This is a genomic window from Stenotrophomonas sp. YJH_SMC_64 (assembly GCF_059371375.1).
In genome coordinates, this window is record NZ_JCAFUN010000005.1 from 108,361 (window position 1) to 163,640 (window position 55,280).

The following is a 55,280-nucleotide window of genomic DNA, read 5'->3' on the forward strand; positions in this document are numbered from 1 at the left end:
GTAGGAGGTCAGCGGATACAGCTTAGGCTTGCCCTCGTCGGGGTCGTAGAGCAGGAAATTGCCGAGGACGATGGCGTGCTTGGCCGCCTCGCTGAGGACCGGGCGGACGCCGCTGGTCTCCAGGTCGTTGACGATGACCCGCTCCACGTCCACCAGCGCGGCCTCCAGTTCGGAGGTCTCCACGCCAGCCTGCTCGGCGATGTTCTCGGCGACTGCCTGGTCAGGCGCGAGCTTGAACACCGAGGCGTTCGGCGGGAGCCAGGCCAGCACGATCTTCGAGGCCAGGGCGTTGACGCACTTCGGGCCGGTGTCGATGTAGGCGGAACCGGGGGTACGCGATTTCGCGCCCTCGTCCACCCACAGGCGGGGCAGGGTAACCTTGGCGCAGCGCTTGGCGCGCGTCTCGGCTTCTTTGCGGTTGGACTTGAGATCGCCGTAGCGCTTCGCGGCCGTCTGCTTCTCGGCCGAGGTCTGCTTGGCGTCAGCCATTCGGAATGGTCAGTCCTTGGTACTGCGTTGCGTTGTTCAGGTCCAGTCGGACCTTGGACTTACGCCGCTGATCGGCCGCGTGGCCGGTCGGCTGGGTGTCCTGGCGGGTCAGCAGGATCGGGTCTTTCTCCTGCTGGTCCGGCATGTTGGGCTTGCTGCACATGATTAGCGGGCGCGGTGCTCCATCTGCTCGACCTTCCGCAGCGCCTTTAGCCGGAGGATCAGGCGGCGCTCGCCCTGCCGGAGCAGGAACTCCTCCTTCGGCTTGGCGGGGTCGTAGATCACTTCGGGGTGCAGTTCGTCCAGGAGGTCGATCAGGTCGTAGGAGTGCAGAGGGATTTGCATAGAACTCCTGGGTTATGAATAGGTGGGGAAACTGTCGTTTCCCCCGATGATGACCACTAAACCCTTAGAGTCGGGCCAGCGATTCCGCGACCATCCGCAGGCGGTGGATCGGGCCGTTGTTGTCGATCACGGTGTCGATCAGGTCGCCGTGGACGCCTGCCTCGGAGGCATGCGCCGAGACCGGGGCCGCGCTGTCGCGGAGCACCTGGACCACCTGGCCGCCCCACTCACGGATGAACTGCGCCTCGTTGTCGAAGCGAACGTCCGACACCACGACGCCAGCAGCGCCGTCGCGGCGGGCCTGACGGATCTTCTGCGCGACCACCTTGACCCACAGGTCGCGGTCGATCATTTCACGGCCCCACTCGGTGCCCACGGTCTGCATCAGGCGGCGCGGGGTCTGCCCGTTGAGCCAGTCGAGCGGCTCCTCCTTGAGCGGGCCGTCCTCCATCGCGGACACCGGCAGGCCGGTGATGTCCGCCACGAAGGCGCGGATCGGGGCCGCGAAGGACAGCTTCACGAAGCCGTGGTCGCTGACCAGGAACTCGGCCAGGGTGTCTTTGCCGCTGCGGGCGCGGCCGGTGATTCCGATGATCTTCATGGGGACTCCAAAAGAGAAACCCGGCCTTAGCCGGGTACAATTCGTGTTCGTTATGGAAGGAGACAGGTATGGCGAGTTCTACGCCGAGTAACACAAACGGAGCGGAAATCTCTGAGCTTGCACAGAAGCTCTATGGCCTACAGGAGGCGATGGATGCGCTCGTGGCATCAGGGCAAGCACAAGGAATTCAGCGAGAGCGCTACGATGCGGCCAAGCAGCTCATCACAGATAAGCTCACTGAGTTCAGCTGCACGTATGAAACGTTGACTACGCCGAAGGCGATCCAGCTTTGGGTTTTCAATAGCCGAGAACCCGTAAGTCGGAATCCGTCAGAGATTGCACACTGGAAGCAGTTCTACGTGGACGAGTTGCGGTAAGCAGGATCAGGTGGCTTGGTTGTCGTCAGGCGAAACACCGGGCGATCAGCCAAGCCGCGCCAGCAACGCCGACAGCGGCCGGCCACAGCTTGACGCTGCCAGCCGAGCGGTACAGGGTGCGTTCGAGGGTGTTGAGGCTGCGCCACCACAGCCAGGCAGCGCCGTAGGCGACGAAGGCGAACAGCACGGCCAGCACGGCGACGATGGTGATGAACAGGATCAGGGTTTCCACAGCTTCACTTCCTTGGTCTTGGGGTTGTAGTCGCCGTAGCGCAGGATTCGCGCGAGGCGTGCTTGGCGGATCGCATCGTGCTTCGACAGCGGCTCGGTGCCGCCGCGGGGGATGCGGGTGGTGTAGGTGGTGACGACGGTGTTCCACAGCGCGCCGAGGTGCTCCTCGACGGACGCATCGCGGTACGCCTCGTGGATGGGCATGAGCAGCTCGTCCGCGCCCTTGTGGCCGATGCCGGGGAAGCCGGGGTAGTTATCCACCTGGTCGCCCGTGAGCACCTGCTTCATCCAGAACAGGTCAGCGTCGTGAGCCGAGATCGGCCGGACGCCCACGTCGGGACGGTTGGGGTTGTAGAGACGGATGCCGGGGATCGTCTGCATGTCCTTGTCGATGGACACGACGATGCGGCTGCCTGGCGCGCGCTTCGGATTCGGGTGCGAGGCCAGCAGCCCCAGCACGTCGTCACCTTCCAGGTTCTCGATCTCCACGATCTTGTCGCCGAACTCGTCGTAGACGAACTCGTCGAGCACGTACCACAGGGCAGGCTTGTCCTTGCTGGCACGGTTGAGCTTGTAGGTTGGGTCGATGTCCTTGCGGAAGTTGTGCTTCTTGCAGGACAGGGCCAGCAGGTAATCACGCGCGCCGAACTTCTCGACGATCTCGTCGATGTAGTCCTCCAGCTTCGCCTTCGCGCGCTCGGGCTGGATCGCTTCGACCTTGTTGCCGTCGCCGTTCCAGTCGATGTTCGCGGTGTTCGAGAACGCGAGCTGGTAGCGCAGCACATCGGCGTCGATCAGTAGCAGGGGGCCGCGCTTGTTCATGCGTCCACCCACTGCCATCCCAGGAACGCCAGCGCGAACCAGCGGTGCAGCCAGTTCGGACGCTCCCGGACCTGCACGAAGAAGTTGCCGCCAATGACCCAGGAACCGGCCGCCTGCGGTGGCCGATAGGTGACGTAGGAAGTCATGGCCGCTTCTCCGGGTGGCGCTCATACCACGCCTGTAGCTCGGCGGCGTAGCGCTTCATTCCGGCCTGGTACTCCGGGCCGTCGCCGAGCGGGTACTCGTGCTCGTCGCACACGAAGTCGGTGGTCGGGATGGTGTACGGAATCTGCGTGCAGGAGTTCCCCGTACACATCGACTGCCACATGATGATGTAGGAGTTCTCGCTGTGCCCTTTCAGGCACGAGCCATAGTCCGCACTCGGCGGCCAGGGCTTCATATCGCACGCAGCGAGGCCAGCACACAGCGCCAGGATCAGGAGAGCGCGCTTCATACCATGCTCTCGTGTACGGCGACCCAGCACTTCTCGCTAACGCGGCGGATGAAGTAGGTCGCGGTGCTCCACTCCACGGGGCGCAGCATGCGCTCGGTGCAGCACGGGCACTTGGCGTTGTAGGCATGAACCTCGGGCTGGTGTTCGAGCACAGCCACGCGGTAGGTGGTACACGGATCGATCACGCGGACATCGCCGTCAGCGGGGCCGCCAATGAAATGCACGCGAAGCCGGTTCTCGTTCATCGGTTCGATTCCTTGAGGACTTCCAGGGCGCTCGCCTTGTCGGCGTTGCAACGCTGGAGGCCGTCCTCGGCGTTGCCGCCGAAGCGGTAGAGGTCGTAGGTGGTGGTGGTCGGGTCAGCCATCACGGCGTCGAGTGAGGAGTGCGTGCCCTCAATGACGGTCGGCTGGAGGAACTGCTCCGGCACGACTTTCGAGGTGTGCGCGGCGCAGCTCGTCAGGAATGCGGCGAGACAGGTAATCGCCAGTTTCCGGGTCAGCATTTGCTGCAATCTCCACAGAGCGGTTGGTGGTGGCGCGGGCGTTCCGCAGCGCTGCATCGAAGGCAGAGCGGCGCACGGCTTCGCGGTTGAGGGTCTCGACGGTCTGCTTGAGGTCGGCCAGTTCCTTTGCCGACTCCTCCAGCTCCGTCACGCGCTGGGCCATTGCGGTGTACTTCCAGGCTGCGAAGCCGCCTGCCGCGAGCGCGGCAACGACCAGCAGCGCCGCGAGGGCGCGCAGGATGTTGGTTGGGTTCATCGGTTCTCTTGGACGTAACAGGCGACTCGCAGAAGCTCCGAGGGAGTCGCGTCGGACTTGATCTGATTCGCGCGTGCGGAGATCACGCGCACGTTGCCCCGGACGTAGCCGAGGTCAGGTTCGATGCGGTCGAGCGTGGGTGAGTTGGGGCCTTGGGCCTTGCGCCCGACAGCGCGGTACAGCGGGATGCCCAGTGCCGGGCAGAAGTCGGGGACCACGATGTCGTCCGACGTGAGGTCGAACGGCAGTCCCTTCCTAGCTGCCCGGCGTTTCGCTTGGCGCACCAGGGCGAGTGCAATGTCCCGCTTGCCGCGGGTCAGTGCGTCTCGGCCCAATTCCTTCCGATCTTGAACTCGCCATCGAGCGGACAGCGGAAGCCGAAGTAATCGCCAGCCTTGCGGATGGCAGCCTGGGCGGTCTTGCCCACGAACTCGGCCTTGTCCTCGTCCACTTCGATTTGCCACTCGTCATGGACGTTGGCGAGGAACTCGTAGTGGACGCCCGGCACCAACCCTGCGGCTTGCAGGTCGGCGTCGAGGATCACCAGGGCTTTCTTCATCACCAGCGCACCGGCCGACTGGAGCAGGGTATTGAGCGCGGCGTGGTCGCTGCGGATGTGCAGCTTCCGGCCGTCGAGACCGATCAGGTATCCCTTCTCGGCCGCGCGCTTCTTGACCCCGCGTACCAGCTTCTCCAGCGCAGGCAGCCCGGCCAGGAACTTCGAGCGGAGCTTCGCCCCGGCCTGGCGACCCTTGCCAACGATGGAGCCGAGCTTCGCGTCGCCTGCCCCATAGAGGAAGGCGTAGATGAAGGTCTTGGCGTTGTCGCGGGTTGGCAGTCCTGCCGCCGATTGGTTGACGGAGTGGATGTCGCCTTCGAGGATGACCTTGGCGTACTCGCCGCCGTCGTGCTTTGCCATGAAGTGCGCCAGGCAGCGCAGCTCCAATCCCGAGGCGTCCGCGCCGACCTGGAGCTTCCCTGTTGGGACGCAGAACAACGAGCGGCACTCGAATCCGTAGCCGCCTTCCTGGCCCTTGAGGATTCCCTTCTCCTTCGAGTGCTGGACCTTCGGCACCTGAGCGATGTTCGGCTTCGAGTGCGTCATGCGGCCGGTCACCGCTGCGTTCTGATTCACGCTGCCGTGGATGCGGCCGTCCTTCTTGATGGCCTTGAGCCACGCCTCGTCGCCTTCGGCGAGCTGGCCGAGGCGCTTGTTGACGATGAAGTGCTCCAGCAGGAGCGGGATGATCGGGAACTTGAGCGCGCCCAGGACTTCTTCGTCGATCTTCGGCTGGCCCTTCTCGGTGAACTCCTGGGGCTGCCAGCCGTACATTGCAGTCAAGCGGTCAGCAATGTGCTGGCGGCTTGCCGGGTTGAACACCACGTCCTTGTAGGTCGTGACCTCCACGCCCTTGACGTAACCGCGGCGCTTGTCGTCGCGCTTCGGTACGAACTTGCGCTTCACCACCTTCCACGGCGGAATGACCTTGCGCAGCTCGGCCTCCAGCGCAGTGCGCCGGGACACGAGGATGCACTCCAGCTCACGCGCCTTCTCCTGATCGAACAGGTAGCCGTAGCGCTGCTGACGCGAGAGGATCGGCGCGACGGCCTGCTCCAGCTCGATGGCCTCGGTAGGGAGGCCCTTGCTCATCAGCAACGCGAACAGCGCTTGCGTGACCGCAACGTCCTGGTCGCAGTAGTCGTCCATTTCCTGAGACCACTGTGCCCAGGGATCGAGGCCGCGTGCGGCCATCTGCGCCGCGTAGTCGCCTTTCCAGCGACCGAGGCGGTAGCCCCACGCTTCGAGGGCGTGGCGGCCGATCAGCTTGCCCGGCAACACCGGGTTCGCTCCCTGCTTCTTGCGGGCCTTGAAGTCGCGGTCCTTGAGGTCCGGGTAGACCAGCGTGGACATCAGCAACGTGTCGAAGTACGCCTGGACCTTGAAGTCCGGGAACACCTTGGCGATAGCCGGAATGTCGAATCCGGCGATGTTGTGGCCGACAACGCGCTTGGCCTTCTTGAGCCTCTCGACGGCCTGACGGACTGTCATTTCGCCCGTGCCGTGATCGTTGGCGGACAGGATGGGACCGCGCGGTGCGCCGGTCTCATCTACCTCTTGGAGGGAAATGCAGTGGATCGTGTCAAGTTCGTCGAGGAGGCCATTGGTCTCGCAGTCGAATACGAGGATCAACGGCGGTCCTCCTTACGGGTAGCCGTGGTTGGTTACGGGGATTGCGCGGACGCGGCGGCGGGCGCGGAGGATGTACTCCGGCTCGGGGGCCTTCGGCGGCGTGTGGACGCCCTGCGGCGCGTGGCCGGGGAAGTCGTCGTCCTCGAACAGTTCGTCCTGCTCGGGCTGGTCGGGATGCAGCGTGTAGCCGTAATCCTCGACGTAGTGCGTGATGCGGCGGATGGTGCGCTCGGTGCCGTTGTTGTTCAGCACGAACAGCAGCTTCTCCGATGCGTCGGCAACCGCGCCTTCGAGGGATACGACCACCACCTCGTCGGTGCTGGGTTCGTAGATGGCGACGTGGGCGCAGCACCGCAGATCGAACCGGGCGCAGTGCTCGTGCGGCGTACCGAACTCGAAGCCGATCAGGCTCACGAGGTGACCCTCGGGCGAGCGGAAGTTGCGGATGCCGTTCGGAGCGGCCTCGCTGGTCCAGTCGTTACGGCCGCTCAGGTACGCGGCCACGTAGGTGTAGCTCGCCAGTGACACGAAGAAGCAGTCGATGTCCTTGATTTCGGTCCCGTCGTAGAACGCGCGCAGGCTTCCGCCACCCAGGATCACCAGGTGGCGGACTTCGGCCGGCAACACGTCGAACAGGGACCGAGCGTGTTGCTCGGCAGTCATGGTTGGTCCCTTAGCGGATCAGGTTGGTGAAGCGCTCGGCGACGCGCAGGGCGCGCTCGGCTTCTTCCTCGTGCTCGTCGGCCTGCGAGTGCAGGACATCGGCCTTGTCGCGCAGCGTCGATGCGGTGGCGATGCGGTCGGCGCTGATCTTGAACAGCTTGTCCACCTGGCCCTCCAGCACCTTCACCACGTCGGTCACGGTGTCCTTGCGGAACGGAGCGGTCAGCAGGTCGATTGCGATGGCGACGATCTCTTTCATTGGGGTAGTTCCTCGGCTTTGATGTGGATGACCACGCGCCGCCCAGGCTTGCCGTACATGACACGGCAGGCTTGGTCGGAGCGCGGGAGTTGGTAGGGGAGAACGAGGCTCTCAGCGAAGGAGAGCGGCGCATCAGCTGGGATGAAGCCGACGACCGAGCGGCCGTCAGTAGTCGGAGGTGGATACATCGGATGACTCGTCGGCGAAGTCGCCGTATTCGCCCGGAGCATCTGCATTGAGCAGGCGGCCGGATGCGTGGTCGTAGCTGTAGTAGAGAACCTGGCCGTTCGACTGGCCGGTGAAGCGATCCTTTAGGACGCGGAAGGTCGTGCAGTTGCGCTCGGCCTCGTTCTCGGCCTGCGTGTTGCGCTCCAGGCCGAACGCGAAGTGCGTCCAGAAGCCAATCGCGCGGCTGCCCTTGAAGTGGCGGAGCATCACGCGCCCGCCTTCCTCGTGTGGCTTGCCTTCCGGCGTGGCGAGGTGCGAGACCAGGTAGATGCAGATGAGGTGGCGCTGCGCGAACTGCGCGATCTTCGCCATCGTGTCCTCCAGCATCTTCCGCTCGTCCTCGGCACCGGCCGCAAACGACGTGAGGTTGTCGAGGACGATGTGCTTGACGCCCTCGGCGACGACCATGTGGGCCATCTTGGCTTCGATCACGTCCCACTCGGACGAGCCGAAGTGGTCGTAGATGAACACCTGGCCCTTGTCGAGAATCTCGAACGCGGCTTCCAGCTCCTCCTGCGTCCAGCTCCCATCGGGGACGTGGAAGCGGCGGCCAGCAACCTTGCCTGCCATGCGCTTCGCCGTCTCGACCGGCTGCTGCTCCAGGAAGAACAGGCCAACGCGGTCGCCGGTTTCCTGCGCGATGAAGGCTGCTTCCTCCATCAGCCAGTCGGTCTTGCCGATGCCGGTGCCCGCGCCGAAGGTGTAGACCTCGCCGTACCGCTTGCCGTAGGTCAGCGCGGTGAGGCGCGGGTCGTGCCAAGGCATGCCCATCGAGACCGGCTTGAGTGCCTTCTCCTTGAGGGAGCCGAACGTCACCACTCCATCGGGGCGCTTGGTCTGCGCTTCGTAGATGGCGCGGGTGATCGCCTCGGCATCGCCACGCTGGAGCAGCTCGTTCGGGTCTTTCGCCGGGAGCTGTGCGATCTTGGCCTTGCCGGGAGTCAGCAGCAGCGCCACTTCCTGCGCGGCGGCTTGGCCCGGTTCGTCCATGTCGAACATGAGCACAACCTCGTCGAAGCCGTTGACCCACTCCAGCTCGCGCTTGATGGACTTGGCCGCGCCTTGCGCTCCGTTCGGAACGGACACCACCGGCCAGCGGAGGCCGAGTGCCTGCGCCACGGAGAGCGCGTCGATCTCGCCTTCGGTGATGACGAGGCGTCGCCCCGGTTCGTAGAGGTGCTGGCCGAACAGCCCGCACGCCTTCGAGTCGCCGATGAATGAGAACTTCTTGTCGGGGTAGCGGAGCTTCTGCGCGACGATGCCGCCATCGCGCTTGTAGTTGGCGATCTGCACGGTCTTGCCGTGCTTGTCCTTGCCGATCCAGTAGCCGTACTTACGGCATGCTTCCTCAGTGATACCGCGCTTCGCCAGGGCTTGCGGTTCACCCTTCGCAAAGTCGCTCATGGTTTTCCTGCTGGTGGGTTGAGAGACCTCCTCGCCTTCGGCTGGCTCGTAGTGACCGCAGCCGAAGCAGTAGCCGTGCCCGTCGCTGTAGCGCGCAAGGTTGTCCTTGCTGCCGCAGTTCGGGCACGGCTCTTTGTGGAGGTATTCGGAGTCAGCGCTTTGCACGCTCCACGGACCACATGCGCTTGCGGTAGGAAATGCCGAGGCGACGATTCAGCGCACCCTTGACGGTGCGGCCCAGGCCGCGGAACGGCTTGTCGGCGCGCGCCCATGCGCGCTCGAAAGCCAGGCGCATCGCGGACGGAATGACGGTGGTAGCGGTGTTGGTCATGCGTTCTTCTCCAGCAGGAACTTGGTGAATGCGGCGACTTCTTCGGTCGCATCGTTGGCGTCGAGGCCCAGCTCGTCGGTGCAGTAGTTGCGATACAGCTGGAGCAGCGCATCGACGCGGTACTGCTTCGGAGCGCGGCGCGCTTCCAGGAGCGGAGCCTTGCTGCGGCGCTGACGGCGCGACAGGCGATAGCGCGTGTACCGCTGCCCCGAGGCGTCCTCGCAGGTCTGCGTTTCGATCTCGAAGCCAGCAGCGCGCAGCTCATCGACGCGCGAGGCGAGGCGGCGGATGCGGTAGACGCCTTCGGCCTGCCACGAGGTCAGGTGCGAGTGGCGACGCAGGTGATCCAGGACGACCTGGGTTTGCGGGGGCAGCGGTTTCACGTTGGGTTCTCCTATCGAGGGAAGTCAGGTGCCCACACGACGGGCTTGCCGTAGGCGGCGAGCAGGCGTCGCAGCGCGGCGTGTTGGGCTTCGGTGAAGTTGTCCTCGGGCTGCATGGCGTCGTTGACGCCGCCCAGGAGGCAGACTTGGTATGCGGATTGGTTGTGCTTACCGGCGAGAGCGCCGGGCTGATTCAGCGGGCGACCGTCGTAGATCGAGCCGTCACGTTCGATGACGAAGTGGACGGCGATCTTCGAGTAGCCCTGCGAGCGGTGCAGGCGTGCGAGTTCTTCGCCGGTCGTGACCTGCTCGGGGCGGGTCATGCTGGCGAGGACGAACAGCGCCTCTACCGATTCCAGAGGTTTGAGGCGCACTTAGAGTTTGTAGAGGTGGACTTCGGTGCGTGGTTCTTCGTCCGGCTGCGCCCAGCGCTTACCGGAGAGCAGCCACATGACTTGCTTGTCGTCGGCCCAATAGCCGGTGGCTTTGGTCACAACGTCCATCGGCCCCTTGGCGAGGTTGTCCACGTCGCCCTTGGGAAACGCGGCCTTCGAGGTCTTGGCGCGTTTGCATACCGCGATGATGACCACTAAAACCGGATCGGTCGGCGACAGGTCCAGATCACCGGCTGGCAGATGCTTCTCTGCGGCTTCCTTCCAGGTCTTGTAGGTCTTGCCGTAGTAGACGCCCCAGCGCGAAACCTTCGGGCGCGAGGCGGGCACCGGGTCAAACGGGAACGTGAGGGAGGCCAAATGCTTGGCCCCCCTCGCGGTGTTCACGATGACCGACAGCGGATCAGTAGTCGCCGTCATCGCCCTCGTCGTCGGAGTCGCTGTCGTCGTCCGAGTCGTCATCGCTGTCGCTGAACGGCGCGCTGTCGGCGGCCTCGTAGCCGTCCTCCTCGCCGAAGCCGTAGTCCTTGGCGTTGCGCTGGCCGAACTCGACCAGCTCGATCACCTGGACGGCGACCATGTAGCAGGTCAGGTAGAACTTCTTGGCCGATTCGACGAACGAGCCGCCGATCTCGTAGGAGACCTTGAGTTCGCTGCCGCCGCCGATCTGCGGCGGGTTGTCGATCTTCTTGCCGCGGGCGTCGAAGATGTCCGGGCGCATGGTGAACTTCTTGCCGGTGCGCTTGCTGACGCCGCTGGCCTTCATCTTGAACTTCACCAGCACGCGGCCGGTGTCATCGCCGTTCTCGTCGGTTTCTTCGGTGAACACCGGGGCCACTTCGGCACCCTTCTTCTTCTTCGGGTTCTCGCTCAGGAACTCCTGGAACAGCTCGTCGCGCCGGGTTTCCAGCTTCTTCGCCAGCGCCTTGAAGTCCTTGTCGTTCGGGTCGAACGCCAGGCTCACGGTGTATTCGCCTTCCGGCTTGAACTTGGTGTCCGGTTCGTTCAGGCGCGGCCACACGGCGGTGCCCTTGGGGGAGACGAATCGTTCGCGCTTCTTGGTTGCCATCAGTTGTCGGTCTCGTAGTTGGTCGGGAGATAGATGCCCGCGCGCCACAGGTCAGCGGCGGCGGTCAACGGGGTGTCGGCGGAAATGCCGAAGGCTTCGTCGATGTCGAAGCCGATGAGCGCCTCGTCGATGAAGGCGTCGGTGATCGGGTCACGCATCACGGGTAGTGCGGTTTCAGCTCGCGCTCCGCGTAGCGGCGCACGGCGTTGAGGGTGTTGACCTGCCGGTAGCGGCAGTCCTGCTCCATGCGCGAGACGACCCGCAGCACTTCCATCGGATCGAGGCCGAGCACTTCGCAGAAGTTCTTGAAGGCGCACGCCAAGCCGATCACCTGATCGGCCGGGTGGCCGAGGGACTGCACGCTGTCGATCACTACGAAAGCGCCGCGTGCGGCGCTCTCGGCAGAACGTGAGTGCAGTCCGTCGATGACGCGATCACGCACCTGCGTGCAGCTCCGTCATGCGGTGCTTGAACTCCTCGACCGTGCCGTGTTCGGCCGGGTTGTAGATGCCGAGGACCACACCGAAGTGGTCCTGGGCAACGTAGGTGTTCAGTGCGTGCTGGTAGTTGATGCTCATGTTGATGTTCTCGCTTGGGGTATCAATTGCCAAAGGGGGATGGACTAGGCAAAGAAATAGCGCGACTCCAGCACCAGGCTGAGGTCCAGGTCGCCATGCGGCGGGAGGGGTGGGAGTTTCTCTGCCGCTTCTGGCGGGAGCTGCTCGACGAGTTGCTGTCGGAAGTCGGCCAGTACGTCGCCGCTGTATTGATCGACGAACGCCTGCCGGAGTGCGGCGGCGAGGATTGCTGCCTGGCCCGCGTGCGTACCGTAGGAGTCGTGGATCATGGCGAACGACTCGATGCCGTTCTCTGCCGCGAGGCAGGTGGTCAGCATCATGTGGCTGGCGTCGCAGGAGTGGACGAAGTTCGGACTGATCCCGAGGGTCTGCCTGCGACGGTCGAGCTTAGTACCGCCGATGTTGACCACTAAATTCACCTCGCGGCCTCCGACGTGCGGCCGGATGCGGACGCCTTCCTCCTCGCGGTACTCCTGGAGGACCGGGAAGCCAGCGGGGGTCGTCCAGCTCACCGGCAGGTCGGCCGACGAGGCGACCTTGGAGGCGTCACGCAGCCAGTCCATCGCCGCGCGGGCTGCGATCACGACCTCGCCGATGCACTCCCACAGCAGGGTCGCCAGGTACTCGGCGGTCTCCCAATCGTCCTCCATGCCCAGCTTCTTGAACTTGGAGAGCACCTGGGCGCGCATGCCCGACTTCGTGACGCCGTAGGGCAGCGTCATCACCGGCTGCTTCACGATGTCGCGGGTGAGCTGGCCGTCCAGCTTGATCGCCAGCGGGTCGCCGCTCTCGGCACGGGCGCGCAGCTTCTCCTGGGCCACGTCTTTCACGCGCGAATAGATGTCGGCGGGCTTCGGCTGCGGGATCAGGTTGGTGGCTGCACCGCCCACGGAGTCGCGGAGCATGGCCGAGAAGTTCTGGAGGCCGTTACAGGAGCCGTCGAGCGCGATGGGCAGATGGGAGACGTGATCGCGGCCGTTGAGGCTGTAGCCGAGCCACTCGAAGCACGCTGCCAGCGCGCAGAACGGGCTGTCGGCGTCCATCCAGAAGCGTTGGCCGTCCAGCGGATCGAGGGCGCTGTCGAGAATCTGCTCCTCGTGCTCGCGCACCCAGGCCACGCGCTCCTCGAACGACACCTTGTCCACGCCGAAGCAGTTGGCGACGTGGATGGCGAGCCAGTAGGCACCGTCCTCGCCGAGCGGCACGCCTTGGGCGAACGTCAGCAGGCCCTTGGCCGCATCATCACCCTGCGGGGTCAGCGTCGGGGGCAGGGGGTAGCACCGGCCGCGGAAGTCGAGGTTGTGAGGGAAGTAGATCGCGGGGTACTCGGCGAACTTCTCCGCCAAGGCGATCTTCTGCGCGGCGGCGAGGCGGGTGGACACGCTGCGCGCGTTGGCCTCGTAGACCTTGGCGCGGTCGCGCTTCCATTCCTTGAACTCGTCGGCGTGGTGCTCCTTGAAGTAGTCCGGGTCGGTCTCCAGCAGGGCAGGGCGGCTCGGCAGGTCCATCAGTTCACGCTCCGGCAGCCCGGCGACACCGCCGCCTGCGTTCCACAGCTCGCGCATGACCTCTAGGACGGGCACGTTCACCTTCCAGGCGGTTGCCTGGATGGCGTTGAGGGCCTGGTAGACGTTGGGCATATCGACCAGCGCCAGCTCGCGCTTGTAGGCGCGGTTGCGGGTACGCACGAGGTCAGCCCGGCCGCCGATGTCGGTCAGGTAGCCGCCGTCGCGGGGCGTGGTCCACGGACGGGGCGGGACGACCATCGGCATCAGCACCGGCTGGTACAGGGCGGCGCTGTCGTGGGCCTTGGTCAGCCAGTCGAGCACCTTCTGATTCCCGGCGATGAGCAGGTGGCGCTTGCCGCGCTCGGCGACGGTGACCAGCTCGACCAGCCCGGTCGCCTCGACGAACAGCTCGATGAGCTTCATGCCCACCAGCAGCGCGTCCTTGTCGGACAGGTAGAGGCGCTTGTCGTCCTCGGGGGCGAACTCGGCGTCGGCGATGACGTGCCGCATGACGGCGGTGGAGTGCCGGGCCGAGGTGGACTTCTTGAGCTGCTCCTGGACGACCCGGTACAGGCCGGGGTGCTTCTCGCGGAGCAGGGAGAAGTTGATCTCGTTGGCGACCTCGTGGCCCAGGGTGATCGCCACGGACACCGCCTTGCGGTGATCGGCGACCAGCGCGTTGACGCAGGTGAAGCTGGTCAGATAGGCGAGGGCGTGGGGGTTCAGGTGGCGGATGAATTTGAGGGCGGCGTGGCGCTTGCCCGGCTTGCCGGTGTCGGCTTCGGCCACGAACGCCATGATCGCGGCGGCGGTGGCGTCGATGCTCTCCATGACCAGCTTGCGGCCGGGGCCGGTCTCGGCCTCCTGGCGCTGCTCCCTGATCTTCTCGTAGCGGGCAATGCCCAGGCTGGTGCTTTCCTTCTCCAGTTCGAGCTGGGCGGCGTGCAGGTCGTTCTCTTGCCAAGTCGTCATCGTTTGCCCTCGGGGGATGCAAAAGTCAAAACGGGAGGACCGCACCGGGGGCTGCCCGGTACGGTCCTGAGTGGTTCGGTTGTTGGTCCTGGGTGGACCTATGTGGAACTGTAGTAGTCCTCGGTGGTGAACAGCAATGAGTAGTTCTGAATGGTTGTCCTAGGAGGAGGTCCGCCGAAGATGACCACTTTATTCGGCGTCACCTGGTGTCACCTGTCGCGGCACCCGGCGTCACCTATATGTCACCCGAAGCGTCACCTGATAGACTGGAACGCTGTAAGTAGTTGAGTGGTCAGCACTAATCGGCAGGGGCTTCGGGATTTAGGTTCCAGTGCCGCAAGGCGTGGGGGTTCGAGTCCCCCCTTTCGCACCAGTGCCGGCCTGTCCCCCGCCCTGATCGGGCCCCGCTGCCCCCCTTGACCGGCACGCGCTGGCAGTGCAGGCCGAATTGGGCGAAACTAAAGGGCTGCGGCAAGCAGGCGCGTCCCAGACGTCGTGTCCTTACAACCGTTTCATCCCAATCATCGAGCCGGGGGCGTGGGCCACCGGTGGCAGGAGTCAACATGCAAGCTTCGATCGAATCCACCGGCAACCTGGAACGCCGCCTGAGCTTCTCGCTGCCGGAAGACCGTCTGCAGAGCCACATCGTCGGCCGCCTGGGCGAAATCGCCCGTACCACCCGCATCAAGGGTTTCCGTCCGGGCAAGGTGCCGGCCAAGGTGATCGAGCAGCGCTTCGGCGCGCAGGTCCGTGGCGAGGCGCTGGACGGCCTGCTGCGCGAAACCTTCGACGCGGCCGTGCGCGAGCACGATCTGCGCATCGTCGGCAGCCCGCGCATCGACAAGGGCGACGAGGGTGAATTCTCCTTCGTGGCCACCGTGGAAGTGGTGCCGGACTTCGGCGACATCGACGTCAGCAAGCTGACTGTCGTGCGCCACACCGCCGAGATCACCGACGCCGACATCGACCAGATGATCGAGAACCTGCAGAACCAGCGTCGTACCTGGGCCCCGGTCAGCCGTGGCGCGCAGGACGGTGACCTGGTCGCGGTGGAAACCTGGTCGCAGGCCGGTGAAGAGCGCCTGCCGGCCGAAGGCACCGAGAAGGGTTCGATCGTGCTCGGCCAGGGCATGATGTTCGAGACCATTGAAAAGGGCCTGGTCGGCCTGGCCAAGGGCGAAGAGAAGACCCTGGACGTCGAGTTCCCGGCTGACTGGCGCGTGCCGGTGCTGGCCGGCAAGACCGTGCAGGTCACCGTCAAGGTCGCCGAAGTGTCCGAGCCGGTCGTGCCGGCGGTCGACGAAGCCTTCATCAAGAGCTTTGGCGTGAAGGGTGGCGATGTGGAGCAGTTCCGCAGCGACATCCGCGCCAACCTGGAGCGCGAGCTGAAGGGCGCCCTGATGAACCGCCTGCGCCGCGAAGTGGGCGAGCAGCTGATCGCCGCCTATTCGTCGGTGGAAATGCCGCCGCGCCTGGTCGAGAACGAAGCCCGCGCCATGCTGGCCCAGCAGGTCGAGCAGATCCGCCGCAACGGCCAGAGCGTCGGCGAGATCCCGGCCGATGCCCACGAAGGCTTCAAGGAAGCGGCCGCCAAGCGCGTGCTGGTCGGCCTGCTGGTCGGTGAAGTGGCCCGCATCAACGACCTGCGCCTGGAAGCCAAGCGCCTGAACGAAACGATGCGTCTGATCGCTTCGACCTACGAAGAGCCGGAGCAGGTCATTGAGATGTACCGCAACGACCCCCAGCTGATGTCTGGCCTGCAGAACCGTGTGATGGAAGAGCAGGTGATCGACTGGATCGCCGAGCGTGCCCAGCACACCGAAGAGAAGCTGTCGTTCCAGGACGCGATCCGCCAGTAAGCCCGGGCGGATCACCGGATGCCCCGCGCCTTTGCCGGCGCGGGGTTGTTGCCCCCCAAGATAGGTACCTCACGTAATGGACAACCGAACCAAAGCCCTGAACCTGGTTCCGATGGTGGTCGAGCAGACCAGCCGCGGCGAGCGTGCCTACGACATCTATTCGCGCCTGTTGAAGGAGCGCCTGATCTTCCTCGTGGGCCCGATCGACGATCACATGGCCAACGTGGTGGTGGCGCAGTTGCTGTTCCTGGAATCGGAAAACCCGGAAAAGGACATCAACATCTACATCAACTCGCCGGGTGGCGTGGTCACCGCCGGCATGGCGATCTACGACACCATGCAGTACATCAAGCCGAATGTGAGCACTACCTGCATCGGCCAGGCTGCCTCGATGGGTGCCCTGCTGCTGGCCGCGGGCGAAGCCGGCAAGCGCTATGCGCTGCCGAACTCGCGCGTGATGATCCACCAGCCGCTGGGTGGCTACCAGGGCCAGGCCACCGACATCGACATCCACGCGCGTGAGATCCTGACCCTGCGTTCGCGCCTGAACGAGGTGCTGGCCAAGCACACCGGCCAGTCGCTGGAGACGATCGCCCGGGACACCGAGCGCGACAACTTCAAGAGCGCCTTCGAGGCGCAGGCCTACGGTCTGGTCGACCAGGTCCTGGAGCGTCGTCCGGATGAGTCGATCCAGGCCGGTTGACCGGCCTTCACGGGGCCATGGAGGCCTCGTTCCTGCAGGGTCGGGCGGGACTGGTGTCCCCTCGGCCCTGTGCTATTCTCGAATCGAACCCCCGTTCAGCGGGTGGGGTAACTGGGTAAGCGAAGCATGAGCGAAGACCGCCAAGGTCGTTCCACGGACACCGGCAAGATCCTCTACTGCTCTTTCTGCGGCAAGAGCCAGCATGAAGTGCGAAAGCTGATTGCGGGTCCGAGCGTGTTCATCTGTGATGAATGCGTGGAGCTGTGCAACGACATCATCCGCGAGGAGCTTGAGGAAAAGGCGCAGTCGGCGCGCAGTTCGCTGCCGAAGCCGCGCGAGATCCTCGAGGTGCTCGACCAGTACGTGATCGGCCAGAACCGCGCCAAGCGCACCCTGGCCGTGGCCGTGTACAACCACTACAAGCGCATCGAGAGCCGGCAGAAGAACGACGACGTCGAACTGGCGAAGTCGAACATCCTGCTGGTCGGCCCGACCGGTTCGGGCAAGACCCTGCTGGCCGAGACCCTGGCCCGCCTGCTCAACGTGCCGTTCACCATGGCCGACGCCACCACGCTGACCGAAGCCGGTTACGTGGGCGAGGACGTGGAGAACATCATCCAGAAGCTGCTGCAGAAGTGCGACTACGACGTCGAGAAGGCGCAGCAGGGCATCGTCTACATCGATGAAATCGACAAGATCTCGCGCAAGAGCGAGAACCCGTCGATCACCCGCGATGTGTCCGGCGAAGGCGTGCAGCAGGCCCTGCTGAAGCTGATCGAAGGCACCGTGGCAAGCGTTCCGCCGCAGGGCGGCCGCAAGCACCCGCAGCAGGAATTCCTGCAGGTGGACACCAAGAACATCCTGTTCATCTGCGGCGGCGCGTTCGCCGGGCTGGACAAGGTGATCCAGGCCCGTTCCACCGACGTCGGCAGCATCGGCTTCGGCGCCAAGGTGAAGAGCAGCGAGCGCAAGCAGGAAGTGGGCAAGGTGCTGGCCGAAGTCGAGCCGGAAGACCTGATCAAGTTCGGCCTGATTCCCGAGTTCGTCGGCCGCCTGCCGGTGGTGGCGACCCTGGAGGAGCTGGACGAGCCGGCCCTGATCAAGATCCTGACCGAGCCGAAGAACGCCATCACCAAGCAGTTCAAGAAGCTGTTCGAGATGGAGAACGTCGAGCTGGAGTTCCGCCCGGACGCGTTGTCGGCCATTGCCCGCAAGGCGCTCAAGCGCAAGACCGGTGCCCGCGGCCTGCGCACCATCGTCGAATCGGTCCTGCTGGACACCATGTACGACCTGCCGTCGCAGGAAAACGTCAGCAAGGTGGTGGTGGACGAGTCGGTGATCGAGCACAAGTCAGAGCCGTACCTGATCTACCAGACCCCGGCGGCCCCTGAACAGAAGGCCGCAGGCGCCGAGTGATTCTTCCAGGTTGTTGATTGGAAAGGATTTTCAAGGAATGCCTTGCATCTGAAAGCCGATGGCCCCATAACGGGGCCATCGGCTTTTTTTGTCTCCGGAAGATGCCCTCCCGGAGGCGGTTTTCCCCCTTCCCTGGAGCCCCCATGGCCCGTTCCCCAAGTGAAACCCTCGACCTGCCGGTCCTGCCGCTGCGCGACGTAGTGGTGTTCCCGCACATGGTCATCCCGCTGTTCGTCGGCCGTGACAAGTCCATGCACGCGCTCGAACAGGCAATGGAGGCGGACAAGCGCATCCTGCTGCTGGCGCAGAAGTCGGCCGAAACCGATGACCCGCATGCGGCCGACCTCTACCAGGTCGGTACGCTGGCGCAGGTGCTGCAGCTGCTGAAGCTGCCCGACGGCACCATCAAGGTGCTGGTCGAAGGACTGTCGCGCGTGCAGGTCACCCACGTCGACGAGCGCAACGGCTCGCTGCACGGCCAGGCGGTGGAGATCGACGCCACTGACGAGCGCGAAGCGCGCGAGGTCGAGGCGATCGCACGCTCGCTGATGTCGTTGTTCGAGCAGTACGTCAAGACCAACCGCAAGCTGCCGCCGGAACTGCTGCAGACGCTGTCGGGCATCGATGAGCCGGCGCGCCTGGCCGACACCATCGCCGCGCACATCAGCGTGCGCCTGGCCGACAAGCAGCGCCTGCTGGAAACACTGGCCGTGGGCGACCGCCTGGAGATGCTGGTCGGCCTGGTCGACGGCGAGATCGATGTGCAGCAGATGGAGAAGCGCATCCGCGGCCGTGTGAAGTCGCAGATGGAGAAGAGCCAGCGCGAGTACTACCTCAACGAACAGATGAAGGCCATCCAGAAGGAACTGGGTGACCTGGACGACGCACCGGGCGAGCTGGAAGAGCTGGCCCGCAAGATCGCCGAAGCCGGCATGCCGAAGGCCGTTGAAGCCAAGGCGCGCAACGAACTGAACAAGCTCAAGCAGATGTCGCCGATGTCGGCCGAAGCGGCCGTCGTGCGCAACTACCTGGAGTGGTTGCTGGGCGTGCCGTGGAAGAAGCGCAGCAAGGTGCGCAAGGACCTGAAGGCCGCGCAGGACACCCTGGACGCCGATCACTACGGCCTGGAGAAGGTCAAGGAACGCATCCTTGAATACCTGGCGGTGCAGTCGCGCGTGAAGCAGATGAAGGGCCCGATCCTGTGCCTGGTCGGGCCGCCGGGCGTGGGCAAGACCTCGCTGGGCCAGTCCATCGCCAAGGCCACCAACCGCAAGTTCGTGCGCATGTCGCTGGGCGGCGTGCGCGACGAGGCCGAGATCCGTGGCCACCGTCGTACCTATGTCGGTTCGATGCCGGGCCGCATCGTGCAGAACCTCAACAAGGTCGGCAGCAAGAACCCGCTGTTCGTGCTCGACGAGATCGACAAGATGTCGATGGACTTCCGTGGCGATCCGTCTTCGGCGCTGCTGGAAGTGCTCGACCCGGAGCAGAACAACGCGTTCAACGACCATTACCTGGAAGTGGACCTGGACCTGTCCGAAGTGATGTTCGTGGCCACCTCGAACTCGCTCAACATTCCCGGCCCGCTGCTGGACCGCATGGAAGTGATCCGCATCCCCGGCTACACCGAGGATGAGAAGCTCAACATCGCCACCCGCTACCTGGTGCCCAAGCAGGTCAAGGCCAACGGCCTGCAGCCGGAAGAGCTGGAGATCGGCAGCGATGCCATCCAGGACATCGTGCGCTACTACACGCGCGAATCGGGCGTGCGCAACCTGGAACGCGAGATCGCCAAGATCTGCCGCAAGGTGGTGAAGGAGATCGCGCTGGCCGGCCCGCAGCCGGTGAAGGCGAAGAAGGGCGCGAAGAAGAAGGCGCTGGTGAGCGTGTCCAGCAAGAACCTGGACAAGTACCTGGGCGTGCGTCGCTTCGACTTCGGCCGTGCCGAGGAAGAGAACGAGATCGGCCTGGTCACCGGCCTGGCCTGGACCGAGGTGGGCGGCGATCTGCTGCAGATCGAATCGACGCTGGTGCCGGGCAAGGGCCAGCTGATCCTGACCGGCCAGCTCGGCAACGTGATGAAGGAATCGGCTTCAGCGGCGCTGTCGGTGGTGCGTTCGCGCGCGGTCGGCTTCGGTATCGACAGCGACTTCCTGCAGAAGCACGACGTGCACCTGCACGTGCCCGATGGCGCCACCCCGAAGGACGGCCCGAGCGCCGGTGCGGCAATGGTCACCTCGCTGGTGTCGATGCTGACCAGGGTGCCGGTGCGTGCCGATGTGGCGATGACCGGCGAGATCACCCTGCGTGGTCGCGTCACCGCCATCGGTGGCCTGAAGGAAAAGCTGCTGGCGGCACTGCGTGGCGGCATCCGCACGGTCATCATCCCGGAAGAGAACCGCAAGGACCTGGCCGACATTCCGGCCAACGTCACCCGCGATCTGAAGATCGTCCCGGTGAAGTACATCGAAGAGGTCCTGGACCTGGCGCTGGAGCGTCCGTTGGCACCGAAGAAGGCGCGCAAGAGTGCGCAGCGTGTCACGGTGCGCAGCAAGGCCAAACCGAGTGGAAGCGCGCGCGTCAAGCATTGACGCGCGCTGTCCAATGGCCCGAAACCCGCGTCATTGCTGGCTTTCCAGCTTGCGTGGGGGTAGGGCCACTGGTATAAAAGCAGCACTCGCGAATGAGTGATCGCTGTCAGCGATGACTGAATCGGCGAACCGTTTCCACATGGTGGCCGCATGCAGAAGGCATGCGGTTGCTTCCCTGTCGAATAAGCGGAACCCACCGCCAAAGGAGTTGTAGAGAATGAACAAGACCGAATTGATCGATGCCGTTGCTGAAGCTGCCGACCTGACCAAGGCCGAGTCCAGCCGCGCTGTCGATGCCGTCGTTGCTGCCATCACCAAGGCGCTGAAGGACGGCGATGCGGTCACCCTGGTTGGCTTCGGTACCTTCCAGGTCCGCGACCGTGCTGCACGCACCGGCCGCAACCCGAAGACCGGCGACACCATCAAGATCGCTGCTTCGAAGAATCCGTCGTTCAAGGCTGGCAAGGCCCTGAAGGATGCTGTAAACTAAGCGGCTCGCTGGGGTGCTTAGCTCAGCGGTAGAGCGTCTCCTTTACACGGAGAGGGTCGGGGGTTCGAAACCCTCAGCACCCACCACAGCACCGCGGTAAAGTTTGAGTGTGGAGCGGTAGTTCAGCTGGTTAGAATGCTGGCCTGTCACGCCGGAGGTCGCGGGTTCGAGTCCCGTCCGCTCCGCCATTCAACGAGGCCTCCGGCCAAAAGCTGGAGGCTTTGTTTTCTTCCCGGTCCAGGCCGGCTGGAAAGCAAAAAAAGCAACAATGCGGAGCGGTAGTTCAGCTGGTTAGAATGCTGGCCTGTCACGCCGGAGGTCGCGGGTTCGAGTCCCGTCCGCTCCGCCACTACATCGAGGCCCCCGGCCTGAAGCCGGGGGCCTTGTCTTCTCCCCGGAAGGTTCGGGAAGAAGGCGAAAGGTTTTGCAAGAACGGAGCGGTAGTTCAGCTGGTTAGAATGCTGGCCTGTCACGCCGGAGGTCGCGGGTTCGAGTCCCGTCCGCTCCGCCATTGCAGAATTCTTAAGTCCCTGTGAAAAAACTTTGAAAAAAGTGTTCATCGGGCTGGGTTTCCAGGGAGTCTTCGGATATACTGGGCACCTGCAAAGTTTCAGCGCGGAGCGGTAGTTCAGCTGGTTAGAATGCTGGCCTGTCACGCCGGAGGTCGCGGGTTCGAGTCCCGTCCGCTCCGCCAACTCTAAAAGCCCTCGGCGCAAGCCGGGGGCTTTTTCTTTGTGCCGTCGGAAGCGGTGCGCAGGCCACGCCGGTGCTGCTTTTGGTCCCTGCGACGAAGCGGGTTACACTGCCGGGCTCGCCAATCAGGCCTTGTGATTCCTCACCATGCTGCAGAAACTCCGCGACAAGACCTCAGGCTGGATCGTCACCGTGATCCTGGGGCTGCTGATGATTCCGTTCCTGTTCGTGATCGACAACAGCTACCTCGGTGGCGTTGGCGCACAGAACGTGGCCAAGGTTTCCGCGCCGCCGACCTGGTGGCGTTCGGCACCGTCGTGGTGGCCGGTGCGCATGCTGTGGCAGCACCATGAGATCAGCGCGCAGGATTTCCGCACCCGCTTCGAGCAGGAGCGCATGCGTGAGCGCCAGCAGCAGGGCGAGAATTTCGACCCGCGCGCGTTTGAAAGCACTGAAAACAAGCTGGCCGTGCTCGATCAGCTGATCGACGAACAGGTCGTGCGCCTGGTCGGCGAGCAGGCCGGTGTCGTGATCGGCGATGGCGCGGTGCGCGAGTACATCGCCACCATCCCGGCCTTCCTCGATTCGAACGGCAAGTTCAACGAGAACAACTACCGCCTGGCGCTTGCCGGTGGCAATCCGCCGCGCACGCCGACCCAGTTCCAGGAACTGGTGCGTGAGAGCCTGCAGCAGTCGGTGATTCCGTCGGGCCTGCAGAACTCGGGCTTCGTTACCCAGTCCGAGACCGAGCGCCTGCTGAAGCTGCTGGGCGAGACCCGCGATGTCGAGCTGGCCGCGCTGCCGGAAGTGCCGGCCGATACCGCGCCGGTGACCGACGCGCAGATCAAGCAGTGGTACGACAGCCATGGCAAGGACTTCCGCCAGGCCGAGAGCGTTTCGCTCGAGTACGTCGAGATCAATGGTGCGAACCTGCCGGCACCGACCGCCGCCGACGAAGCCACCCTGCGCAAGCGCTATGAAGACGAGAAGGCGAAGTTCACCACGCCGGAGCAGCGCCAGGCCTCGCATATCCTGATCACCGGCGACGGTGCCGAAGCCAAGGCGAACAAGATTGCCGCCGAAGCCAAGGCCGCCGGCGCCGACTTCGCTGCACTGGCCAAGGCCAACTCGGAAGACCCGGGTTCGAAGGGCCAGGGTGGTGACCTGGGTTGGGTCGAACGCGGCGCGATGGTCAAGCCGTTCGAAGATGCGCTGTTCGCTGCCAAGGCCGGTGACGTGATTGGTCCGGTCAAGACCGAGTTCGGCTATCACATCATCAAGGTTGCTGCGGTCCGTGGCGGCCAGGGCAAGTCCTTCGAGGAAGTGCGTGACACGCTGGCTGCCGAGCAGCTGAAGGCCGACGGCGAGCGCGGCTTCAACGAACTGGCCGGCCGTCTGGTCGACGCCATCAACAAGAGCCCGAGCGATCTGGCTGCCGCGGCCAAGGAAGTGAACCTGCCGCTGCAGACGCTGGGCCCGATCACCCGTGCCACCGCCAGTGGCATCGCCGCTGACCCGGGCGTGCTGCGTGCGGCCTTCTCCGACGTGCTGGTGCAGGACGGGACCGCCAGCGACCCGATCGCGCTGGGCGGCGCGACCAACCACAGTGTGGTCATCCGCGTGGCCGCGCACACCCCGGAACAGGCCATGCCGCTGGACAAGGCGCGCGAGCAGGTGATCGCCGCGATCCGTGCCGACCGTCAGCGCCAGGCCAGCGACAAGGCGGCCGATGCCGTGCTGGCCAAGCTGAAGGCGGGCGCCACCCTGCAGTCGCTGGCGGCCAGCGAGAAGCTGCAGCTGAGCCCGATGCCCGGCCTGCCGCGCAGCCAGCCGGTGCCGACCCCGGAAATCAACCGCGCGATCTTCAGCGCGCCGGTGCCGGCCGATGGCAAGCCGAGCTACGGCAAGGTCGATGTCAACGGCCATGCGCTGCTGTTCGCGGTGAACAAGGTGAACCCGGGCGACGTGAAGGAAGTGACCGCCGAGCAGCAGAAGCAGCTGAAGGACCAGCTGAGCCAGATCGATGGCATGGCTGCGGCCAAGGCCTATGTCGAGGCGATGCGCAAGAAGTTCGTGATCCAGACCACCGAAGCGAACCTGTAAGCCTCGCGGCGGGCAGGATCGAAGAAGGCCCGGCAATGCCGGGCCTTTTTTTGTCTTCGCGTCGTTTGTGGCGCGCTTGGCCTCTGGTAGTGGTCGAGCTTGCTCGACCGCCGTTTGTAAAGTCGAGCCGTGCTCGACTGCATCCGCTGGGCGCAGGCATGAAAAAGCCGAGCATGGGCTCGGCTCTATACGGGAGGCGCTTGGCCTGTGCGTCAATCCTCGACGCGCAGCACCGCGCCAGGCTTCAGCACGCTGCTGCCGCTCAGGCCGTTCAGCGACAGCAGGGCCTTCACCGGCATGCCGTAGCGGCGGGCGATGGTCCAGGCCGACTCGCCATCACGCACGGTGTGGCGGCGGCTGCGCGGACGGTCGGCGATCGCGGCGACGGTTCTGGTGACCTGCGGCGTCGGTACAGCGGCCGCCACCGGTGCGGTGGTGGCGACCAGCGCGGTCGCTGCCTCCGCTACCGTCGCATTTGCGGCCGAGACCGGCGCCAGCACGCGGGTGGTACCCGAGGGACGGCCACCGGAGGCCAGGGCCGGGTTGAGGCGGGCGATCCTGGCAGGGTCCAGGGCGCGCTGTGTGGCCCACTGCTGCACGCTGGTGCCCGCAGGCAGGGTGTGGTCCTTCAGCACCGGCACGGTGCGGTCCAGCGAGGCCATCACGCCAGGCTGGTCTTCCACGTCTTCCAGCACGCAGGCCAGGGCATGCAGCTTCTCGACGTAGGCATGGGTGACCGGCGACAGGCCGGGCAGCGCTGAAGGCTTGGCGTTCTGCGCGTTCATGCCAGCCTTGCGCATGGACTGCAGCACGCGGTACTCGCCGGCGTTGTAGGCCATCGTGGCCAGGCGCCAGTCGCCGCCGAACATGCCGTGCAGGGTCTTCAGGTAGCGCACTGCGGCCTGGGTCGAATCGACCGCCGACAGGCGGCCGTCATAGCCGTTGGTCATCGGCACGCGATGGTTGCGCGCGGTGGTGGCGATGAACTGCCACAGGCCGGTCGGGCCGCTGCCATTGCGGGCATTGGGCCGGTAGCCGCTTTCCACGAAGGGAATCAGCGCGAACTCGGTGGGCAGGTCGGCCTTGCGCAGCTCTTCGACCACGTAGCCGAACAGGACCAGCGCATCGTCATCCTGGTTGGCCAGGCGCGAGGGGGCGTGGGCGAACTGCTTCTGCCAGCGCGGGCTGGTGGCCTCGGCGTCGCAGCTGGGTTCGGCCAGTCCGTCGCGGAAGCTGGTGAAGATCTCCTGGCCGTTGCGCACCGAAGCGGCGGGCAGCGCAGCCGGATCCAGCGGCAGGGCCGCAGCGGCGGTCAGGTTCTGGCTGATGCCGGCGCCCAGCGACTGTGCGCCCGCGGTTCCGGCCAGCCCCAGGGCAAGGCCCAGGGCCAGCGGCAGACTTCGGCGCATCATGCGCGGAAGCCGTCTTTCCAGTGCCGGAGACCGGCCATCACGTCGACGTCGTCAACGACGTCACGGCCCAGGTGTGCCGAGACCGACGCACGGATCGGCGCCGCGTGCACACGCAGGAAGGGATTGCAGTCGAATTCGTTGGCCAGGGTTACCGGCAGGGTGGAACGGTCATCGCGGCGCATGGCCAAAGCCTCCTCTTGGCGCTGCCACAGGGCAGCGTTGGCGGGGTCGACATGCCGCGCGAAGACGGCATTTGACACGGTGTACTCGTGGGCGCAACAAAGCAGCAGTTGCGCGGGCAAGGTACCCAGCTTGCGCATCGACGCCAGCAGCTGGGACGGCGTACCTTCGAACAGACGTCCACAGCCCAGGCTGAACAACGAATCTCCGCTGAAAAGATGTTCAGCAGTGTGAAACGCGATGTGGCTGCGGGTATGCCCGGGCACGGATAGTACGTGGAACGTCCGGCCCAGTGCCTGAACGCGTTCACCTTCGCCGACGCGTTCGGTGGCCGTGGGGATGCGCTCTTCGACCGGCGCGATGACCCGTACACCGGGAAAACGAGCCTGCAGTGCGGGCACGCCACCGATGTGGTCGTCGTGGTGGTGGGTGAGCAGGATCGTGTCCACGCGCAGGCCCTGATCGGCCAACGCGAGCACCGGCGCGGCGTCACCCGGGTCGACGACCACGGCAGTGCCATCGTCGGCGATCAGCGTCCAGATGTAGTTATCCGCAAATGCGGGCAGGGCAGTCAGTCGCATAGAATTGGACCATGCCCGCGCTGCAGAGCACCCGTCAAGCGAGCCAGACCCCGTGGTTCGACAGTGAGCCGGCGGCGGCGCTGCGCGTTCTGGAACGGCAGTTGCTGCTTCCGCAGCTGTCGGCGCTGCCCGCGCAGCCCTGGCTGTGGATCGCGCCGAGTGCGGCCTGGCTGGAGGATGCGCAGCTGGGTGGGCGCGGCCTGCGCCTGTACCGGCAGGGGGCGGGGCGGGGCTATGACGGCGATACCCGCTGCGGGCTGCCCTTGCCCCTGGCCAACGAGAGCGTCAATGCGATCGTGCTGCAGCATGTCACCACCGGCGATGCCGACCTGCTGCTCGACGAGTGCGAGCGCGTATTGATGCCGGGCGGCCATCTGTGGCTGAGCAGCCTCAATCCGTTCAGCCCCTACCGCACGCACTGGCGGCAGCATGGGCTGGTGGTGCGTACGCCGCAGCGGATCCGCCTGCTGCTCGGCCGCCATGGCCTGGAGTGCGACGATATGCGCTACCTCGGCCCGCTCTGGCGCGGTGCCGGCAGCCGTCGCCCGGGGGGCTGGGCGCCATTGCGCGCGGCCTGCCTGTTCCATGCGGAGAAACGCACGCTGGCCCTGCCCGGGCCGAAACCGCTGCCGGTGCGCTGGCACGGCACCGTTGCTACCTGATTCTGGAGCTGTATTGAAAACCATCGAAATCCACACCGACGGATCCTGCCTCGGCAATCCCGGCCCCGGCGGCTGGGCTGCGTTGCTGCGCTACAAGGGCCACGAGCGCGAGCTCAGTGGCGGTGAAGCGCACACCACCAACAACCGGATGGAGCTGATGGCGGCCATTTCCGGGCTGGAGACGCTGACCGAGCCGTGCAACATCGTGCTCTACACCGACTCGCAGTACGTGCGGCAGGGCCTGACCCAGTGGATGCCCGGCTGGATCCGCAAGAACTGGAAGACCGCTGGCGGTGATCCGGTGAAGAACCGCGAGCTGTGGGAGCGCCTGCACGCGGCCACGCTGCGGCACCAGATCGACTGGCGCTGGGTGAAGGGCCACTCCGGCGACCCGGACAACGAGCGGGTGGATACCCTGGCCCGCAACGCGGCGATCCAGATCCGCGACGCCAGCCCGGTAAACTGAGCCCATGCGTCAGATCATCCTCGATACCGAAACCACCGGCCTGGAGTGGAAGAAGGGCAACCGCATCGTCGAAATCGGCTGCGTGGAGCTGTTCAAGCGCCGCCCGACCGGCAACAACTACCACCAGTACATCAAGCCGGACTGCGAGTTCGAACAGGGCGCGCAGGAAGTCACGGGCCTGACCCTGGAGTTCCTCGATGACAAGCCTGAATTTGCGCAGATCGCCGATGAGTTCCTGGCGTTCATCGATGGCGCCGAGCTGATCATCCACAACGCGGCGTTCGACCTTGGCTTCCTCGACAACGAGTTGTCGCTGCTGGGGCCGCAGTACGGAAAGATCGCCGACCGCTGCACGGTCATCGATACCCTGGCGATGGCGCGTGAGCGCTTCCCGGGCCAGCGCAACTCGCTGGATGCGCTGTGCAAGCGGCTGGGCGTGGACAACTCGCACCGTGCGCTGCACGGCGGCCTGCTCGATGCGCAGATCCTGGGCGATGTCTATATCGCACTGACCTCGGGCCAGGAAGAGATCGGCTTCGGCCTGGGCGATGACGATGGCGGCGGCGCCGGCGCGGCGTTGCAGGCTTTCGATACCAGCAAGCTGCTGCCGCGTCCGCGCGTGGTGGCTACGCCGTCGGAACTGGAAGCGCACGCTGCGCGGCTGGAACGGCTGCGCAAGAAGGCCGGCCACGCACTGTGGGATGGCCCGAAGGTGGAAGAGCCCGCCAGCGCGTAATACATCGAGGTAGTGCCGGCCGCTGGCCGGCATCGTCCTGATACGAGGTTCCCCGGGTGAGCCGGCCAGCGGCCGGCACTACCGCCTCCACGCACGGCGTGGCTCTACCGGTTAATGGCAGCGCACCAGGATCACGCTGATGTTGTCACGGCCACCGCCATCGAGTGCGGCGGCGACCAGCGTATCCACGCATTCCTGCGCGCTGGCATCTTCGAATGCCAGGGTGCGGGCGATGCCGCGGTCATCCACTTCCTCGGTGAGACCGTCGCTGCACAGCAGCAGCTGCATGCCCGGACGCAGCTCACCACTGGTGGTGGCCACGTTCAGGTGGGCTGGATCGGTCACGCCCAGTGCCTGGGTGACCACGTTGCGATGCGGATGCGCGCGCGCCTGTTCGGCGGTCAGGTTGCCCTGCGCGACCAGTTCCTGCACCACGCTGTGGTCCTGGCTGAGCTGCGCGAGCTGGCCGTCGCGCCACAGGTAGGCGCGGCTGTCGCCGACCCAGGCCACTTCATAGCGGTTGCCCTGCACACGCGCGGCGACCACGGTGGTACCCATCGGCAACGTGTCGTTGCGCCGGCGCGAGGCGCGGATGATCTCTTCGTCGGCAGTGCGGATGGCCTGTGCCAGCGGTGCGCCGCGGCGGATCTCGCGCACGATGGTTTCGCGTGCCAGTGCACTGGCCACTTCGCCGCAGGCATGCCCGCCCATGCCGTCGGCCACCAGCCACAGGGCCAGCTCGCTGTCACCGTAGTAGGTGTCCTCGTTGAGCTCGCGGCGCATGCCGGGGTGGGTGAGGTGTCCGAATTCGATCATGGTAGGCAGGGCGGGGTATTGCCGGGGGAGACAGGCATCATCGGGTGGCCGCAGGCATCCGGCAAGGCATGCGCCCAGGAAATTTTCAGTTCGTTGGCCGGAATGACTTGTCGTCGGCCTCACTTCCTCGTATGATGCGCGTCCCCGGTCCGCCGGGGACCACCCGGAGAGGTGGCAGAGTGGTTGAATGTACCTGACTCGAAATCAGGCAGGCGTTTATAGCGCCTCGGGGGTTCGAATCCCCCCCTCTCCGCCAGATAACTGAACTAAGCCCTTGAATTTCAAGGGCTTTTTTCATTTTCGGCTTGGCTGGTATGCCATCTGGTATGCCATTGGGGGCTGGCTGCTGCTGGATCCATCTGGACGGGGGGCGCGTCTGCCTTGCTGGTCAGAGCGTTTGGATGCCATAGGAGCCAAGCGGGCAGGGCGCGGTCCCTCGAAGCACTTATATCGATGTGGCACACAGATGCGTTGGATCTGTGCTGCAAAGCGTGCTGTACGATCGCTTCAACTTTTCTACAAGCTCAAGACTCCCTGTTGCGATGAGGGCCATCGGCAGCAGCTGGTTATGGTGGTGATCTTGGTGCCGTAGCGTCCTGATGGCCGCTCTGCAGAGATCTGCAGGTGGATGGGCTGCCTCGAACGGGGATGGTTATCAAAATGCAGCCCTTGTGTGATCATGATGGGTAGTGTTTGGGTGGTTGCCGGCAGACCGCAGGCTTTCCCCTAGAACTCGTACAAGGAATTACTGACCCGGATGAGTGATCTTTCCCCGGTATCGCACGGATGACGAACGAACAGCTTGCAGATCTAACCCAGCCACAACGCGACCGGCTCGCGTTTGTGGAGTTGCGCGTGCGCTTCATCGGGGAGATACGCCGTCAGGACTTGGTCACGCGGTTTGGCATCCAGTCCGCCGCCGCATCCAGGGATCTGGCGCTGTACAAGGAGTTGGCCCCGGGCAACATCGACTACGACCCCAAGGGCAAGTCCTACGTCTTGGGGCCGGACTTCCGGCCCGTATTCGACTTTCCCCCAGAGCGGTTGCTGTCGTGGCTGACCCAGGGCTTTGGCGATGGTGAGCCGATGCGGCTCAAGGCGTGGGTAGCCAGCGAGAGCCCGTCACGGCTCACGCATCCGGATCTGGATGTACTGGCGAGCGTGACCCGTGCGATTCACCAGGAGTGTCCGCTCGGCATCGAGTACCACTCCATCTCCAGTGGCCGCACTGAACGTGAGATCGTCCCGTTCGCGCTGATCGACAGCGGCCTCCGTTGGCACGTCCGTGCATTCGACCGAAAGTCGCAGGAGTTCCGGGATTTCGTCATCACTCGGATCAAGCGCCCGGTGGTGCTCAAGGGTCAGCCCGTGGCGCCCCACGAGGCCAGTGATCAAGACATTCAGTGGACCCGGATCGTCGAACTGGAGTTGGTGCCGCACCCCAATCAACCGCGTCCCGAGATCGCGGAGATGGATTACGGCATGACTGGCGGCATGGTGAAGATGAAGCTTCGGGCAGCGACTGCCGGCTACATCCTGCGCAAGTGGAGCGTCGACTGCTCCGCAGACCACAGCCTTCGTGGGCCGGAGTACAGACTATGGCTGAAGGACCACTTGGCCTTGTACGGCGTCAAGAACGCCGTGCTGGCACCAGGGTATGCACCCTTGGATGCGGCCCGAGCAGGAGCGGAATGTGACTGAACACTGGCTACCAGTGCCGGCGCCGGTCGCGTCGGTAGAACAAACGAATGACGAGAATTGAGATGAAAGAATCCTACCTACCGACATTGCTGCAGATGAGGATGCTTGTCGGCTTCCTTGGCGAGCGTGCTCAGTACGCCTGGTGGCCAACGGCGTTCTATGAGGCATCAAGCAAGCTCTTCCTGGAGCCGGTCTTCTCGAAAACGTCTCGCCTCGCTCAGTACCACGGTGTGCTGGAAGCAGCCAGACGATTGCACGACGAGCATTTGAGCGTGGGTAGCTACCACCTGTTCCGGTTGCCCGAAGAGGTCGAGCAAGACCTGCACGCGACCGTGCAAAGCAGCGTGGGAGAAGAACTCGCCAGCCAGGCGCCACAAAACAAAGAGGCTGCGCTGGATGCGTTGAAGCGATTGGCTGCCACGGGCGGCACGTCCAGCGTTGGTCCAACGGCGGTCGGGGGCATCAAGGATCTCGATTCCACCGACACCCTGAAGGCTATCGCTGCGGCCTATCTATCTGCGTTCACGCAGAACACCAAAACTTATCCGTATCTGGTGGGGTGATCGTGGCCGACAACAAGCCCTACACGAGCCAACTGGGGGCAGGACTCGGCCTGGTTGACGAGACCAAAATGCTGCTCGACCTTTGGTCGCCTGGCATGTCGGTAAATCAGTTACATCAGGTCGCTCTGGAGTCGGGACGATTTCCTACTGTCACCGCGCGCCGGCTCCGCAACATCGTCGTCGAGTGCTTTGCTCCGCGCTACTTGGTGGGAGGCGGAGCCCCAGCCGCCCACCTAAAACGACTCTCTTCAACACTGCCTACTGCCGACCTGACGCAGCTCATGCTCGTGTTTACGAGTCGCGCCAATCTTATCCTGGGCGACTTCGTGCGCAACGTTTACTGGGCTCGATACGCAGGCGGACACTCACAAATTACAAACGAGGACGCGCGCGCCTTCGTCGAGCGCGGGATCGATGATGGCAAGACGACTAAGCGATGGTCGGAGTCGATGATTCGAAACGTCTCCGGATACCTCACAGGCTGTTGTGCTGACTACGGCATGCTCGAAGGTGGGCGGCGAACTAGTCGCCGCATCCTGCCGTTTCGCATATCGCCGTCCGTGAGCGCCTACCTCGCTTACGATCTGCACTTTAGGGGCGTCGGCGACAACGCTCTGCTGACCCACGAAGACTGGCAGTTATTTGGCCTGGCGCGCGAGGACGTGCTGGAGGAAATCAAACGACTCTCGCTGAAGGGGTTGCTCATCGTCCAGGCTGCCGGCGACGTGATCCGTATCAGCTGGAAACAACAAGACATGGAGGCGCTCTGCGATGTCCTCACTCAAAGCTGATTTCGACGAGTTGCGCGAGCGTATCCGCCACGGGCGTGAGCTCAGTCATGCGAGCTTCGAGCCGATTTACTACCTCGTCTTCCCACCAGAGCAGATCCTCGAGGTGAAGCGGCAAACGCCCGCTTGGGTGGCCAAGCTGCATCAGGAAGGCTGGGACGTGCACACATTCTCCATCGCTGAACAGATCTGGGCCCTGCTCAAAGACGACCCGTTTTGGTCGCTGTGCGTGATGGAGGACAAGTCCGCTCCGCTGGATTGGCCGCGTACCAACAAGGCGCTGGCGGACATTCTGACGGCTGATAACGGCCTGTTGAAGCGACTTGAGGATGCCTTGCAGCCGCTCGAAGGCCAGCAGAACGCGCTGCTCTTGGTAACGGACCTTGAGGCACTGCATCCGTTTATGCGCATCGGCGCCATCGAAAGCCAGCTCCAGGGCAAGTTTCATGTGCCGACGATTTTTCTGTACCCCGGCGTGCGAACCGGCAAGACGCGCCTGAAGTTTCTCGGCTTCTACCCGGAAGACGGCAATTACCGCTCTGTCCACGTCGGCGGCTGAACAGACAAAAGAACCCTGGGATAAACCTATGACCATTCGCTCACTCTTCGACCCAAGCAAGGACATCTACCGGACCATTGAGAAGGTCATCACCTATGGCGCCTCGCAAGAAGGCCGCCTCAAGGCTGAGATCTCCGAATACGTGGTCACCGAAAGCATTGAGGAGCAGTTTCGCAAGCTCCTCGATCGCATGCAGCTCGCGATGGAGTCCGGTGGTGAAAACGAGGTGGGCGTCTGGGTTTCAGGCTTCTACGGCTCCGGTAAGAGCTCGTTCACCAAGTACCTCGGCCTGGCGTTTGACGATCAGCGCACCATCGACGGCACGCCGTTCATCAATTATCTGCAGGACCGCCTGCACAAGCCACAAACCAAGGCCCTTCTCAGCACAGTCGCGAAGCGCTTCCCTGCCGCTGTGGTCATGCTCGACCTCGCCAGCGAAATGCTCGCCGGCGCCACGATGGAAGACGTTTCCACCGTCCTCTACTTCAAGGTTCTGCAGTGGGCGGGCTACTCGCGCAACCTGAAGGTTGCCGCTTTTGAGCGCATGGTCGAGAAGGACGGCCGTACGCCCGAACTGCATGAGCGCATCGCTCAAGCGCTGCCAGGTGCCACCTGGGCTCGCGTGCAGAACAACCCACTGGCCATCGATGGCTTGATCCCAAAGATCGCCCATGAGATGTACCCGGCCCTCTTCCCAGAGACCAAGTCCTTCTCTTCCAGCACCGAGGGCTTCTTCCAGTTCGAAGACCAGCGCGTGCAGGAGATGATCGACATCGTCCGCGAAAAAAGCGGCAAGCAGAACATCATTTTCATTGTCGACGAGGTCGGTCAGTACGTGGCCTCTCGCGACAACCTGATCCTCAACCTCGATGGCCTGGCAAAGAACCTCAAGCGGCTGGGTGACGGCAAGGCCTGGATCATCTCCACTGCGCAGCAGACCCTCACTGAGGACGACCCACGCGCCGCACTGAACTCAGACAAGCTTTACAAGCTGAAAGACCGCTTCCCGATCCAGATCGACCTCGAATCGAGCGACATCAAAGAGATCTGCTATCGCCGTCTGCTCGGCAAATCGCCTGCGGGCGAGACCGAACTTGGCAAGCTGTTCGATGCCCATGGTCAGGCGCTGCGACACAACACCAAGTTGCAAGACGCCAAGTATTATGACGCGGACTTCAGCAAAGAGAGCTTCACCAATCTCTACCCATTCCTGCCGGCGCATTTCGACATCCTGCTGCACCTGCTGGGTGCGCTCGCCAAGTCCACTGGTGGTATTGGTCTGCGTTCCGCGATCAAGGTGATTCAGGACGTGCTGAAAGGTGAAGGCGGTTCCAAGGCAATGGCCGATCAGCCGGTGGGCTGGCTGGCCACCACGGTGACGCTGTATGACGAACTTGAAAAGGACATCCGCCGCGCATTTCCGTCTATCCATCAGGCGGTGAGTAGAGGTGTCGGGGATCGATTCCACGATTCTGAATTGCATCAAAGCATTGCGAAGACTATCGCCGTGTTGCAGATCCTTGGGAACCTGCCAGTCACTGTTCAGAACGTTAGCAGCCTAATGCACCCATCCATTACTGCGCCGTCTCAGGTTGACACGGTCAGGCAGGCTGTTGAGGAGATGTTGGCTGACAAGTATGTGCCACTCGGCGAGAAGGATGGCAACCTCGTCTTCCTCAGCGAGAAGCTGCGTGACATCGAACAAGAGCGAGGTGCCATTGCACTACGCACTGTCGATGTAAAGCGCATCTTCAACGATGCATTGCGCGAGTCCTTCGATCCGCTGCCGCGTGTCAGCCACCACGGCACAATGGCCGTGGCAACGGGTCTGAAGGTCCAGGCCGGCAGTGCCATCACCAGCCTGGCCGGTGATCAGAGCACTATTCAAACTGTCGTTGAGTTGGTGCCTGCCAGCGACTACGAGGCCGCCAAGAACCGCATGCTGGACGACTCCCGCAGCCGTGCGGGTCGGAACGTCATCGGGCTCTTGGCTCGCGCCAATTCAGAACTCGACGATCTGGCGAACGAAATTTATCGCTGCCAGCGCATCGCCGAACTGCACCGCAACGAGCCTGACCAAGAGGTCAAGGACTACTGCACCGGCCAGCTCGACCGCGCTGCCAAGCTGGCGACCCAGCTCCAGAGCAAGATCAAACAAACTCTGCAAGCCGGCTCGTTTGTGTTCCGCGGCCAGGCCACGGCGGTGTCGGCACTGGATTCTGATTTGCTGGAGGCAGCCAAAAAGTTGCTCTCTGACGTGGCCGACCAGGTGTTCGACCGCTATGTCGAAGCGCCGGTGCGCGCTGGAACCGACACCGCCGAGAAGTTCCTGAAAGTCGCCAACCCCGCGGCCATCAGCAGCGCGCTGGACCCGCTCGGTTTGGTGCAAACCGTGGCCGGTCGTGCCTCGTTCAAAACCGACCATAAAGCGATGATCAGCATCCGCGACTACATCGACAAGCGCGGCACCGTCGATGGCAAGCGCTTGCTCGACGACTTCAGCAGCGATCCGTTTGGCTGGTCACCTGATACCACGCGCTACATCGTGGCCGCCATGCTCATGGCGGGCGAAATCAAGCTCAAGGTATCCGGGCGAGAGGTCACAGCCGCCGGCCAGCAGGCCATCGATGCCCTGAAGACCAACAACTCCTTCAAGCAGATCGGCGTCGCCTTGCGCGACGAGCGCCCGTCCATTGAAACCCTCGGCCGGGCGGCGGAACGACTCACCGAGCTGGTCGGCGACATGGTGATCCCGCTGGAACAAGAGATCAGCAAGGCGGCGGCGAAGCATTTTCCGCGCTTCCAGCACGACTATGGCTCCTTGGCCGAAAAGCTCAGTGGCCTCGGCCTGGCGGGCAGCGATCGCATCCGCACCTTGAATCAGGACATTGCCGACGTCTTGTTCACTGATGCCTCCGACGCCCCTCAGCGGTTGGGTGCCGAAACGTCAGCCATTTACGACAACCTCAAGTGGGCACTCGAAGTGAAGCGGGCGCTCGACAATGGGCTCGACGCTACCTTGCGTGACTTGCAAGCTCATCGTCGCGACATCGAAGCCTTGCCGGACACTGGCGTGCCAGGAGAGCTGCGCCGCGAACTTACCGAAGACTTGGGAACCCTGTCAGAGCGCCTGGGCAAAGAAGACTTCTACAAACACACCGCCGACTTCAATTCGCAGCTCACCCATCTGAAGGGCCGCGTGCGCGATGCGGTCATCACGCTCTCCGATCAGCAAAAGCTGCGTTTGAAGGAAGGTGTCGAGGATCTGCAGCGCATCCCCGAGTGGGAAGAGCTCACCCAGGAGGAGCGCGGCAACGCCGTGAATCGGCTGGACGGGCTCGCCCTGGCCGCCACACAGGATCTGGCCGGACTCAAGAAGCTGCTGGCCCGGGACTACGACATCAACAGTACCCTCGAAGATCTGAAGCGCTCCATCCAGCGCCAAGGGCAGGAGCGCCTGCGCAAGCGCATGGAGGAAGAGCGGGCCAAGACCGGCGAGAAAGGTCCGGCGAAGCTCACCAAATCGATCGCTGTGCCGGTGAAGATGACCTCTGCGGCAGACATCGACGCGCTGATTCAACAGCTTCATGAAATCAAGGCTCAACTCGCTCTGTATGCCGAGATCGAAGTGTCTCTTGTCGTGGGTGAACAGCCTGGAACGGGTGGGAGCTGAGCATGGAGCTGACCACCGAATCCAGGCAGCACATCGAGCAGGTCGCTGGCGAGGCGCTCACCCAGCTCGACAGCATCGCTACAGCTGCAAAACGCAATCTGCACGATGGGCGAATGCTGGGCTCCGATGCCTTGGCGAGCGTCAATACGATGACGTCCAGTTCGGCCATCCAGAAACTGGATCAGATCAGCCAGGCCAACCGAGAGAGCTATCAGATTTTGGCGGCTGAGCCTGCGATCGCTCGTGTCGTTGTTGTGGATGAGGAAGGCGACGAGCGCACCTATTACATCTGCCGAACCACACCGGTTTCTGGCTTCCAAAATCTGGCCAGTTACCGCGCCCCGGTTGGTCGTCTGGCCTCTTTGGCGATTGGGGCTGAATTCACCCTGCCCAATGGCACCGTTGTCGAGGTGTTGGAGCGCGCCCAACTCCGACCCACCGCACTGGCCGATGGCTGGGATTCGCGCGATACCGTGGTGGAAGCCGAGCATTTCGGCCCACTTACCATCGAGTCGCTGCGAGCGCTACTAACTGAGGTTGTCGGAGAAGAAGTCACCGAAGACCTCCTGGGTCAACTGCTGGCCGAAGAAACCGTCAAGGCCAACATCATCGACGGCGTGCGCCGCAGCGTCATCACCAAGATGGGGCTGCGCGATCAGCCCGTTCTGGATCAGTACCAGGATGAGATCTTCCGTCTTCCCCTCGACAAGCGCTTGCTGATTCTTGGCCCGCCCGGCACGGGTAAGACGACAACCCTAATCCGCCGCCTTGGCCAGAAGCTCGACACCGACTTCCTGGAGGAAGGCGAACAACGTCTGGTTGAGACGGTGGCTACTGCCCAGGGCGTCGCGCACGCCAACAGTTGGCTGATGTTCACGCCCACCGAATTGCTCAAGCAGTACCTCAAGGAGGCCTTTGCGCGTGAAGGCGTTCCTGCCTCCGATCTGCGTATTAGAACCTGGCAAGACTACCGGCGCGAGCTGGCCAGAAACGCTTTCGGTGTCCTCAGAACCGCATCGGGTGGTGGCACTTTTGTCCTGAAAGACAGCCTGCCAAGCCTGAGCGCAGGGGCGCTGGATCGCCCGATTCAGTGGTTCGACGATTTCAACACATGGCAGCGCAACGCCTACGTGCAAGAGCTGCATGAAGCGGCCAACATGCTCCGCGAAGCCAAGGTGCCAGAAGTCCAGAGCTTGGGCGAGCGGCTGCACAACATCCTTCCGCAAGCGGGCGATGGCGCGTTGGCGTCCACCTTCGGATCGCTGGCAGCCGAGCTCCCCAAGGTGCAGGCGCTCGTCACCAGCCTGAAGGACGCATCCGACGGCAAGATCAAAGCCGCGCTCAACCTCCAGCTCAACCGCAACCGGGCGTTCCTGGATGAGTTGGCACGCTTCATTGATGGCCTGCAGCAAGCCCAGGCCACCGATGCCGACGAGCAAGACGATCTCGATGCCGACGAGGAAGAAGACACCACAGCACCGCGCACCGGTCGTGCCGCCGCTCTCAACGCTTACATGCAAGCGGTGCGAGCCCAAGCCCGATCTGCAGCCTCCAAGCGTGCGGTCAGCAAGACGTCGCGTAACGGCAAAATCATCGAGTGGCTGGCCGATCACGGCCTGACGGAAACCGATCGCGCTCAGGTGGGTACGAGCCTACTGGTGCAGACCAATGCGCGCCGCTTCGTGAACCCGGTCAAGCGCTATCTCGACGGCATTCCCAAGCGCTACCGCGCGTTCCGGCGCGAACGCCAGCAAGCCGGGAGCTGGTATCGCAACGAAGGCTTCGAAGCCCGCGATATCAATCCGCTCGAACTGGACATTGTGCTGCTCGCCATCCTGCGCGCCGCAGGCGACTTGATCAGCCGGCCCAACGTGCAGCGCGATATCGACAGCCCCGCTTGGTCGGCACTCCAGCCCATCCTGGGGCACTACCGCAACCAGGTTTTGGTGGATGAAGCGACCGACTTTTCGCCTATCCAGCTTGCCTGCATGGCCGCCCTGGCACATCCACGGCTGCGCTCGTTCTTTGCTTGCGGCGATTTCAACCAGCGCCTGACCACCTGGGGTGCGCGATCCGCCGATGAAATGAAGTGGGTCTTTGCCGACTTCGACATCAAAGAGATCACCGTCTCCTACCGGCAGAGCAAGCAACTGAACGATCTGGCTCGCGCCATGATTCGCGCTGTCGGCGGCACCGAGCAGAACGTCAGCTTGCCCGCGCATGTGGACAGTGGTGGCGTAGCGCCCGCGCTCCTGGAGCACGCAACGGACACGGCAATCGTTGTCAGTTGGCTCGCAGATCGCATCCGAGAGATTGAGCGTTTCGTCGGCCAGCTGCCGTCCACCGCCATCTTTGTGAATGCCGAAGACGATGTGGCGCCAGTGGCTGAGGCGCTGAACGAAGCCCTGTCCGAACACAACATCCAGGTCATTGCCTGCCGCGAGGGTCAGTCGGTGGGCCAGGAAAGCAACGTGCGCGTGTTCGACATCCAACACATCAAAGGCCTGGAGTTCGAAGCGGTGTTCTTCGTGGGGATTGACCAACTCGCCTCACTGCATCCAGCGCTCTTCGACAAATACCTGTACGTGGGCACCACGCGTGCGGCCACCTACCTGGGCGTGACCTGCGACGGCGCTTTGCCGCCCGCCATCGAGAGCCTGCGCGCTCACTTTGGCCAGGATTGGCAAGCGCCCGGTTCGCTCCAAGCGGTCACAGAACAATAGGAATCGATTGATGGCCTTCGACCAAACAACAAGAAACCGCCTGCAGCGCTTCGTCAACGATGCGCGCCGGGTGCTGGAAGAGGAATTTACCCGCCAGCTCCAGAACGATTACGGCATGGACCCGAACGCGGGCACCGTGGCTGACCTGGCCAGCCTGCGCCATATCAACGACGCGCAGCGCGAAACTGCCCGCATCCTGCGCGACACCCTGGCGCACTACACCGCCAGTGGCGACATGAATGCCACCCAGGGGCTGGACCGTATCGTCCGCGAGCAGGCCTTTACCGTGCTGAACCGCCTGGCCGCACTGCGCATGGCGGAGGCGCGCGGACTGCTGGTTGAATCGGTCGGCAACGGTTTCCAGGCCAAGGGCTTTCAGCTCTACGCGCGCCTGGCCGGCACCGGCCTGGGCGAGACCGGCGATGCCTACCGCGTGTACCTGTTCAGCGTGTTCGATGAACTCGCGCAAGACCTGCCCGGCCTGTTCGACCGCTACTCGCCGCAGGGCCGTCTGTTCCCGCGCGAGGCGGCGCTGCTGCAAGTGCTGACCCTGATCAGCGATGCCGACATCGCCCCGCTGTGGAGCGAGGACGAAACCATCGGCTGGATCTACCAGTACTTCAACTCCAAGGAAGAGCGCAAGGCCATGCGCGAAGCCAGCCAGGCGCCGCGCAACAGCCGCGAGCTGGCGGTACGCAACCAGTTCTTCACGCCGCGCTACGTGGTCGAGTTTCTGGTGGACAACACCCTCGGGCGTCTCTGGTTCAACGCCACGGGCGGGGCCACCGGCCTGCGCGATCGCTGCCAATACTTGCTGGTGAAACCGGACGAAACGCCACAAGCCGCCACCAAGCTGCGTGACCCGCGCACCCTCAAGTTGCTGGACCCAGCCTGCGGCTCCATGCACTTCGGCCTGTATGCCTTCGATCTGTTCGCCGATATATACCGTGAGGCATGGGCCTGGGAGCAACAGCACGGACCGGGCTCGCTCGATGTTTCGACCCAGCCTCAGGCAGCGCTCAAGCCACTGAGCCAGACCTATGAGGACGAGGCGGCATATCTGCGCGACGTGCCGCGCCTGGTCATCGAGCACAACATTTATGGCGTGGACATCGACCCACGTGCCGCGCAAATCGCCTCGTTGGCGCTGTGGCTACGGGCGCAGCGTGCCTGGCACGATGCCGGCGTGAAGGCCAAGGACCGCCCACTGATTGGCCACGGTCATGTGGTCGCCGCCATTGCGCCGCCGTCAGAGCGTGAGTTGCGCCAGCAGTTTGCTGCCAACCTTGATCAACGCGATGCCGAGCTGTTCGAGAAGACCCTGCAACTGCTCAAGGGGCTGCCGGAGTTGGGCGTGCTGCTCCAGGTTGAGCGCGAGTTGCCGCACTTGATTCGCCAGGTCTATGTGGGCAAAGGCACCGGCCTGTTTGCCCAACAGGAGCAAGAGAGCTGGCAGCAGGCGGAGGCTCGTCTGCGTACGGCGCTCACTGAATTCGCCCAGGCAGCCAAGTCGACGTATCAGGGGCGCCTGTTTGCTCAGGATGCCCTGCAAGGATTGCGGCTCATCGATCTGTGCCGTGAAGTGTTCGATGTGGTGGTGATGAATCCGCCCTTTGGCGCGCTTAGTCTTGGCGTGAAAGATGGTCTATCGAAAAGTTATCCAAACTCAAAAAACGACTTGCTAGCGATTTTCGTTGAGCGTGGTCTAGAGCTGCTCCGCCCATGTGGGCGGGTTGGTGCGATTACTTCTCGGACATGCTTCTTTCTCTCTGATTTCAAAAAGTGGCGAGAAAATGTAGTGCTGGGTCTATCCACTCCCGATGCCTTTGCTGATCTCGGTGTTGGCGTCATGGATGATGCAGCCGTTGAGGCGGCAGCCTATGTCTTGGAGAAAACGGCATGACGATATTTTTGCGCTTGATGAAGGAGAGCGACAAGCAAAGTGCAATGGTTTCGGCCATTAGCGCAAGTCGTGCTGGTTTATCCGATGATCGTGTTTTTCACGCCGATCCTATTGATTTCAAGATTATTCCAGGCGCTCCATTTTCTTATTGGGTTAATCAATCGATACGTTCGGCGTTTATAAAACACACTCGGTTTGAGTCGGAGGGGCGAACAGCAAAACAGGGGCTGGCGACTGCTGACGACAATCGATTCCTCCGTGTTTGGTGGGAGGTAATGCCGAGTGCCACCGATTGGTATTGTTTCGCCAAGGGAGGCGCACATTCTCAGCACTATGCTGACGTATATCTGATGGTCAACTGGACCAGCGATGGCGCAGAGATCAAGAACAACCTGAATGAAAAGGGCGGAATTCGCTCGAATGTTTGGATGTTGAAAGACACCGCGCCTAAATTTTTCTTCCGTCCTGGGTTAACGTGGCCACTCCGAACCAATGGATTGAGTTTCAGGGTAATACCGTCCCAATGCATTTTCGGTCATAAGGGGCCTGTGGGATTCTCAAGCTCTGATGATGAATTGTCTCTGTTGGGGTTGTCTGCTGTACTGAACTCAAAGCCGTTTGGCTACTTGGTTTCTCTGCAATTGGCACGAACTGAGCTAGCTCAATCTTATGAAGTTGGCTTGATTCAACAGACGCCAGTTCCAGAATTAAATTCGAGTCAGCAAGCCGATCTGGCTGTCTTAGCCCACCGCGCGTGGTCGCTCAAGCGCTCGCTGGATAGCATTGAAGAAACCTCTCACGCCTTCGCGCTGCCTGCTGCGCTGCGTGCTTGTCTGGGGGATTACGATCCACCCGCCATCAATGTGGAGCTGGTACGCATCCAGGCTGAGATCGACGCCATCGCCTTCGACCTCTACGGCTTTTCAGATGCCGACCGCGCTGCCGTGCAGGGCGACCAGGGTGCGGTGAATGAGGGCGATGCAGAAGTCAGCGCGGACGACGAAGGTGATGATGAGGACGATGCCCCACCCATAGATCAAACGGCAGGCCTGCTGAGTTGGGCCGTGGGCGTGGCCTTCGGTCGATTCGATTGGCGCCTTGCCACCAACGAACGCGCAGCACCTGCCGAGCCCGCCCCCTTCGACCCGTTACCAGCCAAGAGCCCCGGCATGCTCCCGGACGGTGCCGCTCCCTTCCACGCGCATGCGGGCATCCTGGTGGACGACCAAGGTCATCCCCACGATCTCGCGCGCCTGACTGAGGAGGTTCTTGCTCGTGTCGATGCGCCCGTCCCGGAGGATGTGCGCCGCTGGCAGCAGCGGGACTTCTTCGCTTTTCACCTGCAACGCTATTCCAAGAGCCGCCGCAAAGCGCCCATCTACTGGCCGATGAGCACGACCTCCGGCAACTACACGCTGTGGGTCTATTACCCCAGTCTTACCAGCCAGACGCTGTACACGGCGATCAATGACTTCGTTGAGCCCAAGCTCAAGCAAGTCGGCGACGATGTGACGGCGCTGCGTAACAAGGGTTCTGCCCGTACTCGCGACGACGATAAGCAATTTGAAACTTTGCATGATTTCGAGAAGGAACTGATCGAGTTGCGCGACACCCTGCTCAAGCTCGCGCCGACCTACAAGCCCAACCACGACGACGGCGTGCAAATCAGCGCTGCGCCGCTGTGGTCGCTGTTCCGCCACAAACCTTGGCAGAAGGTGCTCAAGGACACCTGGGCCAAGCTGGAGAAAGGCGACTACGACTGGGCACACCTGGCCATGAACTACTGGCCGGATCGCGTACGGGAGAAGTGCAAGACCGACAAGTCGCTGGCTATCGCACACCATTTGGAGTCGCTTTACGAAGAACCAGTGTCCGCGCCCAAGAAAGCTCGTGGGCGCAAAGGAAAGGGGGAGGCATCTTGAGCGGTACCAACTTTGGTGCTGAGCTGTTGTGTTTGCCGGAGATCTTCGAGCAGCGCTATTTCACCGTTCCTGACTACCAACGAGCGTACGCGTGGGACGAGCGGCAGGTGGACGAAATGCTCAAGGATCTCGACCACCTGTTGAATGACAGTGCTTCGCACCGGCATTACACCGGCACCTTGGTGTTAAGCCTGTTCGAGACGACAAACGGGGTGCCGGTTGAGTACCACGTGGTTGACGGGCAGCAGAGGTTGACCACATTGGTGATTGTTCTTCGCGCTTTGGCCACACACCTACCGGTGGAGAGCCGCAGTGCCTTCGACGCGCTCTATCTGCGCCGGGGCGCCTTGGGTTCTGAGCGCTTTGTTCTGCGCCTGAATGCTGACACCCGTCAATTCTTTGAGCGCGTGATCATGGGTTCCGCTGATGCCAGCCATGAGCCGATGGCGCTGGAGGCGCATAGACGCCTTCTGTCGGCAAAGCAGAAAGTGACGGCATGGATGAAGAGCCGGCTGGCCACAGGAACCACAGTGGAGCAACTACGAGCCACCATCGAGAGCCGCTTGGGGTTCCTGGTGTACGCACCCAAGGAAGATGCCGAGACTGGCATCATGTTCGAGGTCATCAACAACAGAGGGAAACAGCTTAGTGAGCTCGAGAAAGTAAAGAACTATCTGATTTACTGCTGCGTAAAGCTCAACGCACCCACCCTGCGGCAGGAGATCGATGAGAGCTGGTCGGAAATCCTGAGGAATCTTAATGCGGCAGGGAAGACCAGTTCATCGGAAGAGGGCGCCTTTCTGCGCTACTGCATGGTAGTGCAGTTCAAGGCCAACAAGACCGATAGCCAATACGGGTACGACCTACTCAAAAAGCGCCTGGTGCCCGAACATTCCGTGGATTCAGCGGCTAAAAGCCAAGCAATCGAATCGATGCGGGAGTTCGTTGGCTTCTTGAAGGTGTCATCTCTGTGGTACGCGCGCTTGTTCGGTCAGCAGCATGATGGTGTTGAAGCTGAAGTCCGCCCGCTACTTGAGCAACTTCGAGCTCAGGACCGGCATGCGTCGATCATGCCATTGTTCCTGGCGTTGGTTATCCGCAACCAGGGTCGTGGAGCCATGCTTCGTCGTTTGCTTGGCATCCTAGAGCGAGTGAACTTTCGGGTTTACATGGCACGCAAGATCACCGAGCGCAATGACAGCGGTCAAGGCGATCTCTACAATTATGCCGCTGCCTATTACCACAAGGAACTGCTTTCGGCAGTTCCTATGAATGAACGAAAACTGGGCAAAGACACCCTCACGGACGATGATCAGGCGCTCGAATATCGATTAGTTGAGTTCGCTCTTTGGTTTGCCACTGATGAGCGTTTTTTGGAGTCCTTCCGGCTTGAGAAGAACTCTCCTGATGACTTTTTCAGATGGACGGGATTGCGCTATTTCTTGATGAGCTACGAGCAGTATCTTCAGCCCAACAAGACCATCCCAATAGACAAAATTGTTTTGAGTAGAGCTGAGGGAAAGTCCGCCGACTTCCTTTCTGTGGAGCATCGCTGGGCAGTGGGAAACCGGAGTGGCAAGGGCGAGAACGATCGGACTGTTGACTCTTTTGAGAAGCGTCGCTTAGGTAATTTCACTCTGCTTGAACTCCGCGTCAATATTCAGGCAGGAAAGGCAAGCCTTGACGACAAGATCGAACACTATCTTGGCAAGGATAAGGAGCCTGGAACCGACCTTCAGCAAGTTAAGATCATGGTCCGTGAGGCTAAGAAAATATTGAAGGAAATAGAGCGACGGCCTCGTACGAAAAACTACTTCCTTGAACTGCATAGGACGATCAGTGACAAACAGGAAGAGGCACTGTGCAGGTTCGCCCGAAAGCGTTGGAGTCTTCAGGACTGCATTGGCTATCACGTCCTCAAACGCCAGATGGAAGAAGAGTAGATGCGGGAGCCCTGGCAGGGTCTGCGTACCCGGTTTTTCCATTTTGAGTTGAGGAAGATAACTCTATGAGTATTGCTGAGTTCATCCGTGAGAGCGTTCTGCGGCCGCGCTTAAAGCAAACCGGCTGCTTAGTGGTGTACGACGCCGACAAGCGCTACCGCGAGCTGTGTTTCGACTTGGCGGCTGACAAGGTGCGGGTGGTAGATGCGTCTGAAAGCAGCATCGAAAGCCGCGAGGCAGCGCTGCTGGCGCTGCGCGATGTAGGACAGCCCAAGGCGCCCTTGGAAGGTGTGTTGATCTATGTTCCCTCCAAGCGGCCAGAGACAGACGAGCAAAAGCAAGCTGATCCATTCGCGCTGTACGCAGAATGCGGCGCGGTGTTCCCGCAAGACGATGGCGACGAGTACCTGAGCCTGTGCCTGCGTGCTAAGCCAGATTACGCGACAGAAATTCGAAGCCTATTTGTGCGCGAACCACGACCGCAGTATGCGGTGATTGACGCCATTGGCGGCGGCGTGAGCTGGCCCCAGTTGCGAGCCACTCTGCGAGTGGAGTCTGGCCGCGAGATTCTGGCCGCACTGCTGGCCCCGAGTGCCAGCCAAGCCGAAGCGCTCAAGGGGCAGGAAGGTTGGGTGCAAGAGGCGCGGGATTTCCTCCGTGCTACCTTGGGCTTGAGCGTGAAGACCCGCGGCAAGACCTGGTCTGCCCTGGCGGACGAACTGTGGCGCTATGTGCTGTTCAGTGAATTCGTGTTCGATTTGCCAGTGGCACTGCCAGACACACTGAAGGGTGTGCCGCACGCACCGATGGAAGCCAGACCCATCGTCGAGGATGTGTGCGACCGTCTGCGCAGCGACCCGAAGTCACGCGCGATATACATCGAGCGCGCCGAGACCACCGAGGCGGAGCTCAACCTGACCGATCTGTGCGGTGCGATTGAAGACCTGGGCGAGCGCGACACCTTCCCCTTCGAGGAGCGGACCTTCCTGCGAACTGCGATCAAGGGCATTGTCAGCGGCGACACCGATGCCACGCGCCGTGTGCTGACCCGCCACAAGAGTTCGGTATGGCTCGGCAAGGGCGAAAGCCAGGCCCAGTGGGAGCTGGTGCGGTCTGGCTTGAGCCTGGTTGAGGCCTGCGACGATTTTGAGCGCCAGCTACCGGATCACGCCCGCTCGCAAGCGGAGCTGATCGACTTCTACCTGGGCAGCCTGCGCGAAGCAGATCGTCTGCAGCGCGAGTTTGAGCAAGCGGCGGGGGACTTCCTCGACCCGCATGGCTTGATGCATGAAGTGATCAGCCAAGCGCGGGCGCGCTATCGGCGCTTGGCGGAAAAGGTTCAGGGCGTGTTTGTGAAGCACGTAGAGACTACGGGGTGGCCGCCGACTGGGAGACTGGCCAACGCCGACGCATTTGATCGCCTGGTGGCGGATCGACTTAAGGAAAGCGGCCGTAAGGTGGCCTACTTGATGGTGGATGCCTTGCGCTATGAGTTGGGTGTGGCGCTTGAGAAGCTGCTGGCGGAAGACGGTCCCGTCGAGCTGCAAGCGGCCTATGCGCAGCTACCGACCATCACCCTGGTGGGCATGGCGAGCTTGCTGCCGGGTGCTCGCACGGGGCTGACTCTATCGCTGGAGAACGATTCCCTGGTGCCTAAGCTGGCAGGGGCGCCGGTGAGCAACGTCCCGCAACGCATGGGTGTGCTAGCCAAGCGGTATGGTGATCGCTTCGCGGAAATGCCGCTCAACGATTTTGTTCGCGGTAAACCGAAGATTGCCGAAACCGTCGATCTGCTGGTGCTGCGCTCCACGGAAATCGATAGCCAACTGGAAAGCAACCCCGAGACAACGCTCGGGCTGATCCCTGGCACGCTCAAGCTGATCCGCGTGGCACTGCATAAGCTGCGTGGCATGGGCTTCAAAGAGGCGGTCATCGTGACCGACCACGGCTTCTTCCTGAACGCACAAGCAGAAGCTGGCGATGTGTGCGTGAAACCACAGGGGAAATGGCCGGTGAATGCCCATGACCGCATGATGCTGGGCGACGGCACAGCAGATGGTCACAGCCTGGTCGTCAGCGCCGAGAAGGTCGGCATTCGCGGTGATTTCACCCAAGTGGCGCTGCCGCGCAGCATGGCGCCCTATCGCTCAGGGCACCTGTATTTCCACGGCGGCGCATCCCTGGCCGAGGCCGTTGTGCCGGTGCTGGTGGCCAGGCTGGATACCGCCGTCCATGCGGAATTGCGCAAGGTGGTGGTGGAGCTGAGCTACAAGAACGGCGCCAAACGAATAACTACGCGATTGCCGGTCATCGAAGTGATACTGGTGGCCGACGATATGTTCTCGCAAGACATGAGCGTGGAGATCTTGTTGGAAGCGCAGGATAGCAAGGGCAACGTGGTGGGAGAGCCGCGCCCAGGCGGCGATGTGAATCCTGCGACCAGAACCGTGACCCTGATGCCAGGCCAGCGCAAGCAGATTGCGCTGCGAATGGATGATGAGTTCAGAGGCAAGTTCAAGGTCGTGGCGCTGAACCCCACAACCCTGGCGGCCTACAGCAATCTAGCGCTTGAAACCGACTATACGGAATGAGCCCTATGGACGAACTCGACCAAAAACTAAACGCCACATTCGACGGCAAGGTACTACGTAAGGACCTGCTGCATCGAATCAAAAAAGGCACCAACGTCCCGACGTTCGTCCTGGAGTTCCTGCTAGCCAAATATTGCGCTAGCAACGACCAGGCAGAGATGGATGCTGGCATGGAGGCCGTGCTGTCGTCGCTGCAGGAAAACTACGTGCGCCCAGACGAGGCCAATGCCGCGCAGTCCAAGGTGGCCACCAAGGGCAAGCATCGGTTCATCGACAAGGTCCACGTTCGCTACGTTGAAAAGGAAAAGCGGCACTGGGCATCGCTGGAAAACTTCAACTCGCAACGCATCGCGATTGGCGAGAAGTTCTACCGTGACAACGACAGGCTGCTGGAAGGCGGCATTTGGGCCGAAGTCACCCTGGCGCACAACGACATCGACGAAGACGACTATGCGTTTTCTATTGAGGACCTGCGGCCGATCCAGCTGACCCGTTTCGACTTCGACCGCTATGCAGAGGGGCGCGGGGCGTTCACGCGCGATGAGTGGATAGCGGCGGTTCTGCGCTCCGTCGGTTTGGAACCGAGCAAGCTCTCGAAGCGTGTACAGATGCACTTTATCGCCAGGTTGGCTGCACTGGTGGAGCCCAACTACAACTATATCGAGCTGGGTCCGCGCGGCACGGGCAAGTCCTATTTCTTCAGCGAGTTCTCACCCTACGCCACTTTAATCTCGGGCGGCCAGGCTACCAAGGCCACGCTGTTCTACAACAACGCGCGCCGCAAGGTGGGCCTTGTTGGGTTTTGGGATACGGTCGCTTTTGATGAGGTCGGTGGCATTAAGGTGCGTGATCCAGACACCATCCAGATCATGAAGGACTTCATGGCCAACGGACGCTTTTCGCGCGGGGCTGAGGTCATTGCTGATGCCAGTTTGAGCTTCGTTGGCAACATCGACGTGTCCGTGCAGCAGGTGGTGAACTCCAACGAGCACGATCTGTTTCAGCCCTTGCCGCCAGAGCTGGACTTGGCCGTGATGGACCGCTTCGCTGCGTACATTCCTGGCTGGGAAATGCCGAAGAACAGCAGCGAGTTTTTGACCAGCAATTACGGATTCATCACCGATTACTTGGCAGAAGCCTTCCACTACCAGTTCAAGCACACGAATCGGTATGAGGAAGTGAGCAAGCGCATCCGGCTCGGCAAGTCGATTGAGGGGCGTGATGAGAAAGGCATCAAGAAAACCGTCTGCGCTTTCTTGAAGGTCTTGCATCCGAACGGGCCACCGACGGACGAGGAGTTCGAGGAATACGTGGCCTATGCCACCGAGTGCCGCCGCCGCGTCAAGGAGCAGATGAACAAGCGCAAGCCGGACGACGAGTTTGCGCGCATCAACCTGTCCTACTTCAAGGCCAGTGGCGAGGAGGTGGTGGTTTTCTGCCCTGAGTCGAAAGATGCGTCGGCAACGCAAGAGCCTGCGCGCCGTCGTTTGAATCAGGCGGATGGCCAGCCTGTTGAGGCAGTCGAGGTACAGCCCGCTGCGCAACCGGCGCCTGCTGCTGCGGAATCTCCAGTAGTGCCGACGTCGATATCACCGGTCCCGGCATCGGCTACGGTTGGGCCTTCCCCTGTTGATCTCAAGGAACAGCACTTCACCATCCTCTATGGCGATACCGGGCACAGCTATGAGTCGATCCTAGGCCCCTATCTCCAGGGCGCGAAGTCTGTCGTGATCGAAGATCCGTACATCCGGCTGCAACACCAGATTCAGAATTTCGTGCGCTTCTGCGAAACGGTGCTGAAGGCTGGAACCGTGAAGAAGATCAGCCTGATCACCGGCTACGACGACAAGACCCAGTTGGCCGACATCGCTGAGAAGCTCGATGAGTTGAAGCAGAGCCTGCTGGAATTGGATGTCGAGCTGGAAGTGAAGTTGAACCCGAACATGCACGACCGAGAGATTCGTATCGACAACGGCTGGGTGATCAAGATTGGCCGGGGGTTGGACTTCTTCCAAAAGCCCGGAGGGTGGTTCGAGGTAGGCGTAAATGATCTCAGTTTGCGTAAATGTCTTGAGACCAAGGTTGATATATTCAGGGTTGGAATAAATATTTGACCTGATTTTTCATAAATGAAATTCAGTTTAATTTTATTAATATGATTGTAAGAAATTTCAAGCACATATCATTTTGATGAGGCTGGCGGTTGCTGGCTTCGCGTGTTGATGCTCCGCAATGAAGCATCTTCCCTGGGTATGGCTGTATGAAAGAAAGATCCGATTGTCTGTACTGTGTTTTGGTTGTCGCAGCCTCCATCATCGCTGCGGTTGCTCGGTGTGCTTTGTCTTCGGGCAGAGAAGACATCGAACCCTTTAATTGATACTGCATTGGCATACGCACAAGGCCCGGCATCGTCCGGGCCTTGTGCGTTTGTGCCATAAGAAGCGAGGAAAATACGATGCATCTGGTTGAAACAATGGCTTATGCGGGTGCTAGGCCGTGGCATGGTCTGGGCAATAAGCTTGAACAGCACCAGCCCATTGAGGTCTGGAAGCGTCAGGCAGGCATGGATTGGCAGATCGAGGACTCCGAGGTCCGCTTCATTACGGGGAGCAGTGCCATCGGTGCCATCCACTCCTTCCCGGAGCAGAAGGTGCTTTATCGCTCCGATACCAGGGAGCCGCTGGCTGTCGTCTCCAAGCGGTTCAAGGTGGTCCAGCCGGGAGAGATCCTGGAGTTCTACCGTGACCTGACGCAGCACAGTGGCTTTGAGCTGGAGACGGCGGGGGTGCTCAAGGGTGGCAAGAAGTTCTGGGCCATGGCTCGGACGGGCCAGAGCACTTCGCTGAAGGGGCGTGACCGGGTGGATGGCTATCTTTTGCTTGCTACTGCCTGTGACGGCACGTTGGCCACCACGGCGCAGTTCACCTCGGTGCGCGTGGTGTGCAACAACACCCTGCAGATCGCTCTGGGAGACAGCAGCGGAGCCATCAAGGTCCCGCACCGCAGTCAGTTCGACCCGGATGCCGTGAAGCGGCAGTTGGGGATCACCGTCTCGACATGGGACAGCTTCGTGGCTCGCATGAAAGCCCTCTGTGACCGTCCAGTTGACCCCGATACGGTCGATGGTCTGTTGCGACGGGTGCTTACCTACCAAGGCCAGGGCAGCACCGCTGAGGTCGTCAACGAACAGGCGCTGGCCAGTGTCCGTGCCCTGTATGAGGGCGGCGGTAGAGGCGCTTTGTTGCCTTCCAGCCGTGCAACGGCCTGGGGCGTACTCAACAGCGTCACGGAGTACGTTGACCACCACCGACGAGCTCGTAGCGATGATCACCGCCGTGATGCGGCATGGTTCGGTGCTGGAGCTCAGCTCAAGCAGCGCGCGTGGGACGAAGTGATGAAGTTGGTGGCCTGATGGCAGCGCAGGCCTATCACATGACCACATCAAGGGCCGGATCCAATGAGGAGGAGAGCAGGATCCGGGTACGTGAGGACAGGACGATTGCGAGGGCGCTGCAGATCCTGCAGAAACGGGCATCGTTGCCAGGAGAGGTGCTGGGAGGAGCAACCCAGGGTGCATTGTTCTTCCGGCTACGTCTGGGGGGCGAAGACCGCGAGCATTTCGAGGTCGCCTTTCTCAACACGCAGTTCCAGCTCATCGCAGTTGAGCGGCTTTTCTCAGGGACGATTGATGCAGCCGAGGTCCATCCTCGGATCGTGGTTCAGAGGGCACTTGCCCACAATGCATCGGCGGTACTCATGGCTCACAACCATCCAAGCGGTAGCCTGCAGCCCTCTGCGTCAGATCGGGCAGTCACGGCGCGGCTGAAGGCTGCCTTGGACACCGTGGACGTGAGGCTGTTGGACCATTTCGTTGTCACCAGCCATGAGGTGGTCTCGATGGCCTCTCAAGGCATGGTCTGACAGAGCTGCAGCGATCAGTGCTGTCGCTTCGCCCATCCATCTTGCCCACATCGATAGCTTGAAATGAATGACCTGACCAAGGCCGCCCATCAAGGCGGCCTTTTCTATTCCGGAGATTGCCAATGAGCAAGCACACCGCGTTGCGTTTGGTTGATACGCGTTCACTGGATCGCCAGCAGTGGCTGGAGTTCCGCAATGGCGGCATCGGTAGTTCGGATGCCGCCACCGCCGTCGGGTTGAACCCTTACAAGAGCCAGCTGGAGCTGTGGCAGGAGAAGACGGGGCGCAAGCCGATTGAAGAAGTCCAGCCTGGACAAGAAGATCCTCGCTACTGGGGAACCCTGCTCGAACCCATGGTTGCCACGGCCTACCAGGAGCGCACGGGGAACCGGGTACGCCGGGTCAACGCCGTTCTGCAGCATCCGACCTTCCCGCACATGCTGGCCAACCTCGATCGAGAGGTAATTGGTTCCCCGGGGGTCCAAATCCTTGAGTGCAAGACAGCAGGGGAGTTCGGCTCTCGGCTGTGGAAAGACGGGGTTCCCGAGTACGTGCAGCTGCAGGTACAGCATCAGTTGGCAGTGACGGGGAAGCAGGCAGCAGATGTGGCAGTGCTGCTGTGTGGCCAGGCGCTGAGGATCCACCGTATTGAGCGAGACGAAGAGATCATCAGCCGCCTGGTGGTATTGGAGGCCCGGTTCTGGGAGCACGTCATCAATGACATTGAGCCACCAGCCGATGGCTCGGAGTCAGCGGCCAGGGCGTTGCGGAGCTTGTACCCAGGCAAGGACACCGTTGTCGATTTCAGTCAGGACCAGGAATTGGTCGAGACCTTCAGCAACCTGGTCTCGTTCACTGAGGCAGTTGCCGAGCAGGAGCAGCAGGCAGAACTGCTCAAGCAGACACTGCAGCAAGCCATGGGGGACGCTTCCATTGCCCGGTTCGGTTCACTGGGGGAGGTGATCTACCGCCGCAGCAAGGATGGCACGTCACTGGACACCAAGCGGCTCGCAGCAGAACACCCGGAGATTGCTGCGGCCTACACGGTCGTACGTCCGGGTTCGCGCCGCTTCCGGATCAACACCACGATCAAAGAGGTCACATCATGCTGAAGGGATTGGCTATCACGCCGCCCGTGATTGGGCGTATTTCCATCGGCCGGGTAGTGGAGCGCAATGGCAAGCGGCTACCTGAGAAGGACGATCAGTTCACCCTCACCAGCCAGGTCCAGAACCGAGAGGGCTGGGTGCTGCATCCACTGGATGAAGAGCTGCGGAAGGCATCGGAGGGGAACAAGCTGCGATCCATCCCGGTACGGCTGCTCTTCGACGACCCGACACTGAACCTTCGGGCGGACTACTCGCTGTTCAATCGAGAGAACGGAAGGCCGCTGTGCGTAGGCAACGGAGAGACCTGTCGACGTGCTGGGCCTGAAGGCATGGAGACGCTGCCATGCCCAGGGCCGGATGCGTGCCAGTTTGCCAATGGGGGCTGCAAAGCTTATGCACGCTTGAACGTGGTCATTGGGGACGGGGAAGGTGATGCGATGGGCAGCTTTGTCCTGCGTACCACCTCCTACAACACCATCCGGACACTCGCAGCGCGACTGCACTACCTCAGTGCGGTGTCAGGTGGTCGGCTGTCCTGCCTGCCCTTGGAGCTGAAGCTACGAGGTAAGTCCACCACGATGAGTTACCGATCAGCGATCTACTACGTCGATCTGGTGGTTCGGAGTGGTCTGACACTGGAGCAGGCTGTCGCAGAGGCGGTGGACCGACACGCCGCAAGAGCTGCGGCGGGTATCGACCAAGCTGCACTGGATGAGGCAGCGAGACAGGGCTTCGCAAATGGAGCCTTCGAGGATCTGGACGAAGACGTGCCGGCCGTGGTCGAGGAGTTTTATCCGTCAGGGCATGGCGAGGTTGCACAGGCTCCTGCGAAGGAAAGTCTCAAGGATAGGCTGGAAGCGCAAGCGTCTCGGTTGGTGTCGTAGGGGAGTAGTACCGGTACGGATCTGTATCAGGTACGGACAAGAGGCAGTTCAGGTCCTGAGCGGACATCGGATGGAACGGACCGGTTTGTGGGCGCAGAGGACGAGACATGCCAGGGAGCGAAAGCTCCCTGGCATGTAAGTGTTTGATTTTTCTTTGATCTGGTCGGTTGTGCGCATCCCTGGAAAAAACCTGGATTTTTTTTCCCTGTACCCCCAACAGCAGCATAGCGACACTGATCACGTCGGAGGCCAATCACCTTCGATAGGAAACCGGCCGGATTCCTTCCTGAAACGTTCAACACAACGAAGGAATCAACAAATGAAGCACATGACGTCCAGTCTGCGCCAGGGCGTAGACAAAAGCATGACTTTGGCCGAAGAGAACAACAGTGCTGGGAAAGCAGGCTGGCCGGATAGCCCGACGCTGCGTTTGAAGGAGCTGATCAAGCTGCTCCGTGTCAGCAGGAGCAAGGCCTACGAACTCATGAAGTCCGATCCGGACTTCCCGAAGGGCATTCCGCTTTATGACAGCGAACTGTCCCCGAAGTTCTACTGGACGCATGAGGCCATGGCATGGGCTGAAGGGCGTGCCGTCAAGTTCCGTCGTGCGAAGGAGGCGAAGTGATGATGACTAACTTCGTAAGCCACACCTCGCCGCTTGACGCACTCACGCACGCTCTGGGTGAGCAGTTGTCCAAGGGGAAGAACAAGCTTGAGCAGGATTTCAGGGAGGCCTATCCGATCCTGGAAGAGCACATAGCAAGGAAGATGCGCAAGAAGATCTTGGTAGATCAGTTCAATGCTGCGTACAAGCATGAGCTGAACCTGATTCAGTTCCGAAAGCTGCTCAAGGAGGAGCGTGCTCGTCGCCATGCGGATGGCGATGCTACCCGGTGCCAGAGTTGTGGACAGCTGTTGGTCGAGGCAGAAGATAACACCTCTGCTGAGACGACAGGGGAGGATGCATGATGACTACTAATCGGCAGCGTTATGCCCCCAAATATCCTCTGGAAACCTTTCACCATGTTGCTCGTGAGGCTGGTCTTGAGCTCCTCCGCAACGTGCAAGTTCCCGATGCCATGGTTGGCATGGGTCTTATCAATGCCATTTCGATGGCGTGCCAGGGGCTGATTGATGTCAAGTTGCCGACCGGACAGATCAGGCCCGTAACGCAGAACTTGATGCTTGTGGCTGAGTCTGGTGAGCGCAAGTCGACGGTGTTCGAGCTGCTGCAGGCACCTTTCCGCGATGCAGATACGAAGGCGATGACTGCGTTCAAGCAGCAGTCTGAGTGTTATGAGATCGAGCTTGGACTCTGGATGGCCAAGATGAAGGGCCTGAAGAGCGCGATCAGTAAAACGGTTGCCGGTGGTAAGTCTGTGGAAGCACTGGAGGCACAGCTGAAGGAGTATGCAGAAAAGAAGCCTCTGAAGCCTCGCCTTCGTTGCTTCCTCAGGCAAGACATCACGGCCAAGGCCATCATGGAAGCTGTGCAGGGTGATGGCGAATCCATCGCTATCACTACTGATGAAGGTCACATGTTGTTCAAGAGCGAGGCAATGGCGAATGTAGGCCTGCTCAATCGTCTCTGGGATTCACCAGGAATGATGCCGTTGGATCGTGCGGAAAACGAGCATCTGACTGCGATGAATCCGCGCGTTTCTGTGAGCATCATGACCCAGTACGAACCGCTCAAGCAGTTCCTCAATAGGCGAGGCTCTGTCGCAAAGGGGAGTGGACACTGGGCACGCTATTTGGTTGCGTGGCCTCGCTCCATGATGGGCTACCGGCGAATCGAGGACGTGGAGCCGGTATGGGAACATCTGCCGGCATTCCATGATCGGATCTCTGAGCTGTTGTACAAGTACAAGGAGCTGTCAGCTTCGGGAGTCATTACTCGTGAAGTGGTGTCCTTCTCCATCGATGCTAGGGCACGCTGGGTAGAGTTGGCATCAGAAACTGAGTCTTTGCTGCGCGACGGGGAGTACTTGAGTGATATCAATGACTTCGCGGCAAAGATCATGGAGATCGTGGCACGACTCGCTGCATCGATGCAGTACTTCAGTGGAGAGGGAGGTGACATCACCCTCGATACGATCAATCGTGCCTTCGACATCGTTCGGTGGCATGTTGATGAGTACAAGCATCTGTTCTCACCAGCGTTCGTAGTATCGCAGGATCAGGCCGATGCTCAAGCTCTGGATCGGTATCTGTATGCCAAGTGGTGGAGATGG

56 protein-coding genes and 6 tRNA genes (2 of these 62 only partly in view) are annotated in these 55,280 nt (G+C 62.0%); 34 read left to right on the forward strand and 28 right to left on the reverse strand.

All coding sequences use genetic code 11. The features are described 5' to 3' along the window. The 4 genes from AC5P9L_RS06635 to AC5P9L_RS06650 form a co-directional block, all read right to left on the reverse strand. Positions 1-489, reverse strand: the beginning of a protein-coding gene (locus AC5P9L_RS06635; RefSeq protein ID WP_005412405.1) for a portal protein. Its footprint begins 1,068 nt before the window's first position; 489 of the gene's 1,557 nt are visible here — the first part of the coding sequence; the start codon lies at positions 487-489; the stop codon falls past the left edge of the window. Next, positions 482-634: a hypothetical protein gene (locus AC5P9L_RS06640; RefSeq protein ID WP_005412406.1), complete on the reverse strand. Its 153-nt coding sequence runs from the start codon at positions 632-634 to the stop codon at positions 482-484. Before AC5P9L_RS06640 ends, AC5P9L_RS06635 begins: the two co-directional genes overlap by 8 nt. Before the next feature lie 20 nt (positions 635-654). Then, the gene (locus tag AC5P9L_RS06645; protein ID WP_005412407.1) at positions 655-834 is read right to left on the reverse strand and encodes a hypothetical protein; all 180 of its coding nucleotides are present in this window, start codon (positions 832-834) and stop codon (positions 655-657) included. Positions 835-898: 64 nt separating this feature from the next. Then, the gene (locus AC5P9L_RS06650) at positions 899-1,435 is read right to left on the reverse strand and encodes a deoxynucleotide monophosphate kinase family protein (protein ID WP_004154581.1); all 537 of its coding nucleotides are present in this window, start codon (positions 1,433-1,435) and stop codon (positions 899-901) included. A 68-nt stretch (positions 1,436-1,503) separates the two neighbouring features. On the opposite strand from AC5P9L_RS06650, the gene AC5P9L_RS06655 reads away from it, so the two are divergent. Further along, complete coding sequence (locus tag AC5P9L_RS06655) at positions 1,504-1,812, forward strand: hypothetical protein (RefSeq protein ID WP_032961816.1); 309 nt, start codon at positions 1,504-1,506, stop codon at positions 1,810-1,812. 25 nt (positions 1,813-1,837) lie between these two features. Here the strand turns inward: AC5P9L_RS06655 and AC5P9L_RS06660 are convergent, their stop codons facing one another. From AC5P9L_RS06660 to AC5P9L_RS06760, 21 genes are all read right to left on the reverse strand, one after another. After that, positions 1,838-2,044: a hypothetical protein gene (locus AC5P9L_RS06660; protein ID WP_005412408.1), complete on the reverse strand. Its 207-nt coding sequence runs from the start codon at positions 2,042-2,044 to the stop codon at positions 1,838-1,840. Continuing rightward, the gene (locus AC5P9L_RS06665) at positions 2,032-2,865 is read right to left on the reverse strand and encodes a hypothetical protein (protein ID WP_004154583.1); all 834 of its coding nucleotides are present in this window, start codon (positions 2,863-2,865) and stop codon (positions 2,032-2,034) included. The genes AC5P9L_RS06660 and AC5P9L_RS06665 overlap by 13 nt, the downstream gene beginning before the upstream one ends. Beyond that, positions 2,862-3,011, reverse strand: a complete 150-nt coding sequence (locus AC5P9L_RS06670) for a hypothetical protein (protein ID WP_005412410.1) — start codon at positions 3,009-3,011, stop codon at positions 2,862-2,864. Before AC5P9L_RS06670 ends, AC5P9L_RS06665 begins: the two co-directional genes overlap by 4 nt. Further along, positions 3,008-3,319, reverse strand: coding sequence for a hypothetical protein (locus AC5P9L_RS06675; RefSeq protein WP_043033722.1), 312 nt, complete (start codon positions 3,317-3,319; stop codon positions 3,008-3,010). Before AC5P9L_RS06675 ends, AC5P9L_RS06670 begins: the two co-directional genes overlap by 4 nt. Then, positions 3,316-3,564: a hypothetical protein gene (locus tag AC5P9L_RS06680; RefSeq protein WP_005412412.1), complete on the reverse strand. Its 249-nt coding sequence runs from the start codon at positions 3,562-3,564 to the stop codon at positions 3,316-3,318. The genes AC5P9L_RS06675 and AC5P9L_RS06680 overlap by 4 nt, the downstream gene beginning before the upstream one ends. Then, complete coding sequence (locus tag AC5P9L_RS06685; protein WP_005412413.1) at positions 3,561-3,686, reverse strand: hypothetical protein; 126 nt, start codon at positions 3,684-3,686, stop codon at positions 3,561-3,563. Before AC5P9L_RS06685 ends, AC5P9L_RS06680 begins: the two co-directional genes overlap by 4 nt. A 28-nt stretch (positions 3,687-3,714) precedes the next feature. Further along, complete coding sequence (locus AC5P9L_RS06690) at positions 3,715-4,080, reverse strand: hypothetical protein (protein WP_005412414.1); 366 nt, start codon at positions 4,078-4,080, stop codon at positions 3,715-3,717. Continuing rightward, positions 4,077-4,415, reverse strand: a complete 339-nt coding sequence (locus tag AC5P9L_RS06695; protein WP_050483582.1) for a hypothetical protein — start codon at positions 4,413-4,415, stop codon at positions 4,077-4,079. The genes AC5P9L_RS06690 and AC5P9L_RS06695 overlap by 4 nt, the downstream gene beginning before the upstream one ends. After that, positions 4,397-6,271 (reverse strand): DNA polymerase, encoded by a 1,875-nt coding sequence (locus tag AC5P9L_RS06700; RefSeq protein WP_049417451.1) that lies wholly within the window; start codon positions 6,269-6,271, stop codon positions 4,397-4,399. Before AC5P9L_RS06700 ends, AC5P9L_RS06695 begins: the two co-directional genes overlap by 19 nt. A 12-nt stretch (positions 6,272-6,283) precedes the next feature. Then, positions 6,284-6,934 (reverse strand): Gabija anti-defense Gad2 family protein, encoded by a 651-nt coding sequence (locus tag AC5P9L_RS06705; RefSeq protein WP_005412416.1) that lies wholly within the window; start codon positions 6,932-6,934, stop codon positions 6,284-6,286. Positions 6,935-6,944: 10 nt separating this feature from the next. Then, the gene (locus tag AC5P9L_RS06710) at positions 6,945-7,193 is read right to left on the reverse strand and encodes a hypothetical protein (protein ID WP_005412417.1); all 249 of its coding nucleotides are present in this window, start codon (positions 7,191-7,193) and stop codon (positions 6,945-6,947) included. Positions 7,194-7,358: 165 nt separating this feature from the next. After that, a complete protein-coding gene (locus tag AC5P9L_RS06715) occupies positions 7,359-8,825 on the reverse strand; it encodes a toprim domain-containing protein (protein WP_005412418.1) in 1,467 nt (488 codons plus the stop codon). A 151-nt stretch (positions 8,826-8,976) separates the two neighbouring features. Beyond that, positions 8,977-9,156 (reverse strand): hypothetical protein, encoded by a 180-nt coding sequence (locus tag AC5P9L_RS06720; protein ID WP_004154591.1) that lies wholly within the window; start codon positions 9,154-9,156, stop codon positions 8,977-8,979. Further along, the gene (locus AC5P9L_RS06725; protein ID WP_004154592.1) at positions 9,153-9,539 is read right to left on the reverse strand and encodes a helix-turn-helix domain-containing protein; all 387 of its coding nucleotides are present in this window, start codon (positions 9,537-9,539) and stop codon (positions 9,153-9,155) included. Before AC5P9L_RS06725 ends, AC5P9L_RS06720 begins: the two co-directional genes overlap by 4 nt. A gap of 11 nt (positions 9,540-9,550) precedes the next feature. After that, positions 9,551-9,913: an N-acetylmuramoyl-L-alanine amidase gene (locus AC5P9L_RS06730; RefSeq protein WP_004154593.1), complete on the reverse strand. Its 363-nt coding sequence runs from the start codon at positions 9,911-9,913 to the stop codon at positions 9,551-9,553. After that, positions 9,914-10,351: a RusA family crossover junction endodeoxyribonuclease gene (locus AC5P9L_RS06735; RefSeq protein ID WP_157178715.1), complete on the reverse strand. Its 438-nt coding sequence runs from the start codon at positions 10,349-10,351 to the stop codon at positions 9,914-9,916. After that, positions 10,335-11,000: a hypothetical protein gene (locus AC5P9L_RS06740; RefSeq protein ID WP_004154595.1), complete on the reverse strand. Its 666-nt coding sequence runs from the start codon at positions 10,998-11,000 to the stop codon at positions 10,335-10,337. Before AC5P9L_RS06740 ends, AC5P9L_RS06735 begins: the two co-directional genes overlap by 17 nt. Further along, positions 11,000-11,158, reverse strand: a complete 159-nt coding sequence (locus AC5P9L_RS06745; RefSeq protein WP_154267700.1) for a hypothetical protein — start codon at positions 11,156-11,158, stop codon at positions 11,000-11,002. The genes AC5P9L_RS06740 and AC5P9L_RS06745 overlap by 1 nt, the downstream gene beginning before the upstream one ends. Further along, positions 11,158-11,442, reverse strand: a complete 285-nt coding sequence (locus AC5P9L_RS06750; protein WP_005412421.1) for a hypothetical protein — start codon at positions 11,440-11,442, stop codon at positions 11,158-11,160. Before AC5P9L_RS06750 ends, AC5P9L_RS06745 begins: the two co-directional genes overlap by 1 nt. Beyond that, positions 11,435-11,578, reverse strand: coding sequence for a hypothetical protein (locus tag AC5P9L_RS06755; RefSeq protein WP_005412422.1), 144 nt, complete (start codon positions 11,576-11,578; stop codon positions 11,435-11,437). Before AC5P9L_RS06755 ends, AC5P9L_RS06750 begins: the two co-directional genes overlap by 8 nt. Positions 11,579-11,622: 44 nt before the next feature. Next, positions 11,623-14,058 carry a DNA-directed RNA polymerase gene (locus AC5P9L_RS06760; protein ID WP_005412423.1) on the reverse strand — a complete coding sequence of 812 codons (2,436 nt, stop codon included), beginning with the start codon at positions 14,056-14,058 and terminating at the stop codon, positions 11,623-11,625. Positions 14,059-14,621: 563 nt separating this feature from the next. Here AC5P9L_RS06760 and tig point away from each other — a divergent pair. From tig to AC5P9L_RS06815, 11 genes are all read left to right on the forward strand, one after another. Further along, positions 14,622-15,917 carry a trigger factor gene (gene tig, locus AC5P9L_RS06765; RefSeq protein WP_012479267.1) on the forward strand — a complete coding sequence of 432 codons (1,296 nt, stop codon included), beginning with the start codon at positions 14,622-14,624 and terminating at the stop codon, positions 15,915-15,917. A gap of 76 nt (positions 15,918-15,993) precedes the next feature. After that, entirely contained in the window at positions 15,994-16,620 is a 627-nt protein-coding gene (gene clpP / locus AC5P9L_RS06770) for an ATP-dependent Clp endopeptidase proteolytic subunit ClpP (RefSeq protein ID WP_004146318.1), read from the forward strand. A gap of 126 nt (positions 16,621-16,746) precedes the next feature. Beyond that, positions 16,747-18,036, forward strand: a complete 1,290-nt coding sequence (clpX, locus tag AC5P9L_RS06775) for an ATP-dependent Clp protease ATP-binding subunit ClpX (protein WP_004154600.1) — start codon at positions 16,747-16,749, stop codon at positions 18,034-18,036. 143 nt (positions 18,037-18,179) lie between these two features. Then, positions 18,180-20,627 carry an endopeptidase La gene (lon, locus tag AC5P9L_RS06780; RefSeq protein ID WP_049452184.1) on the forward strand — a complete coding sequence of 816 codons (2,448 nt, stop codon included), beginning with the start codon at positions 18,180-18,182 and terminating at the stop codon, positions 20,625-20,627. 217 nt (positions 20,628-20,844) lie between these two features. Further along, complete coding sequence (locus tag AC5P9L_RS06785; RefSeq protein ID WP_005408270.1) at positions 20,845-21,117, forward strand: HU family DNA-binding protein; 273 nt, start codon at positions 20,845-20,847, stop codon at positions 21,115-21,117. 11 nt (positions 21,118-21,128) lie between these two features. Beyond that, positions 21,129-21,203, forward strand: a tRNA-Val gene (locus AC5P9L_RS06790). Positions 21,204-21,228: 25 nt separating this feature from the next. Further along, positions 21,229-21,305, forward strand: a tRNA-Asp gene (locus AC5P9L_RS06795). Positions 21,306-21,389: 84 nt separating this feature from the next. Further along, a tRNA-Asp gene (locus tag AC5P9L_RS06800) sits at positions 21,390-21,466 on the forward strand. Between the two features lie 85 nt (positions 21,467-21,551). Beyond that, positions 21,552-21,628, forward strand: a tRNA-Asp gene (locus AC5P9L_RS06805). Positions 21,629-21,734: 106 nt separating this feature from the next. Further along, a tRNA-Asp gene (locus tag AC5P9L_RS06810) sits at positions 21,735-21,811 on the forward strand. Between the two features lie 146 nt (positions 21,812-21,957). Continuing rightward, a complete protein-coding gene (locus AC5P9L_RS06815; RefSeq protein WP_005408271.1) occupies positions 21,958-23,913 on the forward strand; it encodes a peptidyl-prolyl cis-trans isomerase in 1,956 nt (651 codons plus the stop codon). A 212-nt stretch (positions 23,914-24,125) separates the two neighbouring features. Here AC5P9L_RS06815 and AC5P9L_RS06820 read toward each other — a convergent pair whose 3' ends face one another. Both AC5P9L_RS06820 and gloB read right to left on the reverse strand, forming a co-directional pair. Then, positions 24,126-25,325 carry a lytic transglycosylase domain-containing protein gene (locus AC5P9L_RS06820; protein WP_099485206.1) on the reverse strand — a complete coding sequence of 400 codons (1,200 nt, stop codon included), beginning with the start codon at positions 25,323-25,325 and terminating at the stop codon, positions 24,126-24,128. Further along, positions 25,322-26,086 (reverse strand): hydroxyacylglutathione hydrolase, encoded by a 765-nt coding sequence (gloB, locus tag AC5P9L_RS06825; protein WP_005412427.1) that lies wholly within the window; start codon positions 26,084-26,086, stop codon positions 25,322-25,324. Before gloB ends, AC5P9L_RS06820 begins: the two co-directional genes overlap by 4 nt. Before the next feature lie 11 nt (positions 26,087-26,097). Between gloB and AC5P9L_RS06830 the strand changes: the two genes are divergently transcribed. The 3 genes from AC5P9L_RS06830 to dnaQ are packed head-to-tail and all read left to right on the forward strand — an operon-like array spanning position 26,098 to position 27,950. Further along, a complete protein-coding gene (locus tag AC5P9L_RS06830) occupies positions 26,098-26,748 on the forward strand; it encodes a class I SAM-dependent methyltransferase (RefSeq protein WP_262094773.1) in 651 nt (216 codons plus the stop codon). A 13-nt stretch (positions 26,749-26,761) separates the two neighbouring features. Further along, positions 26,762-27,214, forward strand: a complete 453-nt coding sequence (rnhA, locus tag AC5P9L_RS06835; protein ID WP_005408275.1) for a ribonuclease HI — start codon at positions 26,762-26,764, stop codon at positions 27,212-27,214. A 4-nt stretch (positions 27,215-27,218) separates the two neighbouring features. Next, positions 27,219-27,950 (forward strand): DNA polymerase III subunit epsilon, encoded by a 732-nt coding sequence (dnaQ, locus tag AC5P9L_RS06840; RefSeq protein WP_005408276.1) that lies wholly within the window; start codon positions 27,219-27,221, stop codon positions 27,948-27,950. A 111-nt stretch (positions 27,951-28,061) separates the two neighbouring features. On the opposite strand, the gene AC5P9L_RS06845 is transcribed toward dnaQ, so the two are convergent. Beyond that, the gene (locus AC5P9L_RS06845) at positions 28,062-28,766 is read right to left on the reverse strand and encodes a PP2C family protein-serine/threonine phosphatase (protein ID WP_005408277.1); all 705 of its coding nucleotides are present in this window, start codon (positions 28,764-28,766) and stop codon (positions 28,062-28,064) included. 165 nt (positions 28,767-28,931) lie between these two features. Here AC5P9L_RS06845 and AC5P9L_RS06850 point away from each other — a divergent pair. From AC5P9L_RS06850 to AC5P9L_RS06940, 19 genes are all read left to right on the forward strand, one after another. After that, a tRNA-Ser gene (locus AC5P9L_RS06850) sits at positions 28,932-29,022 on the forward strand. Positions 29,023-29,552: 530 nt separating this feature from the next. Beyond that, positions 29,553-30,467: a helix-turn-helix transcriptional regulator gene (locus AC5P9L_RS06855; protein ID WP_495230572.1), complete on the forward strand. Its 915-nt coding sequence runs from the start codon at positions 29,553-29,555 to the stop codon at positions 30,465-30,467. Between the two features lie 62 nt (positions 30,468-30,529). Continuing rightward, the gene (locus AC5P9L_RS06860) at positions 30,530-31,030 is read left to right on the forward strand and encodes a BrxE family protein (protein WP_495230573.1); all 501 of its coding nucleotides are present in this window, start codon (positions 30,530-30,532) and stop codon (positions 31,028-31,030) included. 2 nt (positions 31,031-31,032) lie between these two features. Continuing rightward, the gene (locus AC5P9L_RS06865) at positions 31,033-31,821 is read left to right on the forward strand and encodes a DUF1819 family protein (protein ID WP_495230574.1); all 789 of its coding nucleotides are present in this window, start codon (positions 31,033-31,035) and stop codon (positions 31,819-31,821) included. Further along, positions 31,802-32,377: a BREX protein BrxB domain-containing protein gene (locus AC5P9L_RS06870; RefSeq protein ID WP_313642356.1), complete on the forward strand. Its 576-nt coding sequence runs from the start codon at positions 31,802-31,804 to the stop codon at positions 32,375-32,377. Before AC5P9L_RS06865 ends, AC5P9L_RS06870 begins: the two co-directional genes overlap by 20 nt. Positions 32,378-32,405: 28 nt before the next feature. Beyond that, the gene (brxC, locus tag AC5P9L_RS06875; RefSeq protein ID WP_495230575.1) at positions 32,406-36,050 is read left to right on the forward strand and encodes a BREX system P-loop protein BrxC; all 3,645 of its coding nucleotides are present in this window, start codon (positions 32,406-32,408) and stop codon (positions 36,048-36,050) included. 2 nt (positions 36,051-36,052) lie between these two features. Next, positions 36,053-38,773 (forward strand): ATP-binding domain-containing protein, encoded by a 2,721-nt coding sequence (locus tag AC5P9L_RS06880; protein ID WP_495230576.1) that lies wholly within the window; start codon positions 36,053-36,055, stop codon positions 38,771-38,773. A 10-nt stretch (positions 38,774-38,783) separates the two neighbouring features. Continuing rightward, entirely contained in the window at positions 38,784-40,676 is a 1,893-nt protein-coding gene (locus AC5P9L_RS06885; protein WP_495230577.1) for an Eco57I restriction-modification methylase domain-containing protein, read from the forward strand. Next, positions 40,673-42,598, forward strand: a complete 1,926-nt coding sequence (locus tag AC5P9L_RS06890; RefSeq protein ID WP_495230578.1) for a BREX-1 system adenine-specific DNA-methyltransferase PglX — start codon at positions 40,673-40,675, stop codon at positions 42,596-42,598. The genes AC5P9L_RS06885 and AC5P9L_RS06890 overlap by 4 nt, the downstream gene beginning before the upstream one ends. After that, on the forward strand, positions 42,595-44,541 hold the full coding sequence (locus AC5P9L_RS06895) for a DUF262 domain-containing protein (protein ID WP_495230579.1): 1,947 nt from the start codon (positions 42,595-42,597) through the stop codon (positions 44,539-44,541). Before AC5P9L_RS06890 ends, AC5P9L_RS06895 begins: the two co-directional genes overlap by 4 nt. Positions 44,542-44,606: 65 nt before the next feature. Next, positions 44,607-47,132, forward strand: coding sequence for a PglZ domain-containing protein (locus AC5P9L_RS06900; RefSeq protein WP_495230580.1), 2,526 nt, complete (start codon positions 44,607-44,609; stop codon positions 47,130-47,132). A gap of 5 nt (positions 47,133-47,137) precedes the next feature. Beyond that, positions 47,138-49,246, forward strand: coding sequence for a BREX system Lon protease-like protein BrxL (brxL, locus tag AC5P9L_RS06905; RefSeq protein WP_495230582.1), 2,109 nt, complete (start codon positions 47,138-47,140; stop codon positions 49,244-49,246). 341 nt (positions 49,247-49,587) lie between these two features. Further along, positions 49,588-50,544: a DUF932 domain-containing protein gene (locus AC5P9L_RS06910; RefSeq protein ID WP_495230583.1), complete on the forward strand. Its 957-nt coding sequence runs from the start codon at positions 49,588-49,590 to the stop codon at positions 50,542-50,544. Next, positions 50,544-51,053 carry a JAB domain-containing protein gene (locus AC5P9L_RS06915; protein ID WP_246864169.1) on the forward strand — a complete coding sequence of 170 codons (510 nt, stop codon included), beginning with the start codon at positions 50,544-50,546 and terminating at the stop codon, positions 51,051-51,053. The genes AC5P9L_RS06910 and AC5P9L_RS06915 overlap by 1 nt, the downstream gene beginning before the upstream one ends. Before the next feature lie 122 nt (positions 51,054-51,175). Next, entirely contained in the window at positions 51,176-52,165 is a 990-nt protein-coding gene (locus AC5P9L_RS06920) for a YqaJ viral recombinase family nuclease (RefSeq protein WP_495230585.1), read from the forward strand. Next, positions 52,159-53,046: a recombination directionality factor gene (locus tag AC5P9L_RS06925; protein WP_495230586.1), complete on the forward strand. Its 888-nt coding sequence runs from the start codon at positions 52,159-52,161 to the stop codon at positions 53,044-53,046. Before AC5P9L_RS06920 ends, AC5P9L_RS06925 begins: the two co-directional genes overlap by 7 nt. Before the next feature lie 319 nt (positions 53,047-53,365). After that, positions 53,366-53,671 carry an AlpA family phage regulatory protein gene (locus AC5P9L_RS06930; RefSeq protein ID WP_070473787.1) on the forward strand — a complete coding sequence of 102 codons (306 nt, stop codon included), beginning with the start codon at positions 53,366-53,368 and terminating at the stop codon, positions 53,669-53,671. After that, a complete protein-coding gene (locus AC5P9L_RS06935) occupies positions 53,671-54,015 on the forward strand; it encodes a hypothetical protein (RefSeq protein WP_495230587.1) in 345 nt (114 codons plus the stop codon). The genes AC5P9L_RS06930 and AC5P9L_RS06935 overlap by 1 nt, the downstream gene beginning before the upstream one ends. Then, positions 54,012-55,280 carry the 5' portion of a YfjI family protein gene (locus AC5P9L_RS06940; RefSeq protein WP_495230588.1) on the forward strand. 189 nt of this gene lie beyond the right edge of the window, so the window shows 1,269 of its 1,458 coding nt (coding positions 1-1,269); its start codon is at positions 54,012-54,014; its stop codon lies beyond the right edge, outside the window. The genes AC5P9L_RS06935 and AC5P9L_RS06940 overlap by 4 nt, the downstream gene beginning before the upstream one ends.

What these genes read in the sequence shown, in the direction of transcription:
- AC5P9L_RS06705 (WP_005412416.1), bottom strand. Translation starts at nt 6,934, where the DNA reads ATGACTGCCGAGCAACACGCTCGGTCCCTGTTCGACGTGTTGCCGGCC.
- AC5P9L_RS06820 (WP_099485206.1), bottom strand. Translation starts at nt 25,325, where the DNA reads ATGATGCGCCGAAGTCTGCCGCTGGCCCTGGGCCTTGCCCTGGGGCTG.
- AC5P9L_RS06920 (WP_495230585.1), top strand. Translation starts at nt 51,176, where the DNA reads ATGAGCAAGCACACCGCGTTGCGTTTGGTTGATACGCGTTCACTGGAT.
- AC5P9L_RS06830 (WP_262094773.1), top strand. Translation starts at nt 26,098, where the DNA reads ATGCCCGCGCTGCAGAGCACCCGTCAAGCGAGCCAGACCCCGTGGTTC.
- AC5P9L_RS06655 (WP_032961816.1), top strand. Translation starts at nt 1,504, where the DNA reads ATGGCGAGTTCTACGCCGAGTAACACAAACGGAGCGGAAATCTCTGAG.
- AC5P9L_RS06680 (WP_005412412.1), bottom strand. Translation starts at nt 3,564, where the DNA reads ATGAACGAGAACCGGCTTCGCGTGCATTTCATTGGCGGCCCCGCTGAC.
- AC5P9L_RS06640 (WP_005412406.1), bottom strand. Translation starts at nt 634, where the DNA reads ATGCCGGACCAGCAGGAGAAAGACCCGATCCTGCTGACCCGCCAGGAC.
- AC5P9L_RS06670 (WP_005412410.1), bottom strand. Translation starts at nt 3,011, where the DNA reads ATGACTTCCTACGTCACCTATCGGCCACCGCAGGCGGCCGGTTCCTGG.
- AC5P9L_RS06745 (WP_154267700.1), bottom strand. Translation starts at nt 11,158, where the DNA reads ATGCGTGACCCGATCACCGACGCCTTCATCGACGAGGCGCTCATCGGC.
- AC5P9L_RS06860 (WP_495230573.1), top strand. Translation starts at nt 30,530, where the DNA reads ATGAAAGAATCCTACCTACCGACATTGCTGCAGATGAGGATGCTTGTC.
- AC5P9L_RS06930 (WP_070473787.1), top strand. Translation starts at nt 53,366, where the DNA reads ATGAAGCACATGACGTCCAGTCTGCGCCAGGGCGTAGACAAAAGCATG.
- tig (WP_012479267.1), top strand. Translation starts at nt 14,622, where the DNA reads ATGCAAGCTTCGATCGAATCCACCGGCAACCTGGAACGCCGCCTGAGC.
- AC5P9L_RS06880 (WP_495230576.1), top strand. Translation starts at nt 36,053, where the DNA reads ATGGAGCTGACCACCGAATCCAGGCAGCACATCGAGCAGGTCGCTGGC.
- AC5P9L_RS06735 (WP_157178715.1), bottom strand. Translation starts at nt 10,351, where the DNA reads ATGACGGCGACTACTGATCCGCTGTCGGTCATCGTGAACACCGCGAGG.
- AC5P9L_RS06910 (WP_495230583.1), top strand. Translation starts at nt 49,588, where the DNA reads ATGCATCTGGTTGAAACAATGGCTTATGCGGGTGCTAGGCCGTGGCAT.
- AC5P9L_RS06650 (WP_004154581.1), bottom strand. Translation starts at nt 1,435, where the DNA reads ATGAAGATCATCGGAATCACCGGCCGCGCCCGCAGCGGCAAAGACACC.
- AC5P9L_RS06845 (WP_005408277.1), bottom strand. Translation starts at nt 28,766, where the DNA reads ATGATCGAATTCGGACACCTCACCCACCCCGGCATGCGCCGCGAGCTC.
- AC5P9L_RS06685 (WP_005412413.1), bottom strand. Translation starts at nt 3,686, where the DNA reads ATGGCTGACCCGACCACCACCACCTACGACCTCTACCGCTTCGGCGGC.
- AC5P9L_RS06855 (WP_495230572.1), top strand. Translation starts at nt 29,553, where the DNA reads ATGACGAACGAACAGCTTGCAGATCTAACCCAGCCACAACGCGACCGG.
- AC5P9L_RS06925 (WP_495230586.1), top strand. Translation starts at nt 52,159, where the DNA reads ATGCTGAAGGGATTGGCTATCACGCCGCCCGTGATTGGGCGTATTTCC.
- AC5P9L_RS06935 (WP_495230587.1), top strand. Translation starts at nt 53,671, where the DNA reads ATGATGACTAACTTCGTAAGCCACACCTCGCCGCTTGACGCACTCACG.
- brxL (WP_495230582.1), top strand. Translation starts at nt 47,138, where the DNA reads ATGGACGAACTCGACCAAAAACTAAACGCCACATTCGACGGCAAGGTA.
- AC5P9L_RS06900 (WP_495230580.1), top strand. Translation starts at nt 44,607, where the DNA reads ATGAGTATTGCTGAGTTCATCCGTGAGAGCGTTCTGCGGCCGCGCTTA.
- AC5P9L_RS06690 (WP_005412414.1), bottom strand. Translation starts at nt 4,080, where the DNA reads ATGAACCCAACCAACATCCTGCGCGCCCTCGCGGCGCTGCTGGTCGTT.
- AC5P9L_RS06740 (WP_004154595.1), bottom strand. Translation starts at nt 11,000, where the DNA reads ATGGCAACCAAGAAGCGCGAACGATTCGTCTCCCCCAAGGGCACCGCC.
- AC5P9L_RS06665 (WP_004154583.1), bottom strand. Translation starts at nt 2,865, where the DNA reads ATGAACAAGCGCGGCCCCCTGCTACTGATCGACGCCGATGTGCTGCGC.
- AC5P9L_RS06890 (WP_495230578.1), top strand. Translation starts at nt 40,673, where the DNA reads ATGACGATATTTTTGCGCTTGATGAAGGAGAGCGACAAGCAAAGTGCA.
- AC5P9L_RS06870 (WP_313642356.1), top strand. Translation starts at nt 31,802, where the DNA reads ATGTCCTCACTCAAAGCTGATTTCGACGAGTTGCGCGAGCGTATCCGC.
- clpX (WP_004154600.1), top strand. Translation starts at nt 16,747, where the DNA reads ATGAGCGAAGACCGCCAAGGTCGTTCCACGGACACCGGCAAGATCCTC.
- AC5P9L_RS06715 (WP_005412418.1), bottom strand. Translation starts at nt 8,825, where the DNA reads ATGAGCGACTTTGCGAAGGGTGAACCGCAAGCCCTGGCGAAGCGCGGT.
- AC5P9L_RS06645 (WP_005412407.1), bottom strand. Translation starts at nt 834, where the DNA reads ATGCAAATCCCTCTGCACTCCTACGACCTGATCGACCTCCTGGACGAA.
- AC5P9L_RS06815 (WP_005408271.1), top strand. Translation starts at nt 21,958, where the DNA reads ATGCTGCAGAAACTCCGCGACAAGACCTCAGGCTGGATCGTCACCGTG.
- gloB (WP_005412427.1), bottom strand. Translation starts at nt 26,086, where the DNA reads ATGCGACTGACTGCCCTGCCCGCATTTGCGGATAACTACATCTGGACG.
- lon (WP_049452184.1), top strand. Translation starts at nt 18,180, where the DNA reads ATGGCCCGTTCCCCAAGTGAAACCCTCGACCTGCCGGTCCTGCCGCTG.
- clpP (WP_004146318.1), top strand. Translation starts at nt 15,994, where the DNA reads ATGGACAACCGAACCAAAGCCCTGAACCTGGTTCCGATGGTGGTCGAG.
- AC5P9L_RS06755 (WP_005412422.1), bottom strand. Translation starts at nt 11,578, where the DNA reads ATGAGCATCAACTACCAGCACGCACTGAACACCTACGTTGCCCAGGAC.
- dnaQ (WP_005408276.1), top strand. Translation starts at nt 27,219, where the DNA reads ATGCGTCAGATCATCCTCGATACCGAAACCACCGGCCTGGAGTGGAAG.
- brxC (WP_495230575.1), top strand. Translation starts at nt 32,406, where the DNA reads ATGACCATTCGCTCACTCTTCGACCCAAGCAAGGACATCTACCGGACC.
- AC5P9L_RS06760 (WP_005412423.1), bottom strand. Translation starts at nt 14,058, where the DNA reads ATGACGACTTGGCAAGAGAACGACCTGCACGCCGCCCAGCTCGAACTG.
- AC5P9L_RS06720 (WP_004154591.1), bottom strand. Translation starts at nt 9,156, where the DNA reads ATGACCAACACCGCTACCACCGTCATTCCGTCCGCGATGCGCCTGGCT.
- AC5P9L_RS06785 (WP_005408270.1), top strand. Translation starts at nt 20,845, where the DNA reads ATGAACAAGACCGAATTGATCGATGCCGTTGCTGAAGCTGCCGACCTG.
- AC5P9L_RS06915 (WP_246864169.1), top strand. Translation starts at nt 50,544, where the DNA reads ATGGCAGCGCAGGCCTATCACATGACCACATCAAGGGCCGGATCCAAT.
- AC5P9L_RS06710 (WP_005412417.1), bottom strand. Translation starts at nt 7,193, where the DNA reads ATGAAAGAGATCGTCGCCATCGCAATCGACCTGCTGACCGCTCCGTTC.
- AC5P9L_RS06885 (WP_495230577.1), top strand. Translation starts at nt 38,784, where the DNA reads ATGGCCTTCGACCAAACAACAAGAAACCGCCTGCAGCGCTTCGTCAAC.
- AC5P9L_RS06675 (WP_043033722.1), bottom strand. Translation starts at nt 3,319, where the DNA reads ATGAAGCGCGCTCTCCTGATCCTGGCGCTGTGTGCTGGCCTCGCTGCG.